The following is a 57,671-nucleotide window of genomic DNA, read 5'->3' as shown; positions in this document are numbered from 1 at the left end:
CGCATGTTTTTGTAATAAATCAAAAACCTTTTCGGCATATTCCAATCCAATGGGGTCTCCAGATGCGAGTGTATATTCACTCAAGCAGTAAATGACAAAGCTATGGCCGTAGCCTATTTTTTGTTTATTGATTGGATTTCCTGCTCTGTCGACCATCCAATAAAAACCTCCATGGGTAGGATCCCACATGTTTTTTAGAAGAAATTGTACACCGTTTTTGGCCATCGCTAACATCACATCTCCCCCGAATCCATGGCGATATGCTTGTGAATAGGTGAAAATGGAGCGCGTTTGAGCAATCAAAGACTTTTCATCCTTACCCGTATCATTTCCAAATTCATCAAAATGCGTAATAAATCCTCCGTTTATCGGATCAATCGTCCGCTGAATCCAAAAAGGCAATAATGCGTTTTCCGTGTACTCTTTAATTTCTTGTTGCATGATAGCTTTGTATAATTTCGTTGGCTTGGGCACTGCCCGTTTCTCCAATTTTATGTATGGTCAGATGTACGGCTAAACTAGCTAGGGCACAGGCCTCTTCGATGCTAGCCCCTGCGGCTCTGGCCGCACTAAAGGCTGCTACGACCATATCTCCGGCCCCTACCGTGTCGATAGGGCCTTGAACAGGAATAGCTTTCTCCCAGTGGAATTCCTCTGGAGAAGCATAAATCATTCCCTTATCACCCAAAGTCAATAAAACTGGTCTTCCTCTTTGGCTTACCCAAGATTTGATTGCACTTTCGATGTCCAAATCTGTAGGTAAGATCTTCGAAAACTCAGCTTCATTAACTTTTAAAATAACCTCATGGGCATACGATCCAAGGCTACGTAAATCAGCAATAGCCTTCTCGTTGGTGAATTTCTGTAAGAATTCGAGTGTGGCCTGATTCAGTAGGGGCGTATGAAATTGTTCATTGATGATTACCCAGTCGTAATTACTCACTCGTATCGCCAATTCATGAATGACCTCCAGTCCGTGATTTTGAAAGTTTGCGTTTCGGGTGCCAAAATCCAAACGGTTTTGTTCGATTCCTTCGCGCATGGGTTTGCTGTACGTGGGGGTATCTATACCTGCTTTCGCCTTCAGAAATTCGGTATTTATGTTTAATGCTTGCGCAAGATGGGCGACTTCCCGACCGAATACATCATTTCCTCTAAGTCCATATGCATCTACTTGAACGCCTAAATGCGCTAAATTTTTAGCCACATTTCCAGCACCCCCTAAGGCTGTTTGTGTTTGGGAGGCATGTTGTACTTCCTTACCTGTTTCTATGCTGATCTCCCCAGTATCCGGATTGAATTGAAAATAGAAATCCAAGGCAAAGTCGCCAATGACCGCGATACGTAATTGGCTGATTTGAGCCAATAAAGCCTCTAATCGCTTGGAATTCATGTTGATAGGTTTAACGCCTGAAATGTACAAAAAAAATGGATTGGGGCAAATAAATGGACCATTCCCTTTTGAGCTTTGGCAAACCTAATAGGATTGCCAAAGCTAGCATGGGTTCGTTAAATTTTGACTTCGGAAACTGATATTTTCTCCCTGATTTTCCTTAATTTTAAAATTCTATTTACCCTTATCTTTTTTCGTTTTGGCATTAATTAAATCTATTTCGGGCATTCGTGGTACCATTGGTGGTAAACCCGGTGATGGCCTTAGTCCCATTGATGTGGTGAGCTTCGCGGCGGCCTATGGTTCTTGGTTGAAAAGCACAGGGCCCTCCTCCAACCAAATTGTTCTCGGTCGGGATGCCCGTATCTCCGGCTCCATGGTTTCTTCGCTGGTAGCGAATACGCTCATAGGATTGGGGTGGGATGTGTTGGATATTGGTCTTTCTACTACCCCGACCGTCGAATTGGCAGTGCCATGGACGAAGTCTGCCGGTGGAATTATCATCACCGCGAGTCATAATCCTGCGCAATGGAATGCCTTGAAACTATTGAATGCTGCCGGCGAGTTTATCTCGGATGAGGACGGAAAGGCTTTATTGAAATTGGCAGAGAATCAAGATTTCCATTTTGTGGAGGTTGGCCAACTGGGTAAAATCACAGAAGATAAAAGTTTTTTACAGCAACACATTGACCATGTTTTGGGTCTTCGTTGGGTAGACCAACCTGCTATTCAAGCGAAAAACTTTAGGGTATTGGTGGATGCGGTGAATTCGACAGGAGGTATCGTTGTTCCCCAATTATTGAATGCCTTGGGTGTTCACCAGGTGGACGTGATTTTTGGAGATCCAAATGGTCATTTTGGGCATAATCCAGAGCCTCTTCCTGAGAACTTGACGGATATGATTGCCCAAATGAAATCAGTAAAATATGATTTAGGCATTGTGGTGGATCCTGATGTCGACCGTCTTTGTTTTATTTCGGAAGACGGTACGCCTTTTGGAGAGGAGTATACGCTGGTGGCGGTTGCCGACTATATTTTGTCGAAGGAAAAAGGGAATACGGTTTCAAATCTTTCCTCAACGCGTGCTTTGGCGGATGTAACCAATCGACATGGCGGACAATATTTTGCGGCTGCTGTAGGAGAGGTAAATGTGGTTACGAAAATGAAAGCAGAAAATGCGATTATTGGTGGCGAAGGAAACGGGGGAGTTATTTTTCCAGAGTCGCATTACGGTCGGGATGCCTTAGTAGGCATCGGATTATTTTTGACACATTTAGCCTATAAGAACAAGTCTGTTAGTGCCTTGCGTGCGGAATATCCGTCATACATCATGTCAAAAAATAAGATTGAACTATCTGCTGATTTAAATGTGGATTTGATCTTGGCGACTGTAGCAGAGCAATTTAAAGATGAAAAGGTGAATACCATTGATGGGGTGAAAATCGACTTCGCAGATCGTTGGGTTCATTTACGTAAATCGAATACGGAGCCGATTATTCGAATTTATTCGGAGGCGCCAAGTGATAAAGAAGCCAATGAATTGGCGGAAAAAATCATGCAGGTGATTCGTAGCATTGCCGGCAAATAAGAAGAACATGACATCAACAACGAAAACACCAATTTACTTAGACAACGCGGCTACTACTCCGGTGGATCCCTTGGTTTGGCGGGAAATGCAGCCCTTGTTCGATCAATTTACGGCGAATCCGTCATCGATACATTCGCATGGCCGACAAGCGAAAGTGATTGTGGAGAAGGCGCGTAAAACGGTAGCGTCACTTTTGAAAGCTTCGCCAGCAGAGATATTCTTTACCTCAGGTGGTACAGAGGCGGATAATACGGTCATTCAATCTGCTGTTTTATTTGGTGGAATCAAGACGATAATTACCTCGCCCTTGGAACACCATGCGGTACTACATACGGCGGAGGCATGGGGTAAATTGGGTTTGGCTGAAGTAAAATTGGTCAATATCAATTCGGATGGAGATATTGATTTAGCACATTTGGAGCGTCTATTAGCAGAAAGCCCTTCTGCATTAGTTAGTTTGATGCACGGAAATAATGAGATTGGAAATCTATTGGATTTGAATGCGGTGGGGGCGTTGTGCCAACAATACGGAGCGCTATTTCATTCGGATACCGTTCAAACCATGGGCCATTTCCCACATGATGTTCAGGCTTTACCGGTTGATTTTCTGGTAGGTGCTGCGCATAAGTTTCATGGTCCGAAGGGAATCGGTTTCTTATATGCCAAAGCGGGTTCTAAATTCCACCCATTAATGCACGGTGGGGCGCAAGAGCGTAATCAACGGGGAGGGACTGAAAATGTCTATGGGATGGTTGGCCTAGCGAAAGCATTAAGCCTCGCTTATGAGCACATGGATGAACATATGAATCACATCAAATCGGTGAAAACCTACTTTATCGAAGGCTTAAAATCTCGATTCCCGGGGATTCAGTTCAATGGACGTTCAGGTGAAGTGGATAATAGTCTTTATACTGTTTTAAACGTTCGATTCCCGAATGTGGCCGATGGCGATATGTTATTATTTCAATTGGATATTGAGAAGATTTCCGCATCTGGAGGAAGTGCTTGTTCGAGTGGTACTTCCGTAGGCTCACATGTATTATCGGCCTTGAATCCGACGGCCACAGGGGCAGCTGTTCGTTTCTCTTTCTCAAAGAATAATACGAAAGAGGAGATTGATCGGGTTTTGGAGGTGTTGGAGCGCTTAGTGAAATAATATGTAGAGACGCGATACCTCGCGTCTATTTATTTTTCAGTTTTGCAGAGACGAGATACCTCGCGTCTATTTATTTTTCAGTTTTGCAGAGACACGATACCTCGCGTCTATTTATTTTTCAGTTTTGCAGAGACGCGATACCTCGCGTCTATTTATTTTTCAGTTTTGCAGAGACGCGATACCTCGCGTCTATTTATTTTTCAGTTTTGTAGAGACGCGATACCTCGCGTCTATTTATTTTTCAGTTTTGCAGAGACGCGATACCTCGCTTCTATTTATTTTTCAGTTTTGTAGAGACGCGATACCTCGCGTCTATTAACATAATCGTATTTGCAACAAAGACGCGAGGTATCGCGTCTCTACAGTTATCTTTAGTACGCGCGTGCAAATAACACACGTTTGCTCGATGGATTGCCGGTCAAAATACAATTTCCCGGTTCCTCTTTGGCATCTAATGGAATGCAACGAATGGTTGCCTTGGTTAACTCTTTAATTTTTTCTTCGGTTTCTGAGCTACCATCCCAGTGGGCTGAAATAAATCCACCTTCGTCTAATTTGGCGGTGAATTCATCCCAAGTATTTACCACATGCGTTTTTTCTTGACGGAAAGCGAGGGCCTTGGCATAGATTTTAGCTTGAATATCTTCCAAGGTATCTAGAACAACTTGTTCAATGCCATCGAAAGGCATGCTTGTTTTTTCACGAGTATCTCGGCGAGCTAATTCGATGGTGCCGTTTTCCATGTCACGGTTACCTATCGCTAAGCGAATGGGAACACCTTTTAATTCATATTCGGCAAATTTAAAGCCCGGGCTTTGGTTGTCGGAGGTATCAAACTTCACCGAAACACCATACTTTCTTAATGATTTTACCAATGGATTTACCTTTTCGATGATTGCATTTAATTGATCCTCTCCCTTGTAAATCGGAACGATTACCACTTGAATCGGAGCTAATTTTGGAGGTAAAACCAATCCTTGATCATCCGAGTGGGCCATAATTAAGGCGCCCATCAAACGGGTAGAAACACCCCAAGAGGTTCCCCAAACGTAGTCTAATTGGTTTTCCTTGCTTAAGAATTTCACATCGAAAGCCTTGGCGAAGTTTTGGCCTAAGAAGTGAGACGTACCTGCTTGCAGGGCTTTCCCATCTTGCATCAATGCCTCGATGCAATAGGTCTCATCGGCACCCGCAAAGCGTTCATTGGCTGTTTTTATTCCCTTTACCACGGGCATAGCCATGAAGTTTTCTGCGAAATTTGCATAAACTTCTAACATTTGTTCGGTTTCCGCAATGGCTTCTTGTTTAGTCGCATGCGCTGTATGACCTTCTTGCCAAAGGAATTCTGCCGTGCGCAGGAAAAGGCGGGTGCGCATTTCCCAACGAACCACATTCGCCCATTGATTAATCAATAATGGTAAATCGCGATACGATTGAATCCAGTTTTTGTAAGTTGACCAAATGACCGTTTCGGAGGTTGGTCGTACGATTAATTCTTCTTCTAGTTTTGCCTCTGGGTCCACGATGACACCGCCACCATTGGGGTCATTTTTCAGTCGGTAATGCGTTACCACTGCACATTCCTTGGCGAATCCCTCTACGTGAGATGCCTCTTTGGAAAGAAATGATTTGGGAATGAATAGGGGAAAATAGGCATTGGTATGTCCGGTTTCTTTAAACATATCGTCCAATCCACGTTGCATTTTTTCCCAGATGGAATAGCCATAGGGTTTAATGATCATACAACCTCTGACTGCAGAATTTTCGGCTAAATCAGCTCGTTTAACTAATTCATTATACCACTCTGAATAATTTTCGGCACGGGACGGTAAGGATTTACTCATATATTTTTGTAGAATCGTACTAGATGGGTGATTATTTCGTTAATTTGTGTGTGTTAAACTTGAAACTTTTTTCAGTGTTCAAAGTTTAAAATTACGAATTAAACCAAGAACTTAAAAATAGATACTTCATCAACAGCTAATTCCATTCAATGTCATGAAAAATTTAAGGATTGCTTCGGTATTATTGGCACTCGCGGCTGTTTTGAATGCATGTTCTGTTTCTCAAACAGCATTTGTAGCGGATGATTTGTATGATAGTTATCAGAAACCTGCAGTGGCTGCTGCTAAACAAAAGAAATCAGGTTATTTAAATTTTGAAGATGACGCTCAGATTATACAAGAAGAGGAAGGGGTTGTGATTCAAGAGGAGGAAGACGTAAATTATTTGAATTCGCGGGTAGTCTACCAACAAGGATTCAATAATGGATTTAATCAAGGTATGTTTACTTCGAACCCTTGGAATAATTGGTATTCGAATCCGTACATAAGTTTTGGATTGGGTTTTGGAAATCGTTGGAATTCTCCACTGATGGATTGGCGTTTGAATGATCCATTTTTTCCAGGTTATGGCTTAGGGTCAAATTTTGGATTCTATGGGAATAATGCATTTGCCTTCAACTCATTTGGCTTTGGAAGTCCCTATGGTTTTTATGATCCATTCTATGGCTATGTGGGTCCGGGCATGATGTTTGGACGTGGACCGATTTACAATTATTATTACGGTTTTGGTCAAAACTACTACGGTGGTAATGTGTATCAGTCCAATGTTGCTGTCAATAATGAGCCAGCTCCAAGATACATACGTGGACCAAGAGATACAGGTTCGAGTAATCGTTATGGGGGGGAGAATTATTCCAATGCACCGCGTGGCGGAAACAATTCTTACAATACTCAAAGCTCGAATCAACCCCGTGTGAATTCGACGCAGACCTATTCCAATTACCCAACCCAAGCAGCGCCACGAAGAAATTCGAATTATGAATTTCAAGCTGCACCCCAACAAAATTATGGGCAAAATCGGACGGAATCCTACAGCTCTCCTTCGAGTAGCTATTCAGGTGGAAGTTACAGTGGTGGCGGTTCGTCAGGAGGTGGTTCTTCACGTGGTCCAAGATAATTCGTTATGAAAAGATTATTTTTTCTAATGCTACTTTCAATCGCTTTTGGAGGTAGCGCTCAGATTTATACCTATCCAATGCTTGCTAAGCAATATTCGACGTCCTATGCGACGGGAACATCACGTATGCAGGGTTTGGGTGGCACGCACAGTGTACTAGGTGCCGATTTAAGTTCTATTGCTGGAAATGCAGCTGGTTTGGGATTCTATTCTCGTTCTGAAATCGGGATTAATGTAGCGCACCTATCGACCAATACGGAATCGATGTATTTGGATCAAAAAAGTACGAGCGATAATAGCATGATACATATGCCTAATTTTGGCATTGTCCTTTCAGGTGAATATTTGTCTAGTTCGTCTTGGCGTGGGGCATTTGGTATTGGATATTCTCGTCAAGTGGTCCTGATGCAGCCCTTATCGATTGATGGAACGAATAATCGAAGCTCTTATTTGGATTACTTGATTCAAAAAGCTGGTGATAAGGGGGCGACCGGCGCTACATTGGATGAGGAATATGACTCCTATTACAATACGGCGGATAGTCCTGAGGCGGCAGCTTACCAAGCTTATTTGATCAACCCAAATGCAAAGACTGGTGGAGCACCGTTTGAACGGTATTTGCCCAACTTGCCTACAAATCAGTCGGGAACTGCCGTAAACAATGGATCGATAGCACAATGGGATATTAGTTATGGAGCGGCTTATCAAGACCGTCTTTTCATTGGGTTGGGTTTGCACTTCGCTAAATTAAGAACCACGATGACTCAATTGTGGGAAGAGCGTTATCCCGATAACAATTTTGTAGCTGGTTGGGCTATGGAGGAGCAGTTAAATACGACAGGTTCGGGTGTATCCATATCGCTTGGAACCATCTATAAATTAAAGCCCAATTTACGTGTCGCATTAAATCTGCAGACACCTACCTATTATGACCAACTAATTGAACAATATGCGGGGACCTTGAGTCCACAGGTCACTTCGATTCCGGTAACTGGCGGTTTTATCACACGGGTGAAGCCTGTTAAGTTGACCCCCAATGAATTTAGCTACCAATTGGCGACACCTTTCCGACTATCGGGAGGATTGGCTTATTTCTTTGGAAAGCGTGGCTTATTGAGTGCAGATATTGAAATGGTCAATTACTCAGGGATGTATGTTGCTTCGGCAGAACTTGGGCCCTACGCGAATCAACAATTCAAAGACAAGTATAATACGCAAATGTCTCGCAATTTTCAGACAGCCTTGAATATGAAGGTGGGAGCTGAATTTCGTCTTACTCCTGCATGGACATTACGTGGGGGGGTGGTCTCTTATGGAAATGGATTTTCCAGTACCTATGATTCCATTGATCGTAGCCAATTTCAATTATCCGGTGGCATAGGTTACCGCAGTTCGGCGTATTATTTTGACTTGGCATTTGTACAACGAAGTGCTAAGGATGCCTATACGCCTTATGCATTAAAAAATGCGACAGATTACGCATCCGCCGCATTGAATATGACCCAGACTCAAATAAGCCTTGGGGGTGGATTGTTTTTTTAAACCGGGATATATTGGTCTAATAACCAAAGTAATTGGCTAACGGTGATCTCGCCGTCAACTTGTATATCGGCTTGTTGGTAAAATGACAAGCGCTCCTCAAATGTCTTTTTGATGGATGCGATCACCACCTCTTCACTTTGACTTTTGTCTAAGAGGGGACGATTATTTCCTTGTGCTTTATATAATCGAGTTGCCAAATCATTGACATCCACATTTAAGAAGATACTGACACCATTCTCTTTGATAAAATCCATGTTATCGTTGAAGCAAGGAACTCCACCACCTGTTGCGATGACCATGGATTGATTCGGTTGAAAACCGCGTAATGTTTTCTTTTCTATTTCCCGAAAATGGGCCTCCCCGTAGTTGGAGAAAATCTCTGAAACCGTCTTTTGCTCACGGGTTTCGATCAATTTATCCATATCTGTAAAGCTATACCCCAAATTTCTTGCTAACTCCTTCCCTAATGTACTCTTTCCTGATGAGGGCATTCCTACTAAATAGATATTCTTCATTCTTGCACTTATTGTTTTAAACGTTGTTGAATGTCATCCGCGTTGGGTAGGCGATAGGCCGACCATTTTCCTTTGACGGTCCCTTGACTAATTAGCCAAAGTCCTGGACTAGAACGAATGATTGTTTTTAATACTTTCGAATCTGCGGATAGGGCCGGGAATGCCAATTGGTATTCATGACGCAAGGCATTTACGTCCTCGTCCGACGATGCACTAACTAACCAGATGGGGATTTGAATTGTTTTCGCTAATTGGCTGATTTCTTCAAAAGCCGCTAATCGAGCGTGGTGAACATTGGGGGCAATCACTAATAGATGATCACCTTGGAAGATTTTCTGAGTATAATCCGTGGTGTCTCCATCGACCCACAAACGATAATCCGTAATGAGTGGACGCGCCTCCTTTTCGTTGATGGCTTGCATCGATACAAATTCCGCCTTGGGATCCGACGGCATTTCGGCTAATTCAACCGTTTTGCCATTCATTTTATAAACGTAAGTGAATTTCAATTCCTCGCGATTCTTCATGTTCCTAGGAATGTTTTCGCCTACAGCATAGGGTAATCCATCTTGTATAGGTAGGTAGAAATAACAATACGTTCCCAATCCAATACTCAAAACAGCCGAAGCCAATACCCATTTTCCGGTTTGTTGGCTTTGCTTAATCTTATCTGTTAAGAATAGACTTAATGTTAAAATCAATAGGAATATATCCTTTCCAAAGGATGTCCATGGGGTCAATTTGATCGTTTCTCCGAAACAGCCACAGTCGGTTACCTTATTGAAATAAGCCGAATAAAACGTTAAGAAGCTAAAAAAGACCAATATACCCACGAAGCTGTATAAAGTTGCTTTGGTTTTGTAGTTGAGGGCCAATGCGATGGCCAAAACAATCTCAGCGCTACTCAAACCAATCGAAAAGAGTAAGGCCTGTGGAATTAATAATTTCCAGAAACCCGCCATCCATGGGAAGTCCAAGGCGAAAACTTCGAAGTATTCCTCGAGTTTTAACTCCGTTCCGATGGGGTCGTTGAGTTTGATTAATCCGGAGAATAAGAATATCCCGACCAATAAAAACGTGGCGATGTTGCGGGTTAGTTTCATCCGATTATTGCTGTTGGGCCATTTGCATCTGCTTTTCCTCTTTGAACTTAATCAAACAGAAAACGGCATAATTTAGCATATCTTGGTAGTTGGCCTCTACACCTTCTGAAACGAGTGTAACGCCTTGATTATTCTCGATTTGTTTCGTGCGAAATATCTTCATCAAGATGAGGTCCGTCATACTACTGACGCGCATGTCTCGCCAAGCCTCGCCGTAGTCGTGGTTTTTATTGCGTAATAATTCGAGTGTCGTTTCGACTTGCTGGTCGTAAAAAGCACTTAATTCCTCGGGACTAAATTCCATCTGGTCAGAGGATTCGAGCGATTTTTGAATTAAGGCGATGATGCAATAATTGATGACTCCGATGAATTCTCCCTCGATGCCGTCTTCGATGCGCTGGGCACCTTTCTCTTGAATGCTGCGAATGCGTTGCGCTTTGATGAAGATTTGATCTGTCAAACTAGGCAAGCGTAAGATTCTCCAAGAGGTACCGTAATCTTTGTTTTTTTTATCAAACAAGGCTTTGCAGTATGAAATTACTTGGCGATATTCGATTTCAGTTTGGGAAGGCGCGGAGTCCTTATTCATACGGGTTGGTTTTAATACTTATAGCCTACAAAAATATTTAAATTATCCTAAATTTCATTTGATTTGAACGCTCTTTTTCCATCTTTTCGAACAATTCGAGTTCAAGGCCGAATCCTGCGTCTGGACGAGCCTTTGATCATGGGAATTTTAAACGCGACACCTGATTCTTTTTTCGAAGGTAGTCGGGTGATGGATTCCGCAGTTTGCTTGGAACGTGTCGCTGGAATGGTCGCATTGGGTGCGAAAATCATCGATATTGGTGGGCATTCCACCCGTCCGGGCGCAGCTCCAGTGACGCCTGTTGAAGAGATTGAACGTGTGGTGCCTTTGATTCAGTTAATTCGAAAGCAATTTCCTAATCTGGTTATCTCCATCGATACCTATCGTTTGTCGGTCGCCCAAGCTGCCATAGCCGCTGGTGCAGATCTTTTTAATGACATCGGTGCGGGTCAAATGGATGCCGGAATTTTCGAATGGGTAGCCAAAAATCAAGTTCCTTATATTTTATCGCATAGTCGGGGAACCTTTAATCAAGTTCACGAAGTTCCGGATTACCAGGATGTGGTGGCTGATGTCTGGTCGGACATCGCGACCAAACTACAGACGCTTCGGTCCCTAGGAGCCAAGGATGTGATTGTGGATCCCGGTTTGGGATTCTCGAAATCCATTGACCACAATTATGCGTTGTTGGCTCATTTAGCCAGCTTTAAAACCCTCGGAGCGCCGATTTTGATTGGGGTATCTCGTAAGTCGATGATCTATAAGACGTTAGGGATTACAGCGGCCGAGTCCTTGAATGGGACTTCGGCTTTGCATATGGTTGCCTTACAGCAAGGTGCTCAAATTTTGCGTGTTCATGACGTGGCGGAGGCCAAAGAAGTGATTACGCTTTTTCAAAAATTACAAGCAAATGGATTACCCAATTTGGTTTAATGGGGCTTGGAAGCCTGCGAATGAAGTACATGTTTCGGTTAAGGATGTTGGCTTTTTACGGGGCTATGGCATCTTTGATTTTTTTCGCATCATGGATGGGAAGCCTATTTTCTTGATGGATCATTTAGCGCGTTTTGAGCGTTCTGCAGCCAAAATTGGCATCGAGATTCCTTATTCAACGGATCAATTGGCGGCATGCATACATGAGCTTGCTGGTCTGTCGGAGGACGCTTGCCTGGGCGTAAAAATGGTATTGACTGGTGGTGAGAGTCCAAATGGTTATGCGCCAGATGAACCTAATTTATGGATATTGCCGGGGGTATTTCAGTTCGCGGATCCTGAGAAGGGAATGCGTTTATTGAGCAAGGAATACGTACGAGAAATGGCCGATATCAAGTCTTTGAACTATGCTTTTGGCATTCGGCATTTGCCAGAAATGAAGGCTGACGGGGCGGATGATTTGATTTATTATACTGCCCAATGTGGAGTTTCAGAGTCGACCCGAAGTAATTTATTCTACGTCAAAAATGGCGAAATATTCACGCCGGATGCGCACATTTTAGAGGGGATTACACGAATGAAAATCCTCGAGATAGCACGTAAGCATTACAAGGTTCATGTGAAGCCCTGTTCCTTGGGGGAATTCTTGTCGGCCGATGAAGTTTTCACGACTGGAAGTACGAAACGGGTGGTTCCGATTTTATCGATTGATGGGAAAATGATTGGTGATGGTGTTCGAGGAGCAGTGGCGAGATACTTGTATGAGGAATTGATTTCCCTGGAATCCTTGTAGAGACGCGATACTTCGCGTCTTACCCTAAAGAACTGATAATGGGAAATTCAGACGCGAAGTATCGCGTCTCTACAAAATATTAACTCCCTTTCGGCCTAAACGCCTTCATATTCGCCTCATTGCATTCCAAGAACGGTCCACCGATGAGGTCGATGCAATAGGGGATGGCTGGGAAAACGGCCTCTAAACACTGACGGATGGCCTTCGGTTTTCCGGGTAAATTTAAGATTAGGGTTTGATTGCGGATACCGGCGGTTTGCCGACTCAAAATAGCCGTGGGCACATATTGTAAACTTACAGAACGCATAAGTTCACCAAAACCCGGCATCATCTTTTGACAAACAGCTTCCGTTGCTTCGGGGGTAACATCACGAAGTGCTGGCCCTGTTCCACCCGTCGTTACTAACAGGCAGACTTCCTCGCTCATTTCAATCATTTTGGCTTCCAACAAGGCTTGTTCATCGGGAATAACGGCATAAACTACCTCAAATGTCGAAGTCAAATATTCATGTAATAATTCCACGACGGCCTTGCCGGGAATATCTTCGTAGATACCCGCACTCGCCCGGTCTGAAACGTTGATGACGCCAATCTTTATCATTTTTTGTAGGCTTTAATGCGCTTCTCCATCGGGATAGGTTCGTCCAATAAATCGCGAATGACGATCGATGCAACGGATCCTCCGAAGGCTGCGGGTAGATACGAGATGGTTCCGTAGGCCGATTTTTTGAAGTTCGATCCATCTGTTAAAATCAATGACTCATCCTTCACCTTTTCAAGCGAAAATACGGCTTTGATCCCTTTCCCAATGCCCATTTTTCGGATGCGCTTCCGTACCAATGAGGCCAAGTAACATTCCCTCGTATCGAGTAGGTCGGCTGTTCGTAATTTGGTTGGATCTAATTTTCCGCCAGCTCCCATCGAACTCGCAATGCGATAGCCTAAATCATAAGCGGTCTTTAATAATGTGATTTTTGGGGTCACCGAATCGATGCAATCCATCACATAATCGAAACGCGTATTTACAAGCAATTCTTTGGCCGCTTCCGGACTCAAAAAAGTTTCAATGCTCGTCAGTTTTAAAGCAGGATTGATGGCTAATAAGCGTTCGGCCATGATTTTGGCTTTCGAAACGCCATGGTTTGTCGCTAAAGCGGGCAATTGTCGATTCCGGTTCGTAGGGTCGACTACGTCTCCATCCACGATGGTCATGGTTCCTACCCCGGAACGCGCGATGAATTCGGCGGCAAAGGAGCCGACGCCGCCGAGGCCAACAATTAGAACATGGGCACGTTGAAGTTTTTGGATTCCTTCGGCTCCGATTAAGAGTTCGGACCGACTGAGCCAGCTAAGGTCATTTTCTTGTAACATTAGGCAATTTCTTCCTTGATTTGGTATTGAGTAGTTTTGTCTGAATTCGTGATGAGCAATTCACCCAGGAATCCGGCTACGAATAATTGAACCCCTAAAATAATGGCTACTAAGGCCAAGAAGAACAAGGGGTTATCGGTGACATTCCGGTACTTGTAATTATTCGCGATGTTGTAAAGTTTTTCGGCTATTAGCCAAAGCGTAATGACCGTACCCGAGAAGAAGGATAAAATGCCCAAACTACCGAATAGGTGCATAGGTCGCTTCCCAAAAGTCTGTACAAACGTAATCGACAATAGGTCTAAAAATCCATATAAAAAGCGCTCCAAGCCAAACTTAGTTACGCCATATTTACGTGCTTGGTGCTGAACAACTTTCTCGCCAATCTTCGTAAATCCATTCCATTTCGCTTGAACGGGAATGTAACGATGCATTTCACCATATAGCTTAATAGTCTTGACAACCTCCAATTTATATGCTTTTAGGCCACAATTGAAGTCGTTCAATTTAACGCCCGATAGAGCTCGCGTAGCCGCGTTGTATAGTTTAGTCGGGATGGTTTTTGAAATCGGATCAAAGCGTTTTTGCTTCCATCCTGACACTAAATCATATCCATCCTGGGTAATCATGCGATATAACTCTGGGATTTCGTCCGGTGAATCCTGTAAGTCGGCATCCATGGTAATCACCACTTGTCCGCTTGCTTTTTGAAAACCCTCATGCAAAGCGGCTGATTTGCCGTAATTGCGAGCAAATGAGATACCCTTGATTGTCGAATATCGCTTGGATAAGTCTTGAATAACCTGCCAGGAGCTATCCTTGCTTCCATCATTAACAAAAATCATTTCATACGAGAATTGATTTTTTTGCATGACCTGATCCACCCAAGAACAAAGTTCTGGAAGCGATTCAGCTTCGTTATAAAGAGGTACTACAATGGATATTTGCAACATAGTGGGGCGTCAAACAAACAAAAATACAAATTTCAACGGATAATATTAGTCGAATATCAAATAGTATGGTTTCAATAAGTTGGTGAATTCCTCGGAATACCTTCCATCAAGTTCTTTGATGCAGATCGTTTCGGTTTTTATTTCGCTTTTTCGAAATGAACCTTGGGCCATGATGCGTAGCGTTTCGTGGTTAGCTTGGTGTTTTACCTCACAAATTTCATTCAAATAAAGTCCATTTTCTAACGCGGCTTTTTCGAACTTTTTCATCCCAACGGGAGGATAGAGTACGGTAAATTTTCCTTCGGCCTTCAAATTTCTGCGTATACCTTCTGCTAATTCTTCCGGACTTAGCGTATCGCTGTGCATGGCCTGGTTTTTCGAGGTGTCCGAATTTTTCAGGTGATTGATGAAAAAGGGTGGATTGCAAATGATGAAATCATGGATGGATTGATAGTCGCTTAACGCAATAGTCTTGATATTAATATTGGGATTAGCCAATGCGCTCATATTTTCTTGAGCAAGCTCAGCTACGTCCGCTTGAATTTCAATCCCCGTAAAGTGGGAGGTAGGGTACGCCTGTGCGAGCATACCAATGAGTAAACCACAACCCGTACCAATGTCCAAGGTGTTTTGTTGGGGGAATTTCCCCGACCACGCCCCAAACAAACATGCCTCGGTCGTAATTTTAAGCCCAGGATTTCCATGGGCTAGTGCGAATTGTTTGAAATGGAAAATGGATCTATTTTCGGCCATAGTCTGCCGGATTTTCACCCCAATCCTCAGTCTCCCACTTTAAGATTTTGGTCGTGTAGCTATTCGTTTTTAGCCATTCAATAGCTCGGTCGACGAGCTCGAATAATTCAGCAGTCGACGCATTCCGCTCCAAATTCGTCTTGATGGCTTTGTTACGGACCCAGGCGATTGCCGTTCTGGAATCCGAATACAGGGGAAATGGACAATCGAGTTTTTTTAGATAGGAGAGACCATGGACGATGGCTAGAAATTCACCTAAATTGACAGTTCCAACGGGGAAAGGTCCTCGTTTAAAGAGCACTTCTTTCGTGGCGGTATTTACGCCTTGGTATTCTAATATACCCGGATTTCCAGCGCAGGCAGCATCAACGGAGATACTCGGTAGGATGAATTGGCCGGCCATGCCCGATGGCTTTAGTGTTTTATTTGATTTAGGATTTATGCTAGCCCAATAATTCTTCTTGGATGCGGCCTCAGCTTCGGCACGGGATTCAAAGGATTTGTACTGGGCATTCGGAAAACCTTTAATGTTTTTTTCCGTTTCGGCCCAAGTATCAAAAATACCTTTTTGATGCCCCTCCCAAATCACATAATATTTTTGCTTTTTAGCCATTAACCCAGACGTGTTTTGAAGATCTTGATTGCAATCGCTATCAAAATAACACCAAATACTTTTCGTAATACCTGCGTTCCCGCATTGCCTAATTTATTTTCTATCCAAACACTTGAACGCAATACGATGTAGATAAAAATCAGGTTGATGAGAATACTCACCATGATATTTTCCTCTTCGAATTGTGATTTCAGCGAGATTAGCGTTGTCATCGTACCTGCCCCTGCAATAATCGGGAAGGCTAAGGGTACAATACTGTGTGCGGATCCTTCTTGCACCTCTTCCGATTTGAAAATATTACGCCCCAAGGTCATCTCCAAACCAATCAAAAAGATGATTAAGGCGCCCGCCATCGCAAAGGAATTCGTGTCCACTCCGAAAAAACGAAGAATCAATTTTCCAGCAAAGAAGAAGCCGATCATAATCAAACCCGAAACCAGCGTTGCCTGTTCCGCATGAATATTTCCATTTTTCTTGCGTAAGTCGATGATGATGGGAATCGAGCCCAAAATATCAATTACCGAAAATAAGATCAGTGAAGACGATAAAATTTCCTTAATGTTAAAGTTCATGGTCTAGTTGATTAATAAGTGTCTGAATATCTGCTATCGTATGACTCGGAAAATTTGCGATTCGTACCGTCGTGGATTGCCAATCGCCATAACCCTTGCCTAATTCGATTTCGGCATTTAAACAATGCGCCTGAATTTGTTTAATCTGCTCAGGCTGACCTTTCAATGCGAGTACCGTGGCTAACCTCAATTCCGGTTTTTCGATCAAAAATTCCAATCCCCAACGTTTGTTTTTTTTCCAATATTCCTCCCAAATCGCCATTTTCTCCAACGTTTTTTGATGGGTGACTCGAATATTGGGTAAGTTGTGCGTCAGTCGGTTAAGCACATAAATGCCTAAAACGTTCGGTGTATAATGGGTTTGAAAACGCTTTCGGTTGTCCTCCATCAGCAAGATATCATTATAGTGTCCTTTGTGGCCTAATTGATTAGCTCTTGCCAAAGCCTTTGGCGAACAAATCATGATGCCAAGTCCTGCGGGTATTCCCATGCATTTTTGGACGGAGGCTAACCAAACATCAGCTTCTTCCCAGGCCAAGTCAATGCCTCCCATGGATGAAGTGGCGTCGACGGTAATTAAGGCATCCCCGTATAAACTTCGTTGAATAGCTTGCCCCGTTCCGTTGGAGGTTTCACTTTGAACCAAACAGATGGTATCGATATCAGAAAGATTTGGCAACGAAATTTCACCTAAGGATTGCTGCGCATCAAATTCAATGGATCGTGCATTTGGAAAAATTTGCTTTGTATAATGCGTCCATTTTTTTCCAAAAGCCCCATTGTAGAGGTGTAGGGATTGCTTCTCAATAAAAGACTGAGCGACAATTTCCCAAGCCTCTGTGGCCGATGAAACGAAATAAATCGTATAATCAGTAGGTATATTCCATTTCTCATGGAGTATCTCTAAGGTGTCTTTTAGGAGCGCTTCGAAACGAGTGCTTCGGTGGTTAATGCTGACAATACCCTGGTCAAAGGCGTCTCGGATAAAATCCAACGCCTCCGGATGAACCTTGGAGGGACCTGGGTAAAATGAAAGCATCGGTTAGCAATAAGACGTTAACGCTAATTCATATCCTCGTAGTCCGAATCCCACGATGATTCCCTTGCAATTCGGGCTTAAATAACTGTGGCCACGGAATGCCTCACGTGCATGCACATTCGAGATATGCACCTCGATAACAGGGGTTTTAATCGCCGCAACCGCATCTGCAATCGCAATCGAAGTATGTGTATAGCCTCCCGCGTTTAAGATGATGCCTTCGTAAGAAAAACCTACTTCATGGAGCTTATTAATCATCGCACCTTCCTCATTGGATTGGAAGTATGAAATCTCCAAATTGTCTTTGAATTTCTCCGTTAGAATTTCCAAGAACTGTTCGAAGGTTTGGTGACCGTAAATTTCGGGTTCACGTTTGCCTAATAAATTCAAATTAGGACCGTTCAGGATTAATATCTTTTTCCGTACCATGGTTCATTGGATGTGCTATATTTCAAATTTAGCCTAAATTTACAGGAATATAGCAATATTGCATTCATGTGGTCCACGGAAATCCAAGCTTTTGGTAATTATTTAAAGATTGAGCGCGGTCTTTCTGCACATTCCAACAGTGGGTATGTGCATGATGTCTCTAAATTCGCCCAATTTTTGACCGATCAAAAGCTTGACGCCATTCTCCCGATCGAGGTACAAGAAAACCACATTCTAGATTTTTTTAAGATTCTTCATGATTTGGGCATAGAGGCAAGTAGCCAAGCAAGATGTTTGTCGGGCCTTCGCAGTTTTTTCCAATTCCTGTCCTTGGAAAATCCGGATTTTCGTGACCCAACCGTCCACATCAAATCACCTCAAAAAGGGCGCCATCTTCCCGATACACTCTCCTTTGATGAGATAGAACTCATTTTGGATTCCAATGATATGTCCAATCCCCAAGGGATTCGCAACCGAGCGATGTTGGAATTTCTTTATGGCGCTGGTCTTCGTGTCTCGGAATTAGTGAGTTTGAAATTAACGGATATATATGCCGACTTAGGCTTAATCAAGGTACGAGGCAAAGGGGACAAAGAACGTTTGGTTCCTGCGGGTCGAGATGCCTTTCGGTATTTGAATCTGTATTTGGAGGAGGTGCGAAATCACATGGATTGCAAGAAGGAGGCTCAAAACATCGTTTTTCTGAATCGACGGGGAGCGGCATTAAGTCGGGTCATGGTATTTATCATCTGCAAGGAATTAGCCGCGAAAGCAGGGATTACGAAAACGATAAGTCCGCATACTTTCCGCCATTCCTTTGCGACGCATTTGATTGAAGGGGGTGCCGATTTGCGCGCGGTTCAGGAAATGCTGGGTCATGAGTCTATTCTGACCACCGAAATTTATACCCATTTAGATCGCGCCTATTTGACTCAAATGGTCCATGATTACCATCCTCTGAATCGTCGTGCCAACTAGTTTTCTTCCGGGAAGGGGATAAAGACGAAATTGGTAAATTGGCCATCTACGACAAAAAGGCAAGCATATTCCTCAATATCCTTGAAATTTTGCACGAATAACTCAACGTTTTCTTCTGCGATTAATTTCCGTTGGACAAACTCCTCCATCATGGAGGCATGGTAATTCCATTTATTACCGTTGAGTTCGTTTACACCAATTAACATTTGACCGATTTCAATCGGACGTTGGGAGCAAACGAAAATAGGGAAATCCGAAAAGCCTCGTTTTTTGATCTGATAGGCGGCTTCTTTTAATGCATCAGCAACCAAAACAAAATCGCTTGAAATTAATCCCAAGTATTTTCCGTTTAAATCCGGTGAATTAGGTGCATTGGAAAGGGCGGTGTAATCTTCAATCATCGAGCTAATAATAAGAGTTGAATATCTTTTAGTGGTTTTTTATACAATTTGGCAATGGTTGCATGGGTAACATGTCCTTTGTAGCAGAAAGTTCCCTTCATAAAGGATTTTCCTTGCCAGAGCATTTCCTCCACACCCCCGGTTTTTCCGGCTTTTAAGACAAAGGAGGTCAATAAATTGCTCATCGCGATGCTGGCCGTTTGAGAAACCAGGGAGGGGATATTAGGTACGCAATAATGACTTATGCCAAATTTCTTGAACACAGGTTTGCCCAAATTCGTTATTTCCGAAGTTTCGAAACAACCGCCTTGGTCGATACACACATCGATAATTAGGGTGCCCGGTTTCAATTTGCTCACCATTTCCTCGGTCACTACGCATGGGGTCACACCAGAGTCGGAGCGCAAGGCACCCACAATGACCGTGGCCTCTTGCAATGCTTGAGGTAAATTTTCTGAATCAATCACTTGGGTGACCAACGGAAAGCCCAAGGTATGTTTTAAGCGCTGTAACTTATAGATGTCTTTGTCAAATACTTGCATTTGAATGCCTGCATGCCAAGCGGCGCGGGCCACTTGTTCCACTACATGTCCCGAACCGAGCAACACGAGTTTGCATGGAGGTACCCCCGTGACATTGCCCATTAAGAGTCCGGGTCCTTTGTGGTTGCTCAAGATCCCACTGGCAATGGGCAAGACCAATTGCCCCGCAATTTCTGCCATGATTTTAACGAATGGAAATCCTCCAGCGTTATCTTCAGCATATTCAAGGCCTACCGCAATGAGTTGTTTTTTATTGATCTCATCGAGTAATTCCCCAGTAATTTGTTGTTTTGAGGCACAAGATACGAATGCTTGGCCTGGCATCATCCGACCGATTTCTTCGAGTGTGGGGGCATTGATTTTTAAAATCAATCCTCCCTGCCAAACTTGTTGGAGATCATCGGTAACACTCGCCCCGGCCAATAAATAATCAGCGTCTGAAAATCCAGCACGTTCACCGGCTCCATTTTCCACAATCACCTCGTGTCCATTAGCGACCAATAATTGAACTGCCTGAGGGGTTAAACTGATTCGATTTTCAAAAGCTGCCGTTTCTTTTGGGAGGGCAATTTGAATGCTTTTGGCATTTTGTTTGGTCCAACTCATGGCCTCCATTGGCATGATGCCCTGTTGGGAGAGTAATTCGTGAAAAGGATTCGTTGTACGCATATTACCAATTTAGTGATAATTTTCTTTCTAATTCATTGATCGCCTCGATTTCAAAAGTGACATGCGGAAAGTCCCACAACTCCTCTGCCTGTTCGGGCCACTCGATGAGACATAAATCACCGGAGTCTAAATACTCCTCAATTCCGATTGCCAAAGCCTCTTGTACATTCTTTAGTCGGTATAAATCAAAATGATAGATTGTTTGCCCAGCTAGCGTTTGATGTTCATTGACCAATGAAAACGTAGGACTTTGAACGGAACCTTTCACACCCAACTGGGCTAAAATTTCTTTCGTTAGTGTCGTCTTGCCCGCGCCCATTTGACCGCGAAAAAGCCAAACTTTGGGTGCATCCTTAAGTGCCTCGATAAGTTCGCGCGCGACTTTAGGCAAATCACTCAATCCATAGTTCTCCCAATTTCTCATAAATCGATATCACCTAATTGAGGTCGAATCAGGATTTCTTCTAAAACCGTGGATGGGCTCATTTGATATGCCGAGTAAATGGTCTTTGCCACATCATCCGCAGGAATGAAGCGGGATTCCGGTAATTCGACACCATCCCACGAGGGTGTTAGCGTCGCTCCGGGTAGGATAGCTGTTACTTTGATGCCTTGGGTTTTTAATTCCTCGCGGAGAACCTTGGTGAATCCGAGTAAGGCAAATTTACTGATGCAATAAGAACCGCCTAAGGTATAGGCCGTTATCGAGGCCGTCGAACAGATACTGAATATATGGCCCGATTTTTGACCTTGAAAAACAGGCAAAAGAGCTCGGGTTAAATGATAAGCACTGTACAAATTGGTCTCGATGGTTTTTTCGAGTAAATCGTCTGCCTCATTTTGAATTTGGCCAGGTATAAAAACACCGGTATTATTTACAAGTACCTCGATCTGATTAGTCTGCTTCAAAACCCAATTCGCAAAATCAAGTACTTGATTTTTTTGGCTTAAATCGGCTGCAAACGTATGGAGACGATCGTTCGCTAATTCCGTAGCGAGGGCATCTAATTTGGCTTGGCTTCGGGAACAGGTAAACACGGTAAATTGTTCGGCTAAAAACTTTTTTACGAGTGCCTTGCCAATTCCTTGGCTTCCTCCACTTATAACTACGGATTTGTTCATTATCTTTGAGACTTAGCGCGTTCTTAAATTCAAACGCATGTCAAAATTAGGTAAATATTTAATCTTCCTGAGTAAGCTGTTTACAAATCCTGAGAAATTTCGGGTATACTGGGCTTTGATGATGCAGGAATGTAAAGATATTGGCATCAATTCGATGCTTATTGTGACCATTGTGGCATCGTTTTTGGGAGCCGTTACTTGCGTGCAGACGGCGGCTAACATGGACAATCCCTTTGTTCCAAAATACATCATTAGCCTCATTGTTCGAGATTCGACGATTTTAGAATTAGGTCCTACCATTACATGTGTCGTTTTAGCAGGTAAAATTGGGTCAAATATTGCCAGTCAATTAGGAACCATGCGCATTTCTGAGCAAATCGATGCCTTGGAGGTGATGGGAATCAACTCATCTTCTTATTTGGTTCTTCCTAAAATGATTGCTGCGATGCTAACCTTCCCGATGTTAGTGACCATGGCTTGTTTTCTTGGAATTTACGGGGGGTATTTGGCGGGGTGGTTGACAGGTGCAGTGACCCAACAAGAATATATCTACGGCCTTCAGTTTGCCTTCAAACCCAATTACGTTTTATTCGCCTTGATTAAATCGGTCGTTTTTGGGTTTCTTGTGGTTACTATTGCGGCTTTTCAGGGTTTTTATACGAAAGGTGGAGCCTATGAAGTAGGAAAGGCGAGTACCGCTGCCGTGACCAATGCCTGTATCGCAATCTTGATCGCGGATTATCTATTAGCCCAATTATTGGTCGGCTAAATTCGCTCAATAAATACGTTTGTTGTCAAAATCGAGGTGGCTGCCCCTCGATAAGTCCCATAAACCGGTGTAATTTCTTCGGGTAGACATGACGCTGCTAAAGGAATGTGATTTCCGGACACAACTTCGTGTTGGGTAGGGTCATACCCTCTCCATCCGCCTCCCGGTAAAAATACTTCTACCCAAGCGTGTAAATGATGCGTTTGATTCGGAACATCCACAGGAGCCACGCCTGTGTAGTAGCCAGAAACGAAGCGGGTGGCGAGGCCCATGGCCCGACAAAGCGCTGAGAAAAGAACGGCGTAATCACGGCATGAACCTTTTCGGCTCAATAATGTAAGTTCTGGGGTATTTGGCGCACCTTCTTCACGAATTTCATAGGCGAAATTTTTGAAGATGAATTCATTGATTTGCATCAAAAAGGCAGAGGTTTCGTATTGAACCTGAGAGGCGAGTTGGCGTGCCGTTTGCTCTACGATTGCCCCAATTCCCTCCAATCCAAGGTAAGGGCTTAAAGTTTTCAAATACGAATCCGAATAGCGCATCGGTAAGCGTTTGCTCTCAAAGGGAAAGTAAACGAAATCAAATGGATTGAATTCCGTTGTTCCCACTTGGGTTTCCATCCGGATGTCTAGGTATTGAACAGGCTCCTTGAAAAACAAGATATTTTGCGTATTGCCTTCTGGATCCAAGTTCTTCGAAATTTGAACGGGTTGTGGGTCTATCCGCAATTCAAATGACTGAACTGTCAACAGGGAACTTTTCCTGGGGTGTAAATACAGGATATGCGGATCCAGGGTTACGGGTTCGCTGTATTGATAATGAAGGCTGTGTTGGATTTTAGCGATCATTGGAGGGCAAAGTCAGTAAGCTTTTCATCCAGTATTCTTCGATGCTTTCGAGTGAATTACGTAGCGCCAAATTCCAATCATCGGAGATTTTTTGCATGTCTTCTTTGTGCAGTCGAATCTCTTTGGCTTTGTAACTTCCTTTTTCGTAAACGACCACATCGATGGGATAATCCACATCATTGGTACTTACTTGGGTCGCATCAAAAGACAAAAACCCCATTTTTAAGGCATCTTTTAATGGTGTTTCATAGCTAAGGTTTCTATTCAATAAAGGTTTTCCGTAATTGGAATTGCCAATGATCTGATATTTTAAGCCGTCATTGATTTCAATCCAATTGCCTTCTGGGAAGATTAAAAAGAGTTTATGTTCGCTGTCTTTCGCCATTTGGCCACCAACGATAGCGTGTAAATTAAAGGCATATCCTTCTTTCTCGAGTGATTCACGATCTTCTTGAGCAACTTGTTTAAGCATTTGACCAAAAGCAGTAGCTGCTTGAAACATGTAGTCATAAGTCGATTCCTCGTCCTCTATTTTTTGATTGAAATAGGTGACCGCTTTGTCACGAACCGAGCGTAAACCCGCGGTCATGATGAATAGGCTGTGATTGTTTACCTCGTGAATCGAAATTTTCTTGTTGGAATACATCTCATTACCCGCAGTAATCCGCGTGTCGGCAATGGCTATCAAACCTTCTTTAACAGTTATTCCTAAACAATATGTCATAATTGATGGGTGGCAAATGGGATAGCAATATTACGAATTTAAATTGAGACGGGCTTAGCTGACCGGTTTCAAATCAAAATAGGTATTGAATATGGTTTGGCCAATCTCGTTGTTTTTAGATTGGAAATTATCCAGGTATTGATGAAGACCTGTGTCAAGGATATCATCAATCTCGGTAAATTCCACCTCGGAAAGTAATTTGGAAAGCTTCTTTTCTGCTGGATTGGAATATCCATTTTCGAATGATGTGCCCGAAATCGCATAAAGAGACGCCTCGGCTTCTTGTAGGCAATGCACCACCGAACGAGGAAAGCTTTTGTCCAGAATCAGGAACTCAACGATGTTTTTGGGGTTGATTACTTTATACTGTTGGCGAAACATGTTGTAGGCAGAATTGGATTTCAATACGGCCGACCAAAGTAAGAGGTCCAATGGGGATCCAATCGCGTCAATGTCAGGTAATAGCGTAAAATATTTTACATCCAGAAAGCGTGTGGTCTTGTCGGCCCGCTCCAATAATTTCCCCAACTGACCGAAATGCCAACCTTCGCCTCGGGTAATCGTAGAATCTACGATCCCGTAAAACAATTGACTTCCCGATTTAATTTCCTCCAAAAAACCTTGATAACGGGAAATTTCCCAGTCTTTACTTCCCTCGACGCGGTCTTTGACCTTCCAGTAGATTTGGTTGACATATTCCCACATTTCCCTGGAAATACTTTCCCGAATGGTGCGAGCATTCTCTCGGGCACTGTAAAGGCAGGATAAAATGGAGTTCGGGTTGCTTTCATCGAAGGTCATAAAATGCAAGACATTTTCTCGATTTGCCGCGGGGTAATGTTCGAAGAAATTATAATGATCTGCTGTCGCGACGATCAAAGGCTCCCATTGTTCCGGAACGTTGGGTGGTAGGTCAAGTGCTAAGTTGAAATTCACGGAAATGAAACGCGCGTAATTGTCTGCGCGTTCAATGTATCGATTCATCCAATAAATGGAGTTGGCTACACGACTTAACATAGGCTTTGTAATTTATTAAATGCTTGATTACCTGGAAGGTGATTTAAAATTAATCTTTTTTTTGAATTGGCCTTGTGGGCTTTGGGTTTATTTTGAATTGTCTTTTGATTTTGCAGATAATCCTTGAATTATTCCCATAATCGGGGGCTATTTCGTATTTTTGTTCTTTGTGAATCAAGCCTTTATTTATGTTTTATCAATACCTGATTAAACCCTTCTTTTTTCTTTTTGACCCGGAGCGTGCTCACTATTTGTTGGCCGATATTATCAAGTTTTCCATGCGAATTCCTGGCATTCCTGCACTTTTTCGTTGGATCTATGGGTATGAGCATCCCAGTTTAAAAAGAACGGTTTTTGGTATTGAATTCCCGAATCCCGTTGGTTTAGCCGCAGGATTTGATAAGAATGCTTTGTTGGTCGATGAATTTGCCAATTTAGGTTTTGGTTTCATTGAAGTGGGAACGGTTACTCCGAAGGCGCAAGCAGGAAATGATAAACCGCGTTTATTTCGTTTGCCTTCGGATGAGGCAATTATTAATCGGATGGGATTTAATAATGAAGGATTGGAGGCGATGAAGCAACGCTTAGCGGTTCGGACATCGAAGGTCATTGTGGGAGGGAATTTGGGAAAGAATAAAATTACCCCAAATGATCAGGCGGAGGAAGATTATTGCTTGGGTTTTGAAGCCTTGTACGATGTGGTTGATTATTTTGTGGTTAACGTCAGTTCGCCGAATACGCCTAATCTGAGAGCATTGCAAGAAAAGGAGCCTCTGCAACAACTATTAAACCGTTTACAAGGCTTAAATGCTGCGAAGCCGGTTCAGAAACCGATTTTATTAAAGATTGCACCGGATCTGACGAATGAGCAGTTGGATGATGTCATCGAGATTGTCTTGTCTACGGGTATCGCAGGTTTGATAGCGACGAATACGACGTTATCACGGGACGGCTTAACATCGGATCATGCACTTACTTCCCAACAAGGGGGATTGAGTGGTAAGCCGGTACGCGCGCGATCGACGGAGGTAATTGCCTATGTTCATCAGAAATCACAAGGTCAAATTCCAATCATTGGGGTAGGAGGGATACATTCTGCGGAGGATGCATTGGAGAAGTTAAAAGCGGGTGCTTCATTGGTTCAGATTTACACCGGTTTTATTTATGAGGGTCCTGCCTTAATTAAAAAAATCAATCAGGGAATTGTACAGGCGGGCCTGTAATTTTGATTTTGTAAATCGGCGTAAAAAGTCGAAATTTATATGTTTAAATATGTTTGTTCGTAGATGGCAAAGAAGATAGTTAACCCCACGAGTACCCTTCAGATTAATTTTGATAATGAAAGCCGCAAGCCAAAGACTCCTGCTGAGATTGCGTATCGTGTCCGTTTAATATTTGGTAGCTTTTTATTTCTTGTAGGTGGACTTTTGTTGTTGGCCTTTGTCTCGAGTTTCTTTGCGGGTGTAGCCGATCAAAGTGAGGTTTCCGAAGGTGTTGTGGATGTTATTTCGGGTTCTGATATTCCGGTTAAAAACTGGGCGGGCTTATTGGGAGCTAAGATTGCACATTTCTTTTTGTTTAGAACTTTTGGTTGGTCATCGCTTTTACTTGTTCCTTTATTCATTTTGTCAGGCATTAAGTTGGTATTTAAGAAGGAGATTTACCCTTTAGACCGAATGACTTGGCAAATTATCTTCTATGTTATTTGGGGGTCTTTGTTGTCTGGATTCTTTGTGTATCAGTTGGATTTACCACATTCCATCGGTGGGGGCGTTGGCTATTTTGTGAGCGAAAAATTAATTCAATTGATTGGTTATTTAGCCGTGGCGGCAATTGCTTTTGCCGGTTTGGTCTTCTTTATTCTATTTTATCAATGGAATCCAGCGAAGCCCAAAATTCAGGCTGCAGCTTCAGGAGGCGGCGTTATTACAGATGAGACCGAAGAGGAAGTGCCCTTGTTTGATGACAATGATGATTCTACTTACCATGTAGATAACGAAGATTTAGAAACCTATCGTCCGCACGTTCCTCCGGTTAAGTTAGAAGATGAAGCGGATGTGTTGCCGGCAGATTTGCCAGTGGTAGAAGAACAAATTGCGGAAGCGGCATTGGAAGAAGTAGATGAAACGCCATTCACATTTAAAGTGGCGGATGAGGATGATGCTGCTGAAGAGGTTGAGGAAACACCGGTAACGACAACTGTTCAGGCGAATGATTTGGTGGCGCAATTTGGCCTGTATGATCCGACGGCAGATTTGCCAAGTTATGTGTATCCGACGCTCGACCTGTTAAAGGAATATGATCAAAAGAATCAGACCACACAGGTGACAATGGATGAGCTGAAGGAGAATAAAGAGAAGATTGTCGAGACCTTGTTGAACTATGGTATTGGTATTCAGAAGATCGAGGCGACGATTGGGCCCACGGTAACCTTATATGAGATTGTGCCAAAGGCTGGTGTTCGTGTGAGTAAGATTACTTCCTTGGAGGATGATCTTTCGCTTTCCTTAGCGGCCATGGGTGTTCGTATTATTGGACAAATGCCGGGTAAAGGGACTATCGGTATCGAGGTAGCGAATAAGAATCGTGAGATGGTTCCAGTACGTGCGGTGATCGGTTCCGAGAAATTCCAGAAGTCGACCTTCGATTTACCAATCACTTTAGGTAAGACGATTTCAAATGAAATCTTCGTGACGGATTTGGCCAAAATGCCTCACTTATTGATGGCAGGAGCTACGGGTCAGGGTAAATCGGTAGGTTTGAATATGTTGCTCACTTCGTTGATTTACAAAAAGCATCCATCGACCTTGAAGTTCGTCTTGGTGGATCCGAAGAAAGTGGAATTATCGTTGTTCAACAAATTGGAGCGTCACTTCTTAGCTTGTTTACCGGATTCTGTGGAGGCGATTATTACGGATACGAAGAAGGTTGTTGCTACCTTGAATTCCTTGTGTAAGGAGATGGATATGCGTTACGATAAGTTGAAAGATGCAGGTTGCCGTAACATTAAAGAATACAATCAGAAATTCATCAATCGTCGATTAAATCCGAACGAGCATGACTTTATGCCGTATATCGTGTTGGTGATCGATGAGTTGGCCGACTTGATGTTGACCGCCGGTAAGGAGGTAGAACATCCGATTGCGCGTTTGGCACAATTAGCCCGTGCGATTGGTATCCACTTGGTGGTGGCTACGCAGCGACCTTCGGTTAACGTGATTACGGGTACGATTAAGGCCAACTTCCCTGCGCGTCTATCCTTTAAAGTAATGTCGAAAATCGATTCGCGTACGATTTTGGATGCGGGAGGAGCGGATCAATTAGTCGGCATGGGTGATATGCTATTATCGATGGGATCCGAGGTAATTCGTTTGCAATGCGCATTTGTTGATACGCCGGAGGTGGAAGAGATTTGTGATTTTATCGGTAACCAGAAAGGATATACGTCGGCCTATTTATTGCCAGAGCCCGATTCGGATGAAATGGGGGGTCAAGAACGTGGCGATATTGATTTAGGGGATCGGGATTCGTTCTTTGACGAAGCGGCGCGTTTGGTTGTGATGCATCAGCAGGGTAGTACTTCGTTGATTCAGCGAAAGTTGAAGTTGGGCTATAACCGTGCGGGTCGTCTAATTGACCAATTGGAAGTTGCGGGAATCGTGGGTTCATTTGGAGGTTCCAAGGCCCGGGAGGTATTGGTTAAATCGGAAACGGAATTAGAAGAAATCTTGAAAAATTTAAAATAATGAAGACATTCGTAGCATTTGTATTATTGTCCTTGCCAGTTTGGGCGCAATCGAATAAAGCGATTAGCTTGATTGATGGGATGCAAAAGAAATATAAGAGCATGGGTTCTTTCTCGGCTAATTTCACGTATCAAACGGACGGCGGAAATTCCATGAGTGGTTCTATTACCGTAAAGGGGACCAAGTTTCGATTAAAGACAGCTGGTCAGGAAATCTTTAATAATGGGAAAGAAGTGGCGACCTATATCAAGGAAATTAATGAGGTAAATATTTCTGCCTTTGATCCGGCCGATGGGGATTTGAATCCTGCCAAAATTTATACGTTTGATAAGAAAGGCTATAAGTTTACGTTGGTGAATGAATCGGGCGGCGTAGCAACCGTTGAAATGGCGCCAACGAGTAAAGCGGTTCAAGTAAAGAATGTGACGCTTAAAATCAATGTAGCGGATTTTACGGTGAAGTCCTGGACTATCCTTAACAAAGCCGGAAAGAAACAAGCGTTTAGCGTAACGAAATTAAATCCAAAGGCTGGGGTTGATGATGCGTACTTTACGTTCAACAAGAAGTCGTTTCCTGGCGTAGAGGTAAATGATTTGAGATAAATGTAGAGACGCGACACGTCGCGTCTTTTTCTTGATAGACGCGACGTATCGCGTCTGCACTATCAACATAAAAAAACATACCCGTGGTGTCGCGTAACATAGACGCGAGGTGTCGCGTCTCTACATTCAATATAAAAAAAGACGCGAGGTATCACGTCTCTACAGATGGCAAAAAAAAGGCGCGAGATTCGCGCCTTTTGTGTTTATGCTAATTCGAGTATTAATTGCTTCATGATCTCCAAGCCATCCGTATTATTTAAATCGGGATCAGCTGCTCGCTCAGGGTGAGGCATCAAACCAAACACGTTACGACCTTCGTTGCAAATACCTGCGATGTTTAATAAGCTCCCATTCGGATTTGCTTCCTCGGTTACTTTACCCTCAGCATCGCAGTAATAGAACAAGATTTGGTCATTCGCTTGCAAAGATGCCAAAGTGGCTTGATCAGCAAAATAACGACCTTCCGCATGTGCAATCGGTATTTTATAAGCTTTATTTAAGTCTAATTCTTGGGTTAAAAGCGCATTGTTGGTAGCTGCTTTTAAATAGATATTTTTTGAAATGAATTTTTGCGAGTTATTACGCAAAAGTACGCCTGGTAATAAATGTGCTTCAACCAATACTTGGAAGCCATTACAAATCCCCATTAAATAACCGCCATTTTTAGCGAATTCAATCACGTGGTCCATGATCGGTGAAAAGCGCGCAATTGCACCCGAACGTAGGTAATCTCCATACGAGAAGCCACCCGGAACGATAATGAAATCACATCCTTGTAAATCGGTATCCTTGTGCCATAATTTAACGGCCTCATGGCCTAAACTTTGAATAACGCCAACGGTGTCATCATCACAATTGGAACCCGGAAATACGATTACGCCAAATTTCATTTTTTGATTGTCTTAATTTGTTACAAAAATACAGGATTTCAGCGATTTATTTTAGCAATTCTTTGTCAAATAAATAGCGTTCTTCATCGAATTGCGGGATGTGTTTCAATTTCACTTCCTGCCATTGCGATTTCGGAATTATTTTTTCCCCTGTTTTCAGCACCAAAGGAAAATTGATTTCATCTCCTAGATTCGACCAACGGTACCGGAGGGTGTAGCTAGAGCCCGATTGATTGATCTGGTATTGTAAGTTCGGGTTTTTGACCTGATACAAATAATGCATGAATAAGGGTTTGATTGGCTTGTTGAGGTGCTTGGACCAATATTCTACCACTTCTGCCGTATTCGTGTTCTTGTGGTAAAATGCCAGACAAAATTCTCGCAGGGTTTTAAACCAAAGGGCATCATCGTTGATGATGTTTCGGAGCGTATGGAACATCCAGGTTCCTTTGAAATACATATCGGAATCAGGATGTTGGTAATTTACGTGGTAAGGGCCCGCAATCGGGAAGGCGTATCGGATGTTGTTTCGTTGGTTATTCAGGTATTTCTGTGCCTCAGCCTTTCCAAATTTCTCTTCTACGTAAATGGCTTCGGCATAGGTTCCCAAGGCCTCATGAATCCATAAGTCAGCGTGGTCAGAGCAGGAAATCGAATTTCCAAACCACTCGTGGGCTGATTCGTGAATAATGATAAAGTCAAAGCCAAACTTATTATTCTTGTAATGATTGCCATAAGCCACAGCACTTTGGTGCTCCATCCCCCAGTAGTCGGTTTCCACCAATGCATACCCATCTTTGGGGAAAGGATAGGGGCCAAAGTATTTCTCGAAAATGCGAAGCATTTCCTCGCTTTGCTCGAAATGCTTTTTAGCTATATTCTCGTTTTCTTTTAACACATAGAAATCTAAATCCAAGGACTTGCCATTCAGTTGGGTCAACTTTTTAGACCAATGCGCATAATTCGCCATGTTGATGCTGACGTTGTACAGATTGATGGGGTAACTTACCCGCCAATGGTATTCATCAGTCGTTTGATGACTTTTCTTTTCAATCATGTTTCCATTCGACACGCTAATCAATCCTTTCGGTCCTTCGATTCGAATATCCATTGATTCGGGTTCGTCGGAGGGATGATCCTTGCAGGGCCACCAAACCGAGGCGCCTAATCCCTCACAGGAAACGGTAACCCAGGGATTTCCTTGGGGGTCTTTAGTCCAGGAAAATCCACCATCCCAAGGAGGTTTTACGGCAGGCCGAGGTAATCCATGGTATTTGACAAAAACGGTTTGCTCTTGTTTCGCTGGGATTTCCTTGCCAGCTAGAATGAAGACGGCATTTCCGTCCCGACGGAAATTTACTTTTTGGCCTGCCCAACGGATTTCATCGATGACCATATTCGCGAATAGGTCCAATTGTATTTCGGATGTTTTCTGAGTTGTGATAAAGCGAATGCTGTTACTTCCTGAGATGCTTTTTTCGGACGGGTTTACGGAAACACGGAGGTCATAATGTTTGACATCAAAACAAGCTCTGGCTGGACTTAAGGTGCCACGAAGGCTGTCGGCATGACTAAATTGTTGCGCCCAAACTCCGAAGGGCAAAAGCAGGATAAGTAGTAGTTTGTAAGTCATCGATTTAATTAATGAAATTAAAGATATAAAAAAAGCTGCACCATGTGAGTGCAGCTTTTGATTGGAAGGAAAAAATCCTAGTAACGGTAGTGTTCCGGCTTGAATGGACCTGCTTGAGGTACGCCGATGTATTCCGCTTGATCTTTCTCTAATTTCTCCAATTTCGCACCGATGTGTGCTAGGTGCAAGAATGCAACCTTCTCATCTAAATGCTTTGGTAAGATGTATACTTTGTTTTCGTAATTTTTCGAATTAGCCCATAATTCCAATTGAGCTAATGTTTGATTACAGAATGAGTTTGACATCACGAAGGATGGGTGTCCCATCGCACAACCTAAATTCACCAAACGTCCTTCTGCCAATACGATGATGTTTTTGCCATCAATCGTATACATGTCAACTTGTGGTTTGATTTGATCTTTTGTCGAACCATACGTGTTGTTCAACCACTCCATGTCGATTTCATTATCGAAGTGACCGATGTTACAAACGATCGCTTTGTCTTTCATCGCTTTGAAGTGACGATCACGGATAATCTTTACATTACCTGTAGCCGTTACGAAGATGTTCGCACGCGTAGCCGCTTCATCCATCGTAACTACCTCGTAGCCATCCATTGCAGCTTGCAATGCACAGATTGGGTCGATTTCTGTTACTAAAACACGGCATCCAGCTCCACGTAATGAATCTGCAGATCCTTTACCCACGTCACCATATCCGGCAACTACCGCTACTTTACCGGCCAACATTAAATCCGTCGCGCGACGAATCGCATCCACCAAGGATTCTTTGCAACCGTATTTATTATCAAATTTCGATTTAGTTACCGAGTCATTTACGTTGATGGCTGGTAAGAACAATGTACCATTCTTCATACGCTCATACAAACGGTGAACACCGGTAGTCGTTTCTTCGGAAAGACCTTTGATGCCTGAAATTAATTCAGGATATTCATCAAAAACCATGTTTGTCAAATCACCCCCATCATCCAAAATCATATTCAAAGGTTGACGCTCCTCGCCGAAGAATAACGTTTGCTCAATACACCAGTTGAATTCTTCTTCGTTCATGCCTTTCCAAGCATACACAGGAATTCCAGCCGCTGCAATCGCTGCTGCGGCGTGATCTTGTGTAGAGAAAATATTACAAGATGACCAAGTTACATCTGCTCCTAACGCAGTTAATGTCTCGATCAAAACCGCTGTTTGGATAGTCATGTGTAAACATCCCGCGATACGCGCACCTTTCAGTGGTTGCGCCGCACCGAATTCAGCACGCAAGGCCATTAAGCCAGGCATTTCTGCTTCTGCTAATTGAATTTCTTTGCGACCCCAATCGGCCAATGCAATGTCTTTAACTTTGAACGGTACATAAGTACCTGATTGTGATGCCATTGTGTATTTTTTTTTATTTCGTATTCTTAAGAAAGTGCAAATTTAAGGCTTTATTGTGGAGCAACAAAATTTTGCAAGGAAGTTCCGAATCGCTAGGATTCTAGAAAGGGTAATACACTTTCCAATTGGATGCCGCGGGAACCTTTGACCAACAAAAAGCTATCTTTAATGGGGTTATCTTGTAACCAATTGTGTAGTCCAAATTTGTCGGGGAAGTAATAGGCTTGAGGTAAGGCTTGCAGCGCATGTTGCATGTTTGTTCCAATTAAAAGAACCTTCGCAAATTGGAATCCAGCAATCAGTCGGCCGAGTGCTGCATGTTCTTGTGCAGCCAAATCTCCCAATTCAAACATATCTCCCAAAATCACAATCTTCGGAGTGTTCTCTGTTTCAGCAAAGTGGGTAATGGCCGCTTCCATCGAAGATGGGTTGGCGTTGTAGGCATCCATTAACACTTGATTGGATCCAATTTTGATGAATTGGGAGCGATGATTGGTTGGTTGGTAAGAACGAATGCCTTGTTTACACGCTTCATCACTCAAACCAAAACTTTTACCTACGGCAATTGCCATTTGAATATTTTCAAAATTATAAATGCCAGGTAGGTGCGTTTGGACGATACTGCCATCTGCACAGGAGAAACTGACGGTTGGCTTTGCCTCAATCAATTGCGTCGGCATTGCCTCATCTGCCTGTACAAATGTTGATATACCTCGTTCTTGGCTCATCTTGTGAACGACGTTTTTGGCTTTGGGTAAAAATACCATTCCGCCATGTTTTGCTACGTAGTCGAATAATTCCCCTTTTCCTTTGATGACGCCTTCTTCACCGCCAAATCCTTCTAAGTGCGCCTTCCCGATGTTGGTAATCAAACTATGTGTCGGCTGGGCAATCTCCACCAATTCCTTGATATCCCCCTGTTTATTGGCCCCCATTTCGATCACCGCGACTTCATGATTCGCTTTGATTTGAAGGATGGAAAGGGGAACACCGATGTGGTTATTTAGATTTCCTGCCGTAGCGTAACAGTGATATTTTTGGGATAGGACTGAAAATAAGAGTTCTTTCGTGGTCGTTTTTCCGTTGGATCCCGTTAGGCCGATAATTGGAATGTTTAGTGTATTTCGGTAATCGTGTGCTAAATCTTGCAAGGCTTTGAGGCCATCTTCGACTAAAATCGTTTTATCGCCTGTGGCATAATTCGAATCATCAATGACCGCTGCTAGGGCACCTTTATCTAGGGCTTCTTTTGCAAGGGCGTTGGCATTAAAATTCGGGCCTTTAAGGGCAAAGAATAAATTACCGGTTTGAATTTTGCGTGTGTCCGTACAAACACCTGTCGAGGATAGAAAAAGATCTAAAAGAGCTGAATTTAAAATCTTCATGTTAATTTTAGCGAGCCTTTGATTTCGTGCAGGTGCAAATATCGAATGAAAAATTGTTTATTCCTTTTATTGGGCTTGATAAGTGTACAAATACAAGGGCAATCCCTTCGATTTGAGGTTTTTCAAGGTATGCCTGTCCAGCAAAATGCGAGTAAACTCCTCAATCCTTGGGCGGGTGGCATGAACTCCATGCAATACCAGAGCATGGATTTAAATGGGGATTCTGTGCTGGATGTGGTTTGTTTTGATCGGACGAGCCAACAAATTTCCCCCTTTCTTCAATCCGTTCAAGGAACTTTTCGATACGCTCCGGAATACGTTACCCAATTTCCAATGATAGAGAATTGGTTTATCCTGGTGGATTATAATCAAGATGGATGGAAGGATCTTTTTTGTGCCACGGGTGCGGGGATGAAAGTGTACCAACAAAAAATCATTCAGGGAAAGTTTAATTTTGAATTGGTCAAGAACCCGCTATATACGACAGGCTTTTCGGGTTTGGTTAATCTTTATGTGGCATCGCCCGACATACCCGTGGTGGCTGATGTGGACAATGACGGGGATGTGGATGTACTTGCCTTCGAACCCGGAGGACATTACATCGAGTTTCATGAAAATGTGTCGGTTCAAAAGACAGGTTCCGCTGGATTGCTATTTGAGAAATCCGTTACTACCTGGGGCGGAATTCTTCACAATGATTGTTTCGATATTCAAATTAATGCGAACGAATTCGTGTTGAAATCACAATCCATTCAATCCGTAGAACGGGTTTCACATGTCGGAAATGCTTTAGGCCGAACGGCCAATAATGATTTGTATTTCGGGCAGGTATCTTGTCCCAATTTATCTTTTTTGAAAAATACAGGTTCTGGCCCTAACGTAAAATACAGCCAGGTCAATACGGATTATTTATCGGGTTTAAATTTGGGGGCAGGCGTATTTTGGTCGGCCGTTCCTCTACGACTTTCCGGTCCAGAGGAAGATGTATTCGTTTCGGTGAATACGCCTGATAATGCGGGGTTCCAACAGGATTTTCAGCGATCTTCATTTTGGATTATAAACGGAAAAGCAATCCCTTTTCTTCAGGATCAGATGATTGATGTGGGAGAGAAGGCGAGCCCTTGTTTTGTTGATGTGGACCGAGATGGGGATTTAGATTTATTAATTGGACATACGGGAAATCGAAAAGGGGCGGGTATCGTTTTGTATGAAAACCAACAAGGGCTTTTGGTCTTTAAAACATCCGATTACTTTGGATTGGCGAAACGGGAGGTGTTGAATGATGTTGTTCTTCAAACCTTGGGCGAGACTATTTTATTGACTGCTCAGGGTATATCGGGACCTGTTTCGTATATGTTTGATAATCAAAAAATCAGTCCCTATTCCATTGATTTGGGTGCAGGGGAGGTACCTATTGTTTCGCCATGGGGTTTGCTCATTCATCGACGGTCTGGAAGAATTCAATTAGGGGCTAATTTGGATTGGGGACAATTGAGTCAGGAGAAATGGCAATTACGGAGTGCGCAAATCGGCGATTTAGACGGTGATGGGGAAGCTGAATTTGTAGGATTTGATACGGATGGCTTGTTGCATGTGGGGAATTATGAGGCTAATGCGAACAAGATTTCTTGGCGTTCGGTTAATTTTTCGATGCCATCGATAGGACGGAATGCAAGACTTCAGCTCGCTGATGTGTCGGGGGATGGGCGTTTGGATTTTGTAGTCGGTACGGGCGGTGGCGGTGTTCAGCTTTTTGAAAATAAGAGTACGTCAGCTGTTTGGGAGGCACAAGTTTCTCAGACTTTACAAGTTTGGCCGAATCCAAGTTCAGAAACGATTTATGTCTTATCGAACCAAAGTGGCGAATTGCAATGTTTTAATGGACTAGGACAAGAGCTTGATCGAATGAATATTCAATCTGGGATAACGTATCCATTGACTAATTCAGCCATACATTTTATTCGATTTACGGATCTTCAGGGAAAGGTAAGTACCCGAAAAATCCAACACGACTAGAAGAACTTTCCGGCACCGAGAACAATCTGGCGTAAACTCACAATGATGATGACGATTCCTACAAGAATCATCATGCTCTTGACAGGTAGTTTATTAGCCAATCTGGCTGCTATGGGAGCTGCGACTACACCACCGAGAATTAAGCCTGCGATTACCTGCCAATAACCCAAGCCAATCACCGTGAAGAAGGTAATGGAGGATGCCAAGGAAACGAAAAATTCGGTCAAATTAACGCTTCCAATGGTGTATTTGGGGTGACGCCCCGAGGCGATGAGTGTAGAGGATACGATAGGTCCCCAACCGCCACCACCGATGGAATCGAGGTAGCCACCGAAAAGTGCTAGCCAACCCACTTTCTTTAATTGGCGCTTCTCATGTCGTTTGATGAGTGCTTTTCGAATGATGATGGCACCTAAAAAGAGGGTGTAGATGGATACGATGGGTTTGATATAGCCCGCATAATCTTCCAATGATGACAGAATGTAAGCACCCAAAATGGCACCGATGACTCCTGGGATAACGAGCGTTTTAAATAATTTGGAATTGACATTGCCGAATTTCAAGTGCATATAACCTGAGACACCGGAAGTAAAAACTTCAGATGCATGGACGCTTGCGGATGCGGCGGCGGGGGTAATTCCTACGGACATAAGGAAGGTCGTCGCTGTCACTCCGTAGGCCATGCCTAAAGCCCCATCGATCATTTGGGCAATGAATCCTCCTAATACATAGTAAAGGATCGATGAATCTACCGTATTAAATACGGCAATCACCTTTTCTGCAGTCAGGTAAGTGAAAATCAAATGTCCCACAATCATCAAGGCCAAGGCATTGCTGATGTGAATAATGACTTCCGTAAAGCTACGTTCACGCTTCCAAATAATATTGATGGCTTTTAACAAGCTAGGGAATTTGGATTTGGGTGGCGTCGATTCGGATGGTGTGGACATGGTTTTCTTAATTATCCTACAAAACTAATAGACTTAACTTAATCTACCAATAAAGTAGAGTAAATATTTTTTCGACAAAATCGTGTAAATTGCATCCCCTTTTGAAAAATAAACAATTTATATGCGTTCAGAGTATCAATTTCGTGAGATAGAAAAAGCATGGCAAGGATTTTGGGAACAAAACCAAACCTTTCAAGCTCAAGTGAATCCCAACAAGCCCAAGTATTATGTCTTGGATATGTTTCCTTATCCTTCGGGAGCGGGTCTTCACGTCGGTCATCCGCTGGGTTACATTGCTTCTGATATTATGGCGCGTTATAAGCGTTTACAAGGTTTTGAGGTATTGCACCCGATGGGATTTGATTCCTTTGGATTGCCGGCTGAACAATATGCGATTCAGACAGGTCAACATCCCGCGATTACGACAGAACAAAATATTACCCGTTACATCGAGCAATTGAAAAACATGGGTTTTTCATTCGACTGGTCGCGTGAGGTACGTACTTCGGATCCATCTTACTACAAATGGACGCAATGGATCTTTATGCAATTGTTCAATTCCTGGTATAATCAGTCCTCAGATAAAGCGGAATCGATCGATACCTTGAAAGCTATTTTGGCTTCTCAGGGTTCCATTGGGTTGAAAGCGGTTTGTGATGAGGATGTAGAGCGTATTTCAGCGGATCGTTGGAATGCCATGAGTGAAGAGGAGCAATATGCGTATTTGTTGAATTTCCGTTTGGCATATTTGGATGATTCGGTGGTCAATTGGTGTCCTCAATTGGGTACGGTTTTAGCCAACGATGAGGTTAAAGATGGTCTTTCGGAGCGTGGAGGGTATCGCGTGGAGCAGAAAAAGATGCGTCAATGGTCGATGCGCATCACGGCTTACGCTGATCGTTTATTGCGTGGATTGGATGAGGTAGATTGGTCGGATTCATTGAAAGAACAACAACGCAATTGGATTGGTAAATCCATTGGAACGGATGTGGAGTTTGAAATTGAGGGAATTGCAGATAAGAAAATTAAGGTCTTTACCACCCGTGTGGATACCATTTATGGGGTTTCCTTTATGGTGTTGGCACCAGAGCATGAATGGGTAGCCGAGTTGACGAAGCCTGAGCAACAAGCGGATGTGGATGCTTATATTACTTGGACGAAATCACGTTCGGAATTGGATCGCGTATCGGAAGTAAAAACAGTTTCGGGTGTATTTACAGGAACGTATGTGATTAATCCATTGAATAATGAGCGGGTTCCTTTATTTCTAGCCGATTACGTTTTGGCGGGTTATGGTACGGGTGCTGTGATGGGGGTTCCGTCGGGCGACCAACGCGATTGGAACTTTGCGAAACATTTTGATTTGCCTATTCCGGCGATTTTGGATGCCCAAAAGGATATTGAAAAACAAGCGGATAATACCAAGGAGGGGAAATACATCAACTCAGGTATGATCAATGGCATGGGATACAAAGAGGCCACGGAAACCTTGATTCAATGGTTGGAGGAACGTGGGATCGGAAAAGGGAAAGTTCAGTATCGTATGCGAAATGCGGTATTTTCCCGTCAGCGTTATTGGGGTGAACCGGTTCCGGTTTACTTTAAGCCAGCAGCAAATGGCCAATTATTGCCTTATTTGATTCAAGAGTCGGAATTGCCATTGGAGTTGCCGAAGATTGATAAGTATTTACCAACTGAAACGGGCGAACCACCTTTGGGTCGTGCAGCTGATTCCTGGAAATATCAGGGACAATACGATTACGAGTGGTCGACTATGCCAGGATGGGCAGGATCCTCTTGGTATTGGTACCGTTACATGGATGCACAAAATGATTCAGCATTTGCCTCAAAAGAGTCGGTGAATTATTGGAAGGCTGTTGATTTATACATTGGCGGCTCCGAGCATGCGACGGGTCACTTGTTGTATTCTCGTTTTTGGAATAAATTCTTGAAGGATTTAGGTTACGTGGCGGAGGAAGAATTTGCGAAAAAATTGATCAACCAAGGAATGATTCAAGGTCGGTCCAATTTCGTGTATCGCGTGAAGAATTCGGATCCAGTCACTTTTGTTTCACATGGTTTGAAGGACCAATACGATGTGGCGGCCCTGCACGTGGATGTGAATATTGTGGAGAATGATGTGATGGATGTGGAAGAGTTTAAGCGTTCTCGTAATGATGTACCTTCGGATGCGCAATTCATTTTAGAAGATGGCAAGTACATTTGTGGCTGGGAAGTGGAGAAGATGTCCAAGTCGAAGTTCAATGTCGTTAACCCAGATGACTTAATTGCCAAATACGGCGCGGATACGCTTCGCGTGTATGAGATGTTTTTAGGGCCATTGGAGCAATTCAAGCCTTGGAATACGAATTCGATTTCGGGATCCCACAATTTCTTGCGTAAAGTTTGGCGTTTGTTTTTCGATGAGCAGGCCCAGAAATCAATTTTAATAGATGCGCCTGCAACGCCAGAGGAATTAAAAGTGTTGCATACGGCCATCCGAAAGGTTCAAGATGATTTGGAGCGATATTCGTTTAACACGGTCGTTTCTACACTCATGATTTGCGTGAATGATTTGGGGCAATTGAAGTGCCACAAGAAATCTGTTCTTCGCGAATTGGTCTTATTGCTTTCTCCGTACGCACCTCATATGGCCGAGGAGCTTTGGGTAGCATTAGGAGAGGAGGCAGGATCGATTTCGCATGCGAGCTTCCCGGTATTTAATCCGGAATTCTTGGTTGAGAATGAGTTTAATTATCCAATCTCCTTTAATGGCAAGGTAAAGTTAACGCTGGCCTTTTCTGCATCAGCCACACCGGCTGAAGTGGAGGCAGGAGTATTGGCCAACGATCAGGTACAAAAACATTTGGAAGGCAAAACCCCTTCCAAGGTCATTGTAGTACCCAAACGAATTGTCAACATTGTTTTAGGAAAATAGATTTCAAGGGCCGAGGAATCGGCCCTTTTTATTTCAGAATAATTAGTTCGACGATTTTGATTAAGGTCAAGCTGAAGGTAATTAAACCGAGAGTCCAGCGGATATTGGTTCGGATTGCTTTTTCGATGCTTGCTAGTAATTTAGCTTCTAATGTTTCAAATTTGGCTTCTAATGCTTCAAATCGAGCTTCAAGCGCAAGAAATCTACCTTCCAGATGATGAAATTTACTTTCTAGTCCAATAAAATCTAATCGTAATTGTGCTACATCCGCGGCTATTGTATCGATTCGCTCATCTAAATGATTGATTTGGACAAATGCCGACTTGATTAATAAGGTATTTACATCTTGTTCTGATAGCGCCTCTCCATTTGAAAATTTGTTTTCTATGAACTGAATTTTCGGCTGAATCATTTCCAATAACTGATTATCAATTTTCGTATTCTTCTTCATATGGCGGGCTAGGTTTGATGATACAAATTTCGCCCGGAGAAATACCTTTTCCTATTCAAAAAATGACTAATTGGATGATTATCAATGAATTGATTTAATCCATTCGCGGATGAGTGCGACACCTTCTTTATGAATTTTACTCCGACCTAATTCAGGCATCATAATGCCGGGATCATGGGAGTCCATTCGATAAAGTAAGATACTTTCGGAGGGTTTGCCGGGTACAATGTCGTAGTTTAATCCGCCGGAACCCCGACCAGCCGCTACGGGTGATTTCATGATTCCATAGGCCGTTGAGCCATAATAGGTATGCCCCAGAAATAAACCCGAGCTTTTCGCCGGTCCTTTCGGATTATGGCAATGCGCACAATTGATATCCAAGTATGCTTTCACGCGTTCAGTCAGGGAAGCGCTTTCATCGAGATAAGAAACGAAGGCAGGTCGATTGCCACTTAAACCTTTCATTTGATTCGTCCGACTCCAATACTCCAATTGGTTTTCAGCACCATGAGCATAGGTCATCGTCGAATTCATTTGTCGGGCCGAAGGTCCAATCGGCGTCATTTCACCATCCCTTTCATGGCATCCTTTGCATTGATTGACATTGGGAACGACGTAATTGACCTGCTGCTTTTTACCATTAGCGTCCTTGTACTCCACTAAACTCGTACCTCCCGCGACTTCCAAATAAGCCTCTGTCTGTTCCTCATTCCATATGTAAGGCAATGCCACCCAGCCCGTGGTTTCATGGCTTAATACGCGTGTCTCCATTAATCTTCGGCCCTCATTCGGGTGACGTTCATCGGTCGGGTAGTAAAAGGTCTTCACAATTCGAGTTCCTACCGGAAATTGGAATACTGAATCCGGGTTGTAATTCACCGATTGCCCCGAGGGCATTTGAATGAATCGCAACTTACTTGCATAATCAGAAAATAGGGGAGATACTAATTCGTAGGGCGTAACACCATTGGCCGGTTTTTGGTCTTGCGGCTTACCTTCAAAAAATCCATAATCGGATAATTTGGCCGGGAATTTAGGGCCCGGTTGGTAGGACATCAAAGCCAATAAGACGAAAAATCCCCAGTAACGCATACCTAGAATTGATTCGATTTGACATACTCCTGAACACAATCCAAATCAGTTGGATTACGTTGAATGTTTTTAAAGTCGTGCTCCGCATCCATATTGGCTACCGACTGGTTTACATTATCATGCACACAGATTTTATGAGGGCCTAAATATTTTCCATCTGTTCCGCAACGCGCCGCATCTAAAACACCGTCATAGACGATATGCGGTACATTCCGACCAAATCGTAATTTAAAGCGATAGATTTGAGCAAATCGACCCTCCAAAGGCACGCGACCTAATCGACGTTGAAAGGTATTATTGAAGACCGAAATGGCCGTCGGATAGGGGTCGTACTCCTTATCCTTAATCGCAATTTCCGCCATGAAATAGGAGATAATCCCTACGCCCACCGTTCGATGGTTCAAGATTTTGTTATCGTAAATATCCACATGACTCGTTGCGAGAATGAGCATGCCCGTTCCTTTAGGAACCTTACCCACGATATTTCCCTTCGGGGCAAAATTGGATAAGTTATTCTCTTCAATCAAATTATCATGCACCTTCACAAAGCCTCCCTTTTTTTGAATCAAGTCGGGCAGATCGAAAACCAGTATTCCCCCCGTATTCCCATAGGCATGGTTATGATGTACATCCGCATACAAGGAATTTTCAATTTCAATTCCTGCAACGTTTTGGTATGCCGTACAATTTTTCACCTCGATGTGTTGAGATTGACCCACATAAATACCCGCGTCGGACGCTCCAATCGCCACACAGCTATCGATGAGGATATTTGTACATAGGACAGGATACATGGCATAAGAGCCATTCTGCGATTTGGGACTTCCTGTCCATTCGGCTTTTATCCGACGGAAAATAATGTCTTTGACATGCATCGTCTTGATTAAATCCCCCTTCGAATCCTGTACGGTTAAATCCTCTAGAATGATATTCTCACAATTGGTGATCTTAATACCCTCCGCTCCCGTCGTTTGATTTTTAAAACTCAATACTGTCTTATCCATTCCCTTACCGCGAATGGTGATCTTTTTCTTACCTTCCAATGATAGGCTGCCCTTAATTTGAAAATTACCCTCTTCCAATTCAATCACATCCCCATCGGAGGCTAAAATGAATTGGGTTTGAAGAGCCTTTTCAAATGGGGCTTGTCCCATTAAAGGAAAAAGCCCCATCCAACAAAAAAAGAATAGCAAATATTTCATCTGTCTAGTTACGTGGAGGACCTCCGCCCGGGCGCATTTGCGATTGCATGGTCTTGTATTTCTCTAATTGCTCAGGTGTTAAAATTGCCTTCAAAGCCTCTTGTTGGCCCTCATTGATTTTCTTCATTTCTCCCATCATCTCCTCGCGATCCATTCCCGCTTGACGGAATTCCATCATCTTTTCGATGCGCGTCATGATTAAGGGCTCGATTTTATCCTCTTGTTCTTTGGTCAATTTCAATTCGGAACTCATGCGGTTCAATTGATTCATCGCCATTTCCTGCGGGCTTGGCATTTGCGCATGTGCCGCTTTAGCTGTTCCCATCAGGGCAACAACCAGAGCGATCGTTTTAAAGATTTTTTTCATTGTTTATTAGTTTAGATTTTCAATTTAAGCAATTTATTCAAACACTGTATTCCATATCAAGGAATATACTTCGGTGGGTTCCATTTTATCAGTTGCCTGATAATCCGCAATGAATAACGGATAATATTCTTCTTGGCATAAAGGACTTCCATGTGAACCTTTGACCAAGTTTGCATCCAGTGGGATTACATCCATTCGGTATCGAAACCCCGCGAGTTTACGGGCTAATTTGTAGGCCGCACGCAATTTGATCAATGGATTTTTAGGGTCCATGAACATCTCTACGGGGTCGTAACCCGGTTTCTTGAAGATGTCGACACAGCGCGCGAAATCGGGTGCCTTCTTGTCGTCCAACCAATAATAGTAAGTAAACCAAGCATCTGAATCCGCTATTAAAACCAAATCTCCCGCCCTTGGGTGGTCAATGTGGTAGGCCGCTAATTCGTCGCCCGAGAGTACTTTGGCAACGCCTGATGTTTGGGCCAACAACGATTTCACAGCCTCAATGACGGATTGATCCGGACAATAAACATGCGCGATTTGATGATCTGAAACGGCAAAGGCTCGTGAAGCACCGGCATCCAATAGTTCCAATCCTTGCTCTTCGCGTAGTGCGAGATATCCTACATTTCGTAAAATTCGATTCAGGTGAACCGGTCTCGAAACATCATTAATGCCGTATTCGGATAGAATAATGACTTTCGCTCCTCTGCTTTCGAAATGAGAAATTAGACGCTCGACAACCCCATCGATTTCCTGCAAATCACCTTTAATTTGATCAAAATCCACCCCGAATTTCTGTAAACAATAATCCAAGTGGGGGAGGTAGATGAAGGTTAAAGTTGCATCATATTTCTTGTCAACATAGATCGACGCATTCGCAATCCAATTTGTGGATTTGATATTCGCATTCGGTCCCCAGAAATTAAACAAGGGAAATGTTCCAAATGCCTCCTGCAATTCATCCCGCAAGTCGGCCGGATGACTGTAACAATCCGGCATTTTAACCCCATCCGAATGATATTGCGGTCTGGGTGTTACCGAATAATCCACACTCGAATACATGTTATACCACCAAAATAAATTGGCGCAAGTAAATTTTGAATCTTTTCTTTTCGCCGCATCCCAAATCTTTTCATCCCCCACCAGTTTATTGGATTGCTTCCAAAACTTCACTTCGGAGTCGACCGCATCATACCAACCATTTCCTACGATTCCATGGGAACTCGGATACTTGCCCGTCAAATAGACACTTTGGGATGTAGTTGTCACTGCCGGAAAAGGGGGCTTGATTTTTGCCTTATTTTTACCAGCAATATAGCCGTCTAGGAAAGGGGTGTGTTTTCCGAGGACGCTTTCACTAAGCCCAACAATATCAATTACGACGGTTTTTTGCATAATAATTCTTGAATATACGTGATTTCACGTGCCACAGAGGTCTCAATGTTTTCCTGGTATTCTGCCGGTAAAACGCCCCATGTATAGGTCTCAATTTCCATCATACGCGTCACATTATGTGATTGATGATAGCTTAGTGTTTCTGAAATCTCAGCCTGCGTGGAATTCAATAAGCCATAAGAGTCTAAAAATAAGGGCACATGAAAATGCACACGCCACTCATCATACACGCCTTCTTTGTATTGTTCCAGGGCCTCCGACAAATCTTTGAATTGATCGTAGGAACCATCTTTTCTCAAGGCCTTCACCTGGTGTAGATAGGTAGGTTCTTCGTATTGTTTTAGTGCCTCAATTCGTTCCAATGCTTGATTTCGAAGGTCAACGCGTAGAGCGGAGCTAATTTGGATTTTCCCGATTGAAATGTTTTTCGCAGCTAATTCTTGGAGGGATTCAGCAGGTTTATCAAAGGAAACTCCGTAATGGCAAACATCGAAGCAAATATGAATGTGCCGGCGAACCCATTCCTCCGGTACGCCTGCCGTGATGGCGAACGGGATCAACGTATCTGTGTACCAATCCACGAATTCGCGGTGGTTCTCCAACAAGCCATCGGGTTCAGGTTCGATATCAATATGAATCCACTTGCCCGTTTTTTGTTCCGTTTGGGCCAAATAGGGCACGAGTTTCAATAATTCCATGGTCGCCTGAGCACAGGCTGCCGAACGATTATCCCACCAATATTTGTATGAAAGTGGTGAGGTAGAAATTCCTCCTTCAGATAAATCATCAGGCATAATTTGGCTTAATAAATCGATTAGCCGTCGGGTATAATTCACCCGATCTTGAGATGTCCAATCCGGTGCATGGACTTGATCCTTAACAATTGTATTGTGAAATCCACCGTATGGAAAACCATTCAGCGTAAATACATAAAGCTTTTCTTGGGATAACCAGGCTTTTAGCGCGGCCAATTTATTCTTGTCCTCACTTAAATCGATGCTCGCCTGATTTGCTATGCGCAAACCTAAACCCATGGGTTCATTAGGGCATACTTCATTTTTGACCTTGGGGACGGTTACCTGTAAATTAGCGAAATGCTCCTCCCAAATCTCACCGGGATGGATGTTGCTGCAATAACTCAAGTGTCCGTAGGCTGTTTCCATTTTATGCGTATTTGGCTAAAAAAGCAACCGAATCTTGGATTGTTTTAAAATCCATTTCATGTACTTCTTCCCCTTTTCCTAATTTCTTTAAAAGCGTAATCGTCAGATGGCCTCCCAAATGCTCTTGGAATTCTTGCAATCCTTTATGTAGGTTTTGGCATTCGTTTTCTGCCAAAGCGGGATGATAGGCATCAAATCCCAAACCCTTAATTACCGCAATGATTCGTTCGCAATCAGGCAAACTAATCGCACCAATTAAATGCGAATACACACAATCCAATGCAATACCAATAGCAACTGCCTCTCCATGTCGAATCTTAAAATCCGATAGGTATTCCAATTTATGTGCCGCCCAATGCCCAAAATCCAAAGGCCGCGCAGAGCCCAATTCAAATGGATCTCCTCCCGAAATATGTTTCATGTGTAAATCGGCACAACGATAAATCTGTTCCGTCATCACCTTTTCATCACGGGCATTCATGGCGGAAACATTAGCCTCCAACCACTCAAAAAAGGCTAAATCTTTAATTAGGGCTACTTTGATCGCTTCCGCAATGCCAGACCTCCAATCGCGATCTTCCAAAGTACTTAAAAAAGCCACATCATTAAATACAGCCACCGCTGGAGCAAAGGTCCCTAAGAAGTTCTTCTTGCCTAAGTAGTTCACCCCGTTCTTAACCCCAACACCTGAATCGTTTTGAGATAAAACGGTAGTAGGTATGCGAATTAATTTGACTCCCCGGTGCGAGATGGCGGCTGCATAGCCCGACATGTCTAAAAAGGCACCCCCACCGATCGCCGCCACAAAGGAATGGCGGTCGATCCGATGCTCGTCAATCGTCCTTACCACTTCTTCATAGAAACGTGGATCGTTTTTACAAACTTCACCGCCTGGTAGTACCAACAGCTCTGGTGCCAGATCTGCGACATTATTCGTCTCAAAGTAGGATACAATGGAACTTGTCAAGCTTGGATGTGCATCGGCAACCCCTTTATCAATGACGAACAAAATCCGTTTGCGAAAATTGCTTTGGCCAAAATTCGATATAAAATCACACAAGGTCTTATTACTTGCCTCAAACAAGTGTTTCGTGAAAATCACTTGGTATTGAAAGGGAACTTGAAATTGCTGTTGTAAAACTTGCATGAAATCGATGTTATGAAACGGCGAATTTTTTACCTACCCACATGGAGATCGGTAATAAGGCTAAGGTAACAAATGCCATGTAATATTGTTCACTCAGGGCTACCCAGGCTGCATTCATCAAAATAAGTGTTAGGACACCTGTTTTGACGGTTTGGCCAATATTAGGACCGATGGGATGTTTAATGGCAATTAATAATTTAGAAAAAATGAGATAAGCATGTACCAAAACGAAGGGCAACATGTATAGGTATTTTCCCGTTTGGAATCCTACCGCCAATTGGCTAGCATGGACAAGGATGAAAAGAACTGCTGCGAACCAGAGGGTGATTGGCTGACTGCCATGTACCTCGCCCCGACTAACCAAGGTAATCGCAGCGATGTAAATCAAGGGAATCAAGATGAGCTGGAAGTTTTCCAAGACACCCAATTCATACACACTCATGCCTAGCATCAGGTTATAAGCCCGACAAAGCCCCATGTTGATTGGGCCAAAGATGCGCATGTGTTTCCCTTTATAATCATAGAACAAGGCAAGTATAGTTATGACAATGGATACGATTCCACTTAACCGGCTTTGCCAAAAGGCTAAAAATATTCCGAGTGCTAATAAGACCACACCTCCAAATACAGCTTCCATTCGCTGAATTCGGCCGCTCGGTAAGGCACGTTCGGGACGTTCGATGGTATCTAATTCATGGTCAAAGATGTCGTTGAAGACAACCCCTCCAGCATACAAACACATGGTTGAGATTCCTAGAAAAATGACCGGCCAAAATTGATAATCCAAGGTCCCAAAGGTAAATCCCACAATTGCCATTCCCGCCAAGACATCTGTCAAAGCTGTGATGACATTCGCGGGTCGCATAAGTTCAAGAAAGGCTCGTATTTTGGTGCGCATTAACGAATGATTAGGGAATCTTTGTTGACACGCGGCGCCTGTCCACCTCGTAAAACCGTATTGCCATTAAACTTTTGGGTCTGATCAATTTCCAGTCCGTTGATAAAATCCGATTCTTGAATCTGACCACTTTGCGCAAAAGCATCCAAAGCATTTTGGTAAGTAACCAATCGAATATGTTCATCAGGAACTTCTTTGATTTTCATCAAAGCTGCTGTTTTTGGAATGGCTAAGGGGTCTGAAATCCCCCAATCCGCCGCTGAATTCACCATGATGCGTTCAGGACCGTATTGTTTGACAATCTCCACCATGCGCTCATTGCCCATTTTGGTGAACGGGTAAATGGTAAACGCGGCATAGAAACCTTGGTCGAGGACCGACTTCACCGTTTCCTCGTTATTGTGGTCAATAATGACCATGTTCGGTTTGATTCCATGCTCCAAAGCAATCGCCATGCTACGTTCCGTGCCTTTTTTCTTGTCGCGATGGGGGGTGTGTACCTGAACGGGTAGGTTCATTTCTTTGGCCAGTTCCAACTGCGCGCGATAGTATTTTTCTTCCGCGGCTGTTTGGTCATCAAAACCGATTTCGCCGACACCCACAACACCTTCTTTTTGCAAGAATAGAGGTAATATTTCCATCACTTGTTCGGCTAATGCTTCATGATTTGCCTCCCGTGAATTTAAACCGATGGTGCAATAATGTTTGATGCCAAATTGAGACGAACGGAACCGTTCCCATCCTACTAAACTGGCAAAATAGTCCTTAAATGACGCTAATCCCGTACGCGGTTGGCCCAACCAAAATGCAGGTTCAATCAATGCAACCACACCCGCATCGGCAAGAGCTTGGTAATCATCGGTCGTCCGCGAGGTCATGTGCACATGCGGATCAAAGAATTTCATGCCTTGGGTATATTGGGCAAAAGAACCATCAACAGCGTGTGCTGTCGTTTTTTCTTGCTCGGTTCCTTCGAAATGGGATGGATTACCAACGGGTTTATGTTCTTGGCACATATTAGGCGGTATATATAGGTTCTGCTTTTTCTAATTCTTGCCACATTCCTTGCGTACTGCCTGGAATTTGGACTTCTTGTTTTACCAATGATGCTGCTCGTACATCGCTTGAATTTTCAGATTGAATTAACCTTTCAATATCAGATTGTAATGTTTCGTTCATAAATCTAGGTATCAGTCGCCAAACTTGTGACGGTACCCGACGGCCTGCTGACCAGCGTTCATGTGCAAAGTCGGAAAGCGTCATCGCTAGTTCTGCATTAGCGCGTTCGTCTAAACCAATGATATGGTGGATAGCCTTATCATTGAATATGCATTTTAAAACCAACTGATTCCAGGCAGCTTCGCTGAAATAATCTCTTGGATACGTATTATCGAATGCGATTGCGTCAAAAACAGGACCCACGTTCGATCGAACCGCATCGGTTGCACGTAACAAAAAATGGATCGGATTGGCTAAATAGGGCAAGGATTTTGTCAGCGCAACGGCTTCTTGCATTTCAGCTGTTTCAAATAGAAGGTCAACTTGCTTTTCATCAAGCTTTGTTAGAATTGCTAAACGAACGACTTGGTCGAGGTTCCAATTCTTAAACATTCCATCTGTAATGAGACGTTTCGAGACAAATCGTGGGACTTTGACAAAAGCTAAGCTGAGTGACTTGCCCTCCAATAGAAATTGATCTGCCATCCAATTTGATTCGGATTCATTGGCAAAGGCAGCAATCGTTTCAGTGATTTGTAGATTCGTTTTCACGGCTAATTAGGTTCCTATCAACGAAAATACTAAAAAAAATGAGGATTTTTATGATTTATTGAGATGATCAATATTCTCGTCATCTTTTATCCTAAATGGACCTTTTTTTAGGAAAATTATTGGCCAAAAATAGCGGTATAATATGCCGAGCTTTTGGCTAAAAATTCGCTGATTGCGTGTATCCTCATTCCATCTTTTGCCATTTAAGATGTTGATGCTAATTTTCCAAGCCCAAAAGAGAGGTGCCAGGATTGAGTAATTAATAAAAATAACTAGCAATGCGAGTATCCCGTAACTCTTTCGGACCCATAGTAGATTGGAAACTTGGATTTGCATGGCAAATCGATTGACCCAAGAGAAGTCGGTCCGACGGTATGGGTTTTCCTGGATGAGGTGAATAAATTTTACATCTTCAAAATAGGCCAATTTCCCTTTTTGATGTAATCGAAAGGATATTTCAGCATCTTCCGCATACATAAAGAAATCTTCGTCCCAACCATTGATATCGAGGAGCGTTTTTCTGTCGGCCATTAAAAACGCACCCACTATATTATTGGTTTCTTCCGCTTGATTAAATTCTTCTTTCGGCAATAATTTGTCAACGAGTTTTTGGCAAAGACGCTGATTCGGCAAAATGTAGAAATCTCGTCGAATTTCGTTGAGGGTCCGATAAAATGGGATGGGGTTTAGTTGGGCGTCAACTTGGATACCGCCGAGAGCAATTAAGTTTGAGTCAAGTTTCAGATGTTTCCATGCTTTCTCAATGGCATTGTCAAATAGTAATGTGTCAGCATTTAAAAACAACACATAATCTCCTTTTGCAAGTCTTAAACCTTGATTGTTGGCTTTTGAGAAACCCACATTTCCTTCGGAATTTATCCAAGTCGTTTTTGGGAATTCATTCAGTATGGCCTCGTTGGCACCTGGAATTGGGTGATTATCAACAACGATGCATTCAAATTGGATGGTTTTGGTATGTGTATACAAACTTCGCAAGCAATCTAATAAGAGCGCTTCAGTTCGATAATTGACAAATACGATTGATACATCCATAAACTTCAAAATTAGTTTGATTTTAGTTTATTTAAACAGCTTGACCTGTATTTCTTTTTGTTTGCGTGATACATTGCTTATATTTCGTCTATAAAATCCGAAAAATTATCATGCGTAAATTCGTATACTTCCTCGTTCTAATCGCAATACAATTCACTTCTTTAGCACAAAAATTTACTTTGGAGGCGGTAAAGTCATATGCTTTCCCAACTGAATTAGTTCGTTCTTCCAAAGGCGATAAACTAGCTTGGGCGATGGATGAAAAGGGTGTCCGCAATGTCTATGTGGCTGAAGCACCAAATTTTGAGGCAAGAAAAATAACGAATTACAAGGATGACGATGGTCAAGAGCTAACATCTATTTCCATATCTGAAGATGGTAAATGGGTTTTGTTCGTTCGAGGCGGGGATCATGGAGCTAATTTTGATGATGAGAAAGCGGTAAATCCTTCGGGCAATATCGAACCTCAAACCGTTCGTGTGATGCAGGTTGCCTTCACAGGTGGCCCGATTCGTATTATTTCGGAAGGAGATTATCCTGTCATTTCACCTGATAATAAGTTGGTCGCCTACATTAAGGAAGGACAGCCTTGGGTAAGTAAGTTGGATACGAATGAGAATGAAGATTTTTTAGATGTTCCTGTTCGCTTATTCAGAACAAGAGGGAACGTACATTCCTTAACTTGGGCACCTGGGGGGAAGAAAATAGCATTTGTTGCCGACCGGAAAGATCATTCGTTTGTTGGCTATTTTGAGTTGGGTAAAGCCAATTTGAATTTTGTGAATCCTTCATTTGCCAATGATTTTAGTCCACGCTGGTCACCGGATGGAAGCCAGTTGGCCTTTATCCGTACACCAGCAGAAGGCGGCTCAACGGACTCGCTGACGCAACGGAAGCGGATTCCTTGGTCAATCCGCAAGGTAGGCTTAGTTGCCGGGGAGAAATCAAGCTTGGTTTGGGAAGCACCGAATACGTATCGTGGATCTTTGCCAACGACCCATGGGGGGACGAATTTACATTGGCCGAAACAGGACCGATTGGTATTTACGTCTTATCATGATGGCTGGCCTCATGCTTATTCTGTTGCAGCGAGTGGAGGAGCGCCATTATTGCTCAGTCCTGGAGAATTTATGGTAGAGCATTTAAGTGTCAGTTCAGATGGGAATACGGTATTTTTTGATGCAAATACTGGCTCGGATGTGACGGATAAAGATCGTCGCCATATATGTCAAGTATCTGTGGATAAAGCCGACATGAAGGTGGTTACCCCGGGTGTCGGGAATGAATGGTCGGCTGTATCCGTCCAAGGAGGTTATGCCTACCTAGGGGCTGGCGCGCAAAAGGCACCTCAATTAATGGTAACGGCGGGTTCAAGTACACGTTCGGTAACTGAGAGCTTAATTCCAGCTGAATTTCCGACAAAGTTGTTAGTTGAGCCTAAGCAGGTGGTATTTAAATCTTTGGATGGCCTAAGCATTCATGGGCAGTTGTTTGATAATTCGAATGGAAGTCAGAAAAAACCGGCAATCATTTTCGTGCATGGAGGACCTCCGCGTCAGATGTTATTAGGATGGCATTATTCAGATTACTATTCAAATGCCTATGCATTGAATCAGTATTTGGCGAATTTGGGATTTGTGGTTTTATCTGTGAATTATCGCTTGGGTATTGGTTATGGCTATGATTTTCATAATCCAAAATCTGCTGGACAATGGGGTGCATCTGAGTATTTGGACATCAAGGCGGCAGGGGAGTGGTTGGCCCAACAATCCTTTGTGGACCCAAAGAAAATAGCTTTGTATGGAGGTTCTTATGGAGGCTATTTAACGGCATTAGCCTTGGCACGTGATTCAAAATTATTTGCAACTGGCGTGGATATACATGGAGTACATGATTGGGCGCATCAACGTGAATTACCGATGGATGCTTTGGCAGGACCCCATAAGGCGCCGGATGCAGATTGGGCAACGAGTCTTTCGTATCGATCTTCCCCGATCTCTTCCTTAGACACATGGAAGTCGCCCGTGCTTTTTATTCATGCGGATGATGATCGAAATGTGCCATTTAGTCAAAGCATAGATTTGATCAACCGTTTGCAAAAGAAGAAGGTGCCGATGGAGACTTTGGTCATTGTGGATGATACGCATCATTGGATGAAATTTTCTAACGCTTTACGGGTGTTTCAGACCACTGCGGATTACTTAAAAGCGCAGTTGATGAAATAGGTAAAACCCTTGTTTTTCCTTAATTTTGCGCCATGCAAGAAAGACCGATTACCGATTGGCTTCCTTTGACCAAAAAGGAAGTGGAAAAGCGTGGCTGGGATGAGCTCGATGTGATATTAATATCCGGCGACGCTTATGTGGACCATCCTGCTTTTGGAACGGCGGTGATTGGTCGGATCATGGAAAGTGAGGGATTGAAGGTGGGTATTGTGGCCCAACCGAACTGGCAGGATGACTTACGTGATTTCAAGAAATTAGGAAAGCCCAAGTATTTTTTCGGTGTGACGGCGGGTTGTATGGATTCGATGGTGAATCATTATACGGCCAATAAGCGTTTGCGTTCAAATGATTCCTATACACCGGGTGGTGAGGCAGGATTTCGTCCTGATTATGCTACGACGGTTTATTCCAAGATTTTAAAGGAAATTTATCCCGATGTGCCCGTTTTGATTGGGGGGATTGAGGCATCGTTACGTCGAGTTACCCATTATGATTATTGGGCGGATAAGTTGTTTCCATCTATTTTGGTGGATTCGAAAGCGGACATGCTGGTCTATGGCATGGGCGAACAGCCTTTGCGTGAGATTATTCGTGGGGTGAAATCTGGGAAGAAGCTGAGTGAATTAACGGATATTAATCAAGTGGCTTTTTTGCAGAAGCAAACAGAGGCTTTGCCGGTGGTTGGAGATTGGGAAACGGTGGAGTTGGCCAGTCATGAGGTATGTTTACAGGATAAGATTAAATACGCGGCTAATTTTAAGATTGTGGAGGTGGAGTCGAATAAGTGGCAGGCGAATCGGATTACGCAGGCAGTAGGAGACGAGCTTTTAGTTATCAATCCTCCATTTAAGACGATGGAGGAGGCGGAGATGGATAAATCCTTTGATTTGCCTTATACTCGTTTACCGCATCCGAAGTACAAAAAGAGAGGACCGATACCAGCTTATGAAATGATTAAGTTTTCGGTGAATATGCACCGGGGCTGTTTTGGTGGATGTAGTTTTTGTACGATTTCTGCGCATCAAGGAAAGTTTATTGCTTCGAGGAGTGAGAAATCGATTATGAAGGAAGTGGATCAAATCACGAAGCAGCCGGATTTCAAGGGTTATATATCGGATTTGGGAGGTCCATCGGCGAATATGTATCGCATGAAGGGGAAGGATGAATCGATTTGTGCTAAGTGCGTGAGTCCTTCGTGTATACATCCGGTGATCTGTAATAATTTAGATACGAATCACACGCCATTAACGGAGATTTACCGGAAGGTAGATGCCCATCCGGGAGTGAAGAAGGCATTTGTGGGTTCGGGTGTGCGGTATGATTTATTGGTAGATGATTTTAATAAGAACAATCAGGATGGTAATCATGATGAATACATGGAGCAATTGATTACGCGCCATGTGTCGGGGCGTTTGAAGGTAGCTCCTGAGCATACTTCGGATGCCACTTTACGAGTGATGCGGAAACCATCGTTTAAGTATTTCCATGCGTTTAAGAAGAAATATGATGAGATTTCTGCCAAATTCGGTTTAAAGCAGCCCTTGATCCCTTATTTTATTTCGTCGCATCCGGGATGTGAGGAGGAGGATATGGCGAATTTGGCGGCGGAAACGAAGGATTTAGGCTTCCAATTGGAGCAGGTGCAGGATTTCACGCCCACACCGATGACGGTGGCGGAAGTGATCTATTATTCGGGTGTGCATCCGTATACTTTGCAGCCGATTAAAACGGCGAAGACGCGGGAGGAGAAGCAGAATCAGAATAAGTATTTCTTCTGGTATAAGGCGGAATACAAGGATTGGATTCGAAATCGTTTGACGTATTTGAAGCGGCCTGATTTGGCACAAAGATTGTTGGGTTTCCGAAATAATAAAACGGGCTGGGGCAAGAAATAAAGATTGAATTAGTTAACCAAAATAGAATACAATGGATGAAAATGATGAATTAATCGTTCGCGATAGCAATGGTGCTGTTTTGAAAGATGGCGATTCGGTAACGGTCATTAAAGATTTGAAGGTACGTGGCTCATCGAGTGTGATTAAGCGAGGTACAATGGTAAAGAATATTCGTTTGACGGATGATGCGGATGAGATAGAAGGGAAGGTAGAAAAGTCGATGATGGTATTGAGAACGGAGTTTCTGAAGAAGGCGTAGGGGAGTCGATGGTCGCTAGTCTCTAGTCACTAGTCCGAAGGGAATAAGTCCGAAGTCCGAAGGAAAACTCTTAACTCTTAGTTCTTAGTTCATCAGTGGGCAGTATTCAGTTGTCCGAAGGGAATAAGTCCGAAGTCCGAAGGATTAGTTCTTAGTTTTTACCTCTTAGTTCTTACCTCTTTAGCTATTCCTCCTCAACCTCATCCTCCTCATCTTGAATCAATCCTTGGTTTAATTTCTTGGTGGATTTGATTCCTAGTTTATGTAGTTTTTCGGCGCGGCCTACAAGGTTTCCTTTGCCGGAGCTGAGTTTATTGAGGGCGTCATTGTGGGCGTCTTCGGCTTTTTTGATGTGTTTGCCTACGTCTTCCATGTCTTTGGTGAAGCCTACGAATTTGTCGTAGAGATCGCCAGCTTGACGGGCTATTTCCAGTGCATTTCGTGTTTGGTATTCGGTCTTCCAAACGGATGCGATGGTCCGTAAGGTTGCTAATAGGGTAGAAGGGGACACCAAAACGATTTTACGTTCCCATGCGTAATTAAACAAGGTCGTATCTTGGCTGATGGTAGCTACGAAGCCTGATTCAATGGGGATGAATAGGATGGTAAAATCGGGGCTATTGAGGCCTAAACCGGTGTGGTAGTCTTTAGCAGAAAGTAATTTAATATGGGTTTTTAGTGATTCGATGTGCTCTTTGAGCGCTTGTTCTTTATCGATTGTTCCATCTTCAGCGCTTGTATAGCGTTCATAGGCAGTTAGTGATACTTTGGAGTCGATGATGAGGTTCTTGTTGTCGGGAAGAAATACAACCGCATCGGGTTTAATGGTTTCATTCGTTTGGTTTTTGGTCACGAATTGGGTCTCGTATTCTTGGCCTTTTTTGAGGCCGGAGCTTTCTAAAACGCGTTCCAATATCATTTCACCCCAATTTCCTTGGGATTTATTGGAGCCTTTGAGGGCATTTGTCAGGTCTTCCGTTTTTTGGGTAACAGTTTGGTTCAGGTTAGTCAGGTTTTTAATTTGCTCTAATAGTACAGTATTTTGTTGTAAGGAGTTTTTTTGACCTTCGTTGACCTGTGTTTCAAATGCCTGCAATTTCTCCTTCAGTGGGTTTAAAACATCGTTTAATTTAACCTGTTGTTGCTCGCTGAGCATACGACCTTGTCGGAGAACCGATTCATTACTTATATCGGTTAACATTTTTCGTAGTTTATCTTCGTCGGCCTTTTGGCTTTCGACAGTTGCTTTGAGTGTTTCGTTTTGACCTTCGAGTTGGGATACTTTTCCAAACAGGTTTTTATTATCCAGTTCAAGCGATTCCACTTTGGATTGGACGTTGGATAATTGAGCCAATTGGCTTTGTAATAGGGTTATTTTGCCTTGAAGTAGGAGGTAGGCGCCTCCCGATCCAGCGATGAGGGCGATAAGGATATATACGATAGTCATGTGGCAAATATAGGGAAAAGAACTAAGAGTTAAGAACTAAGAACAATCCTTTGGACTTGAAAAACCAGGTAAGAGGTTAGAGCTAGGAACTAAGAACTAATCCTTCGGACACCTGACTACTGACCACTGACTACTGCCTACTGCACACTGACTACTGACTACTGGAGAACTAAGAACTTTCCCTTCGGACTTGAAAAACCAGGTTAGAGGTAAGAGGTAAGAGTTTTCCTCCGGACTACTGCCCACTGACTACTGCCCACTGACTACTGCCCACTGACTACTGCCCACTGAACACTGACGACTAGCGACTATTAGGCAAAAAAAAGACCCACACTTTTGGTGCAGGTCTGTTTGAATAACTTGGAGCTTACTTA

The 57,671-nt window shown here is 43.2% G+C and carries 54 protein-coding genes (1 of these 54 running past the window's edge); 16 read left to right on the top strand and 38 right to left on the bottom strand.

Annotated features, from left to right (window positions below):
- Positions 1-441, bottom strand: partial view of an AGE family epimerase/isomerase gene (locus ACMH5P_RS04090; RefSeq protein WP_459493050.1) — the 5' portion only. The gene continues 801 nt to the left of window position 1, outside the view; the window shows 441 of its 1,242 coding nt (coding positions 1-441); the start codon lies at positions 439-441; its stop codon lies beyond the left edge, outside the window.
- Positions 425-1,393, bottom strand: coding sequence for a bifunctional heptose 7-phosphate kinase/heptose 1-phosphate adenyltransferase (locus tag ACMH5P_RS04085; protein ID WP_459493049.1), 969 nt, complete (start codon positions 1,391-1,393; stop codon positions 425-427). The genes ACMH5P_RS04090 and ACMH5P_RS04085 overlap by 17 nt, the downstream gene beginning before the upstream one ends.
- 199 nt (positions 1,394-1,592) lie before the next feature.
- Between ACMH5P_RS04085 and glmM the strand changes: the two genes are divergently transcribed.
- The gene (gene glmM, locus ACMH5P_RS04080) at positions 1,593-2,981 is read left to right on the top strand and encodes a phosphoglucosamine mutase (RefSeq protein ID WP_459493048.1); all 1,389 of its coding nucleotides are present in this window, start codon (positions 1,593-1,595) and stop codon (positions 2,979-2,981) included.
- 7 nt (positions 2,982-2,988) lie between these two features.
- Complete coding sequence (locus ACMH5P_RS04075) at positions 2,989-4,137, top strand: cysteine desulfurase family protein (RefSeq protein WP_459493047.1); 1,149 nt, start codon at positions 2,989-2,991, stop codon at positions 4,135-4,137.
- Between the two features lie 371 nt (positions 4,138-4,508).
- Here ACMH5P_RS04075 and proS read toward each other — a convergent pair whose 3' ends face one another.
- The gene (gene proS / locus ACMH5P_RS04070; RefSeq protein ID WP_459493046.1) at positions 4,509-5,981 is read right to left on the bottom strand and encodes a proline--tRNA ligase; all 1,473 of its coding nucleotides are present in this window, start codon (positions 5,979-5,981) and stop codon (positions 4,509-4,511) included.
- Between the two features lie 154 nt (positions 5,982-6,135).
- Here proS and ACMH5P_RS04065 point away from each other — a divergent pair, with 154 nt between their 5' ends.
- Together ACMH5P_RS04065 and ACMH5P_RS04060 are read left to right on the top strand one after the other, a co-directional pair.
- Positions 6,136-7,098, top strand: coding sequence for a hypothetical protein (locus ACMH5P_RS04065; protein WP_459493045.1), 963 nt, complete (start codon positions 6,136-6,138; stop codon positions 7,096-7,098).
- A 27-nt stretch (positions 7,099-7,125) separates the two neighbouring features.
- The gene (locus ACMH5P_RS04060; RefSeq protein ID WP_459493044.1) at positions 7,126-8,640 is read left to right on the top strand and encodes a hypothetical protein; all 1,515 of its coding nucleotides are present in this window, start codon (positions 7,126-7,128) and stop codon (positions 8,638-8,640) included.
- Here the strand turns inward: ACMH5P_RS04060 and ACMH5P_RS04055 are convergent.
- Genes ACMH5P_RS04055 through ACMH5P_RS04045 form a run of 3 tightly spaced genes read right to left on the bottom strand, consistent with a single transcriptional unit; the run spans position 8,637 to position 10,847 of the window.
- Positions 8,637-9,155, bottom strand: coding sequence for a shikimate kinase (locus ACMH5P_RS04055; RefSeq protein ID WP_459493043.1), 519 nt, complete (start codon positions 9,153-9,155; stop codon positions 8,637-8,639). The genes ACMH5P_RS04060 and ACMH5P_RS04055 overlap by 4 nt on opposite strands.
- A gap of 8 nt (positions 9,156-9,163) precedes the next feature.
- A complete protein-coding gene (locus tag ACMH5P_RS04050) occupies positions 9,164-10,258 on the bottom strand; it encodes a BT_3928 family protein (RefSeq protein ID WP_459493042.1) in 1,095 nt (364 codons plus the stop codon).
- A 4-nt stretch (positions 10,259-10,262) separates the two neighbouring features.
- On the bottom strand, positions 10,263-10,847 hold the full coding sequence (locus ACMH5P_RS04045; protein ID WP_459493041.1) for a DUF1599 domain-containing protein: 585 nt from the start codon (positions 10,845-10,847) through the stop codon (positions 10,263-10,265).
- 138 nt (positions 10,848-10,985) lie between these two features.
- Here ACMH5P_RS04045 and folP point away from each other — a divergent pair, with 138 nt between their 5' ends.
- Both folP and ACMH5P_RS04035 read left to right on the top strand, forming a co-directional pair.
- A complete protein-coding gene (folP, locus tag ACMH5P_RS04040) occupies positions 10,986-11,780 on the top strand; it encodes a dihydropteroate synthase (protein ID WP_459493040.1) in 795 nt (264 codons plus the stop codon).
- Positions 11,758-12,573 carry an aminotransferase class IV gene (locus tag ACMH5P_RS04035; protein WP_459493039.1) on the top strand — a complete coding sequence of 272 codons (816 nt, stop codon included), beginning with the start codon at positions 11,758-11,760 and terminating at the stop codon, positions 12,571-12,573. The genes folP and ACMH5P_RS04035 overlap by 23 nt, the downstream gene beginning before the upstream one ends.
- A gap of 79 nt (positions 12,574-12,652) precedes the next feature.
- Here the strand turns inward: ACMH5P_RS04035 and mog are convergent, their stop codons facing one another.
- From mog to aroQ, 8 genes are read right to left on the bottom strand one after another with little or no spacing between them, the layout of a single operon-like run.
- Entirely contained in the window at positions 12,653-13,174 is a 522-nt protein-coding gene (mog, locus tag ACMH5P_RS04030; RefSeq protein WP_459493038.1) for a molybdopterin adenylyltransferase, read from the bottom strand.
- Complete coding sequence (locus tag ACMH5P_RS04025) at positions 13,171-13,944, bottom strand: tRNA threonylcarbamoyladenosine dehydratase (RefSeq protein ID WP_459493037.1); 774 nt, start codon at positions 13,942-13,944, stop codon at positions 13,171-13,173. The genes mog and ACMH5P_RS04025 overlap by 4 nt, the downstream gene beginning before the upstream one ends.
- A complete protein-coding gene (locus ACMH5P_RS04020; RefSeq protein WP_459493036.1) occupies positions 13,944-14,897 on the bottom strand; it encodes a glycosyltransferase family 2 protein in 954 nt (317 codons plus the stop codon). Before ACMH5P_RS04020 ends, ACMH5P_RS04025 begins: the two co-directional genes overlap by 1 nt.
- Before the next feature lie 45 nt (positions 14,898-14,942).
- Positions 14,943-15,650 (bottom strand): tRNA1(Val) (adenine(37)-N6)-methyltransferase, encoded by a 708-nt coding sequence (locus ACMH5P_RS04015; protein ID WP_459493035.1) that lies wholly within the window; start codon positions 15,648-15,650, stop codon positions 14,943-14,945.
- The gene (locus tag ACMH5P_RS04010) at positions 15,637-16,263 is read right to left on the bottom strand and encodes a ribonuclease H1 domain-containing protein (RefSeq protein ID WP_459493034.1); all 627 of its coding nucleotides are present in this window, start codon (positions 16,261-16,263) and stop codon (positions 15,637-15,639) included. Before ACMH5P_RS04010 ends, ACMH5P_RS04015 begins: the two co-directional genes overlap by 14 nt.
- A complete protein-coding gene (locus ACMH5P_RS04005; protein WP_459493033.1) occupies positions 16,263-16,835 on the bottom strand; it encodes a MarC family protein in 573 nt (190 codons plus the stop codon). The genes ACMH5P_RS04010 and ACMH5P_RS04005 overlap by 1 nt, the downstream gene beginning before the upstream one ends.
- Positions 16,825-17,874: an aminotransferase class V-fold PLP-dependent enzyme gene (locus ACMH5P_RS04000; protein WP_459493032.1), complete on the bottom strand. Its 1,050-nt coding sequence runs from the start codon at positions 17,872-17,874 to the stop codon at positions 16,825-16,827. The genes ACMH5P_RS04005 and ACMH5P_RS04000 overlap by 11 nt, the downstream gene beginning before the upstream one ends.
- 3 nt (positions 17,875-17,877) lie before the next feature.
- Positions 17,878-18,303, bottom strand: a complete 426-nt coding sequence (gene aroQ / locus ACMH5P_RS03995; protein WP_459493031.1) for a type II 3-dehydroquinate dehydratase — start codon at positions 18,301-18,303, stop codon at positions 17,878-17,880.
- A gap of 66 nt (positions 18,304-18,369) precedes the next feature.
- Here aroQ and xerD point away from each other — a divergent pair, with 66 nt between their 5' ends.
- A complete protein-coding gene (gene xerD, locus ACMH5P_RS03990; protein ID WP_459493030.1) occupies positions 18,370-19,281 on the top strand; it encodes a site-specific tyrosine recombinase XerD in 912 nt (303 codons plus the stop codon).
- On the opposite strand, the gene ACMH5P_RS03985 is transcribed toward xerD, so the two are convergent.
- From ACMH5P_RS03985 to ACMH5P_RS03970, 4 genes are read right to left on the bottom strand one after another with little or no spacing between them, the layout of a single operon-like run.
- The gene (locus tag ACMH5P_RS03985; RefSeq protein WP_459493029.1) at positions 19,278-19,682 is read right to left on the bottom strand and encodes a hypothetical protein; all 405 of its coding nucleotides are present in this window, start codon (positions 19,680-19,682) and stop codon (positions 19,278-19,280) included. The genes xerD and ACMH5P_RS03985 overlap by 4 nt on opposite strands.
- Entirely contained in the window at positions 19,679-20,893 is a 1,215-nt protein-coding gene (locus ACMH5P_RS03980) for an alanine dehydrogenase (RefSeq protein WP_459493028.1), read from the bottom strand. The genes ACMH5P_RS03985 and ACMH5P_RS03980 overlap by 4 nt, the downstream gene beginning before the upstream one ends.
- 1 nt (position 20,894) lies before the next feature.
- Entirely contained in the window at positions 20,895-21,317 is a 423-nt protein-coding gene (tsaE, locus tag ACMH5P_RS03975) for a tRNA (adenosine(37)-N6)-threonylcarbamoyltransferase complex ATPase subunit type 1 TsaE (RefSeq protein ID WP_459493027.1), read from the bottom strand.
- Entirely contained in the window at positions 21,314-22,015 is a 702-nt protein-coding gene (locus ACMH5P_RS03970) for an SDR family oxidoreductase (protein ID WP_459493026.1), read from the bottom strand. The genes tsaE and ACMH5P_RS03970 overlap by 4 nt, the downstream gene beginning before the upstream one ends.
- A 37-nt stretch (positions 22,016-22,052) precedes the next feature.
- On the opposite strand from ACMH5P_RS03970, the gene ACMH5P_RS03965 reads away from it, so the two are divergent.
- Entirely contained in the window at positions 22,053-22,784 is a 732-nt protein-coding gene (locus tag ACMH5P_RS03965; RefSeq protein WP_459493025.1) for an MlaE family ABC transporter permease, read from the top strand.
- Here ACMH5P_RS03965 and ACMH5P_RS03960 read toward each other — a convergent pair.
- From ACMH5P_RS03960 to ACMH5P_RS03950, 3 genes are read right to left on the bottom strand one after another with little or no spacing between them, the layout of a single operon-like run.
- A complete protein-coding gene (locus tag ACMH5P_RS03960) occupies positions 22,781-23,635 on the bottom strand; it encodes a transglutaminase family protein (RefSeq protein ID WP_459493024.1) in 855 nt (284 codons plus the stop codon). The genes ACMH5P_RS03965 and ACMH5P_RS03960 overlap by 4 nt on opposite strands.
- Positions 23,625-24,359: a peptidase gene (locus ACMH5P_RS03955; RefSeq protein WP_459493023.1), complete on the bottom strand. Its 735-nt coding sequence runs from the start codon at positions 24,357-24,359 to the stop codon at positions 23,625-23,627. The genes ACMH5P_RS03960 and ACMH5P_RS03955 overlap by 11 nt, the downstream gene beginning before the upstream one ends.
- 54 nt (positions 24,360-24,413) lie before the next feature.
- Positions 24,414-25,376, bottom strand: a complete 963-nt coding sequence (locus tag ACMH5P_RS03950) for an alpha-E domain-containing protein (RefSeq protein WP_459493022.1) — start codon at positions 25,374-25,376, stop codon at positions 24,414-24,416.
- 188 nt (positions 25,377-25,564) lie between these two features.
- Between ACMH5P_RS03950 and ACMH5P_RS03945 the strand changes: the two genes are divergently transcribed.
- The 3 genes from ACMH5P_RS03945 (at position 25,565) to ACMH5P_RS03935 (ending at position 29,724) form a co-directional block, all read left to right on the top strand.
- Complete coding sequence (locus ACMH5P_RS03945) at positions 25,565-26,599, top strand: quinone-dependent dihydroorotate dehydrogenase (protein ID WP_459493021.1); 1,035 nt, start codon at positions 25,565-25,567, stop codon at positions 26,597-26,599.
- 63 nt (positions 26,600-26,662) lie between these two features.
- Positions 26,663-29,122: an FtsK/SpoIIIE family DNA translocase gene (locus ACMH5P_RS03940; RefSeq protein ID WP_459493020.1), complete on the top strand. Its 2,460-nt coding sequence runs from the start codon at positions 26,663-26,665 to the stop codon at positions 29,120-29,122.
- A complete protein-coding gene (locus tag ACMH5P_RS03935) occupies positions 29,122-29,724 on the top strand; it encodes a LolA family protein (protein WP_459493019.1) in 603 nt (200 codons plus the stop codon). The genes ACMH5P_RS03940 and ACMH5P_RS03935 overlap by 1 nt, the downstream gene beginning before the upstream one ends.
- Before the next feature lie 203 nt (positions 29,725-29,927).
- Here ACMH5P_RS03935 and purQ read toward each other — a convergent pair whose 3' ends face one another.
- From purQ to ACMH5P_RS03915, 4 genes are all read right to left on the bottom strand, one after another.
- Positions 29,928-30,614: a phosphoribosylformylglycinamidine synthase I gene (purQ, locus tag ACMH5P_RS03930; protein ID WP_459493018.1), complete on the bottom strand. Its 687-nt coding sequence runs from the start codon at positions 30,612-30,614 to the stop codon at positions 29,928-29,930.
- A 46-nt stretch (positions 30,615-30,660) separates the two neighbouring features.
- Entirely contained in the window at positions 30,661-32,247 is a 1,587-nt protein-coding gene (locus ACMH5P_RS03925; protein ID WP_459493017.1) for a M1 family metallopeptidase, read from the bottom strand.
- Positions 32,248-32,324: 77 nt separating this feature from the next.
- On the bottom strand, positions 32,325-33,641 hold the full coding sequence (gene ahcY, locus ACMH5P_RS03920; RefSeq protein WP_459493016.1) for an adenosylhomocysteinase: 1,317 nt from the start codon (positions 33,639-33,641) through the stop codon (positions 32,325-32,327).
- A gap of 92 nt (positions 33,642-33,733) precedes the next feature.
- A complete protein-coding gene (locus ACMH5P_RS03915) occupies positions 33,734-35,026 on the bottom strand; it encodes a UDP-N-acetylmuramoyl-tripeptide--D-alanyl-D-alanine ligase (protein WP_459493015.1) in 1,293 nt (430 codons plus the stop codon).
- A gap of 45 nt (positions 35,027-35,071) precedes the next feature.
- Here ACMH5P_RS03915 and ACMH5P_RS03910 point away from each other — a divergent pair, with 45 nt between their 5' ends.
- Complete coding sequence (locus ACMH5P_RS03910) at positions 35,072-37,042, top strand: FG-GAP repeat domain-containing protein (RefSeq protein ID WP_459493014.1); 1,971 nt, start codon at positions 35,072-35,074, stop codon at positions 37,040-37,042.
- Here the strand turns inward: ACMH5P_RS03910 and ACMH5P_RS03905 are convergent.
- Positions 37,039-37,992: a sulfite exporter TauE/SafE family protein gene (locus ACMH5P_RS03905; protein ID WP_459493013.1), complete on the bottom strand. Its 954-nt coding sequence runs from the start codon at positions 37,990-37,992 to the stop codon at positions 37,039-37,041. The genes ACMH5P_RS03910 and ACMH5P_RS03905 overlap by 4 nt on opposite strands.
- A gap of 121 nt (positions 37,993-38,113) precedes the next feature.
- Between ACMH5P_RS03905 and leuS the strand changes: the two genes are divergently transcribed.
- Positions 38,114-40,930, top strand: a complete 2,817-nt coding sequence (gene leuS / locus ACMH5P_RS03900) for a leucine--tRNA ligase (RefSeq protein WP_459493012.1) — start codon at positions 38,114-38,116, stop codon at positions 40,928-40,930.
- Positions 40,931-40,958: 28 nt separating this feature from the next.
- On the opposite strand, the gene ACMH5P_RS03895 is transcribed toward leuS, so the two are convergent.
- From ACMH5P_RS03895 to ACMH5P_RS03845, 11 genes are all read right to left on the bottom strand, one after another.
- A complete protein-coding gene (locus tag ACMH5P_RS03895; protein WP_459493011.1) occupies positions 40,959-41,381 on the bottom strand; it encodes a hypothetical protein in 423 nt (140 codons plus the stop codon).
- Positions 41,382-41,462: 81 nt separating this feature from the next.
- Positions 41,463-42,473: an SO2930 family diheme c-type cytochrome gene (locus tag ACMH5P_RS03890; RefSeq protein WP_459493010.1), complete on the bottom strand. Its 1,011-nt coding sequence runs from the start codon at positions 42,471-42,473 to the stop codon at positions 41,463-41,465.
- Positions 42,474-42,475: 2 nt separating this feature from the next.
- A complete protein-coding gene (locus ACMH5P_RS03885) occupies positions 42,476-43,675 on the bottom strand; it encodes a parallel beta-helix domain-containing protein (RefSeq protein ID WP_459493009.1) in 1,200 nt (399 codons plus the stop codon).
- Between the two features lie 4 nt (positions 43,676-43,679).
- A complete protein-coding gene (locus ACMH5P_RS03880; RefSeq protein WP_459493008.1) occupies positions 43,680-44,042 on the bottom strand; it encodes a hypothetical protein in 363 nt (120 codons plus the stop codon).
- A gap of 33 nt (positions 44,043-44,075) precedes the next feature.
- On the bottom strand, positions 44,076-45,440 hold the full coding sequence (locus ACMH5P_RS03875; RefSeq protein ID WP_459493007.1) for an alkaline phosphatase family protein: 1,365 nt from the start codon (positions 45,438-45,440) through the stop codon (positions 44,076-44,078).
- A complete protein-coding gene (gene eboE, locus ACMH5P_RS03870) occupies positions 45,422-46,603 on the bottom strand; it encodes a metabolite traffic protein EboE (RefSeq protein WP_459493006.1) in 1,182 nt (393 codons plus the stop codon). The genes ACMH5P_RS03875 and eboE overlap by 19 nt, the downstream gene beginning before the upstream one ends.
- A gap of 1 nt (position 46,604) precedes the next feature.
- Entirely contained in the window at positions 46,605-47,750 is a 1,146-nt protein-coding gene (locus tag ACMH5P_RS03865) for a 3-dehydroquinate synthase (protein ID WP_459493005.1), read from the bottom strand.
- Positions 47,751-47,760: 10 nt separating this feature from the next.
- The gene (gene eboC, locus ACMH5P_RS03860) at positions 47,761-48,648 is read right to left on the bottom strand and encodes a UbiA-like protein EboC (RefSeq protein ID WP_459493004.1); all 888 of its coding nucleotides are present in this window, start codon (positions 48,646-48,648) and stop codon (positions 47,761-47,763) included.
- Positions 48,648-49,553 carry a TatD family hydrolase gene (locus ACMH5P_RS03855; protein ID WP_459493615.1) on the bottom strand — a complete coding sequence of 302 codons (906 nt, stop codon included), beginning with the start codon at positions 49,551-49,553 and terminating at the stop codon, positions 48,648-48,650. The genes eboC and ACMH5P_RS03855 overlap by 1 nt, the downstream gene beginning before the upstream one ends.
- A 112-nt stretch (positions 49,554-49,665) precedes the next feature.
- Positions 49,666-50,418: an EboA domain-containing protein gene (locus ACMH5P_RS03850; RefSeq protein ID WP_459493003.1), complete on the bottom strand. Its 753-nt coding sequence runs from the start codon at positions 50,416-50,418 to the stop codon at positions 49,666-49,668.
- A gap of 48 nt (positions 50,419-50,466) precedes the next feature.
- Positions 50,467-51,471, bottom strand: coding sequence for a glycosyltransferase family 2 protein (locus ACMH5P_RS03845; protein WP_459493002.1), 1,005 nt, complete (start codon positions 51,469-51,471; stop codon positions 50,467-50,469).
- Between the two features lie 110 nt (positions 51,472-51,581).
- On the opposite strand from ACMH5P_RS03845, the gene ACMH5P_RS03840 reads away from it, so the two are divergent.
- Genes ACMH5P_RS03840 through ACMH5P_RS03830 form a run of 3 tightly spaced genes read left to right on the top strand, consistent with a single transcriptional unit; the run spans position 51,582 to position 55,850 of the window.
- Positions 51,582-53,696: a S9 family peptidase gene (locus ACMH5P_RS03840; RefSeq protein WP_459493001.1), complete on the top strand. Its 2,115-nt coding sequence runs from the start codon at positions 51,582-51,584 to the stop codon at positions 53,694-53,696.
- 32 nt (positions 53,697-53,728) lie between these two features.
- Positions 53,729-55,591 carry a YgiQ family radical SAM protein gene (locus ACMH5P_RS03835; protein ID WP_459493000.1) on the top strand — a complete coding sequence of 621 codons (1,863 nt, stop codon included), beginning with the start codon at positions 53,729-53,731 and terminating at the stop codon, positions 55,589-55,591.
- A gap of 31 nt (positions 55,592-55,622) precedes the next feature.
- On the top strand, positions 55,623-55,850 hold the full coding sequence (locus ACMH5P_RS03830) for a zinc ribbon domain-containing protein YjdM (RefSeq protein WP_459492999.1): 228 nt from the start codon (positions 55,623-55,625) through the stop codon (positions 55,848-55,850).
- A gap of 184 nt (positions 55,851-56,034) precedes the next feature.
- Here ACMH5P_RS03830 and ACMH5P_RS03825 read toward each other — a convergent pair whose 3' ends face one another.
- Positions 56,035-57,297 carry a DNA recombination protein RmuC gene (locus ACMH5P_RS03825; protein ID WP_459492998.1) on the bottom strand — a complete coding sequence of 421 codons (1,263 nt, stop codon included), beginning with the start codon at positions 57,295-57,297 and terminating at the stop codon, positions 56,035-56,037.
- Positions 57,298-57,671: the final 374 nt, after the last annotated feature.

The sequence above is a fragment of the Aquirufa sp. 5-AUSEE-100C1 genome (genome assembly GCF_054558655.1).
The sequence above is the reverse complement of the archived record's forward strand: the minus strand, read 5'-3'. Positions and strand labels throughout refer to the sequence as shown.

Excerpts from the sequence above, each read along its gene's own strand:
- mog (WP_459493038.1), bottom strand. The coding sequence starts at position 13,174 with ATGATAAAGATTGGCGTCATCAACGTTTCAGACCGGGCGAGTGCGGGT.
- ahcY (WP_459493016.1), bottom strand. The coding sequence starts at position 33,641 with ATGGCATCACAATCAGGTACTTATGTACCGTTCAAAGTTAAAGACATT.
- ACMH5P_RS03985 (WP_459493029.1), bottom strand. The coding sequence starts at position 19,682 with ATGATTGAAGATTACACCGCCCTTTCCAATGCACCTAATTCACCGGAT.
- ACMH5P_RS03965 (WP_459493025.1), top strand. The coding sequence starts at position 22,053 with ATGTCAAAATTAGGTAAATATTTAATCTTCCTGAGTAAGCTGTTTACA.
- ACMH5P_RS04055 (WP_459493043.1), bottom strand. The coding sequence starts at position 9,155 with ATGAAGAATATCTATTTAGTAGGAATGCCCTCATCAGGAAAGAGTACA.
- ACMH5P_RS04045 (WP_459493041.1), bottom strand. The coding sequence starts at position 10,847 with ATGAATAAGGACTCCGCGCCTTCCCAAACTGAAATCGAATATCGCCAA.
- proS (WP_459493046.1), bottom strand. The coding sequence starts at position 5,981 with ATGAGTAAATCCTTACCGTCCCGTGCCGAAAATTATTCAGAGTGGTAT.
- ACMH5P_RS03960 (WP_459493024.1), bottom strand. The coding sequence starts at position 23,635 with ATGATCGCTAAAATCCAACACAGCCTTCATTATCAATACAGCGAACCC.
- ACMH5P_RS04015 (WP_459493035.1), bottom strand. The coding sequence starts at position 15,650 with ATGGCCGAAAATAGATCCATTTTCCATTTCAAACAATTCGCACTAGCC.
- ACMH5P_RS04060 (WP_459493044.1), top strand. The coding sequence starts at position 7,126 with ATGCTACTTTCAATCGCTTTTGGAGGTAGCGCTCAGATTTATACCTAT.
- ACMH5P_RS04085 (WP_459493049.1), bottom strand. The coding sequence starts at position 1,393 with ATGAATTCCAAGCGATTAGAGGCTTTATTGGCTCAAATCAGCCAATTA.
- ACMH5P_RS04050 (WP_459493042.1), bottom strand. The coding sequence starts at position 10,258 with ATGAAACTAACCCGCAACATCGCCACGTTTTTATTGGTCGGGATATTC.
- ACMH5P_RS04005 (WP_459493033.1), bottom strand. The coding sequence starts at position 16,835 with ATGAACTTTAACATTAAGGAAATTTTATCGTCTTCACTGATCTTATTT.
- xerD (WP_459493030.1), top strand. The coding sequence starts at position 18,370 with ATGTGGTCCACGGAAATCCAAGCTTTTGGTAATTATTTAAAGATTGAG.
- eboC (WP_459493004.1), bottom strand. The coding sequence starts at position 48,648 with ATGCGCACCAAAATACGAGCCTTTCTTGAACTTATGCGACCCGCGAAT.
- ACMH5P_RS03910 (WP_459493014.1), top strand. The coding sequence starts at position 35,072 with ATGAAAAATTGTTTATTCCTTTTATTGGGCTTGATAAGTGTACAAATA.
- ACMH5P_RS04075 (WP_459493047.1), top strand. The coding sequence starts at position 2,989 with ATGACATCAACAACGAAAACACCAATTTACTTAGACAACGCGGCTACT.
- ACMH5P_RS03825 (WP_459492998.1), bottom strand. The coding sequence starts at position 57,297 with ATGACTATCGTATATATCCTTATCGCCCTCATCGCTGGATCGGGAGGC.
- ACMH5P_RS03905 (WP_459493013.1), bottom strand. The coding sequence starts at position 37,992 with ATGTCCACACCATCCGAATCGACGCCACCCAAATCCAAATTCCCTAGC.
- ACMH5P_RS03950 (WP_459493022.1), bottom strand. The coding sequence starts at position 25,376 with ATGTTAAGTCGTGTAGCCAACTCCATTTATTGGATGAATCGATACATT.
- ACMH5P_RS03830 (WP_459492999.1), top strand. The coding sequence starts at position 55,623 with ATGGATGAAAATGATGAATTAATCGTTCGCGATAGCAATGGTGCTGTT.
- ACMH5P_RS04035 (WP_459493039.1), top strand. The coding sequence starts at position 11,758 with ATGGATTACCCAATTTGGTTTAATGGGGCTTGGAAGCCTGCGAATGAA.
- ACMH5P_RS03940 (WP_459493020.1), top strand. The coding sequence starts at position 26,663 with ATGGCAAAGAAGATAGTTAACCCCACGAGTACCCTTCAGATTAATTTT.
- ACMH5P_RS03980 (WP_459493028.1), bottom strand. The coding sequence starts at position 20,893 with ATGCGTACAACGAATCCTTTTCACGAATTACTCTCCCAACAGGGCATC.
- aroQ (WP_459493031.1), bottom strand. The coding sequence starts at position 18,303 with ATGGTACGGAAAAAGATATTAATCCTGAACGGTCCTAATTTGAATTTA.
- ACMH5P_RS03855 (WP_459493615.1), bottom strand. The coding sequence starts at position 49,553 with ATGAAATTCTTTGATCCGCATGTGCACATGACCTCGCGGACGACCGAT.
- ACMH5P_RS03880 (WP_459493008.1), bottom strand. The coding sequence starts at position 44,042 with ATGAAAAAAATCTTTAAAACGATCGCTCTGGTTGTTGCCCTGATGGGA.
- ACMH5P_RS03845 (WP_459493002.1), bottom strand. The coding sequence starts at position 51,471 with ATGGATGTATCAATCGTATTTGTCAATTATCGAACTGAAGCGCTCTTA.
- tsaE (WP_459493027.1), bottom strand. The coding sequence starts at position 21,317 with ATGAGAAATTGGGAGAACTATGGATTGAGTGATTTGCCTAAAGTCGCG.
- ACMH5P_RS03840 (WP_459493001.1), top strand. The coding sequence starts at position 51,582 with ATGCGTAAATTCGTATACTTCCTCGTTCTAATCGCAATACAATTCACT.
- ACMH5P_RS04020 (WP_459493036.1), bottom strand. The coding sequence starts at position 14,897 with ATGTTGCAAATATCCATTGTAGTACCTCTTTATAACGAAGCTGAATCG.
- ACMH5P_RS04025 (WP_459493037.1), bottom strand. The coding sequence starts at position 13,944 with ATGTTACAAGAAAATGACCTTAGCTGGCTCAGTCGGTCCGAACTCTTA.
- ACMH5P_RS04065 (WP_459493045.1), top strand. The coding sequence starts at position 6,136 with ATGAAAAATTTAAGGATTGCTTCGGTATTATTGGCACTCGCGGCTGTT.
- ACMH5P_RS03835 (WP_459493000.1), top strand. The coding sequence starts at position 53,729 with ATGCAAGAAAGACCGATTACCGATTGGCTTCCTTTGACCAAAAAGGAA.
- eboE (WP_459493006.1), bottom strand. The coding sequence starts at position 46,603 with ATGGAAACAGCCTACGGACACTTGAGTTATTGCAGCAACATCCATCCC.
- purQ (WP_459493018.1), bottom strand. The coding sequence starts at position 30,614 with ATGAAATTTGGCGTAATCGTATTTCCGGGTTCCAATTGTGATGATGAC.
- ACMH5P_RS03935 (WP_459493019.1), top strand. The coding sequence starts at position 29,122 with ATGAAGACATTCGTAGCATTTGTATTATTGTCCTTGCCAGTTTGGGCG.
- ACMH5P_RS03945 (WP_459493021.1), top strand. The coding sequence starts at position 25,565 with ATGTTTTATCAATACCTGATTAAACCCTTCTTTTTTCTTTTTGACCCG.
- folP (WP_459493040.1), top strand. The coding sequence starts at position 10,986 with ATGGGAATTTTAAACGCGACACCTGATTCTTTTTTCGAAGGTAGTCGG.
- ACMH5P_RS03890 (WP_459493010.1), bottom strand. The coding sequence starts at position 42,473 with ATGCGTTACTGGGGATTTTTCGTCTTATTGGCTTTGATGTCCTACCAA.
- ACMH5P_RS04000 (WP_459493032.1), bottom strand. The coding sequence starts at position 17,874 with ATGCTTTCATTTTACCCAGGTCCCTCCAAGGTTCATCCGGAGGCGTTG.
- ACMH5P_RS03875 (WP_459493007.1), bottom strand. The coding sequence starts at position 45,440 with ATGCAAAAAACCGTCGTAATTGATATTGTTGGGCTTAGTGAAAGCGTC.
- ACMH5P_RS03925 (WP_459493017.1), bottom strand. The coding sequence starts at position 32,247 with ATGACTTACAAACTACTACTTATCCTGCTTTTGCCCTTCGGAGTTTGG.
- leuS (WP_459493012.1), top strand. The coding sequence starts at position 38,114 with ATGCGTTCAGAGTATCAATTTCGTGAGATAGAAAAAGCATGGCAAGGA.
- ACMH5P_RS03885 (WP_459493009.1), bottom strand. The coding sequence starts at position 43,675 with ATGAAATATTTGCTATTCTTTTTTTGTTGGATGGGGCTTTTTCCTTTA.
- ACMH5P_RS03915 (WP_459493015.1), bottom strand. The coding sequence starts at position 35,026 with ATGAAGATTTTAAATTCAGCTCTTTTAGATCTTTTTCTATCCTCGACA.
- ACMH5P_RS03865 (WP_459493005.1), bottom strand. The coding sequence starts at position 47,750 with ATGCAAGTTTTACAACAGCAATTTCAAGTTCCCTTTCAATACCAAGTG.
- ACMH5P_RS04010 (WP_459493034.1), bottom strand. The coding sequence starts at position 16,263 with ATGGCTAAAAAGCAAAAATATTATGTGATTTGGGAGGGGCATCAAAAA.
- ACMH5P_RS03955 (WP_459493023.1), bottom strand. The coding sequence starts at position 24,359 with ATGACATATTGTTTAGGAATAACTGTTAAAGAAGGTTTGATAGCCATT.
- ACMH5P_RS03970 (WP_459493026.1), bottom strand. The coding sequence starts at position 22,015 with ATGAACAAATCCGTAGTTATAAGTGGAGGAAGCCAAGGAATTGGCAAG.
- ACMH5P_RS03895 (WP_459493011.1), bottom strand. The coding sequence starts at position 41,381 with ATGAAGAAGAATACGAAAATTGATAATCAGTTATTGGAAATGATTCAG.